The sequence below is a fragment of the Lactiplantibacillus sp. ME-2 genome, from assembly GCF_022549155.1.
In the GTDB taxonomy this organism is placed as follows: Bacteria; Bacillota; Bacilli; order Lactobacillales; family Lactobacillaceae; genus Lactiplantibacillus; species Lactiplantibacillus plantarum.
In genome coordinates, this window is sequence record NZ_JAKZEQ010000003.1 from 1 (window position 1) to 57,671 (window position 57,671).

Consider the following 57,671-nt stretch of genomic DNA (forward strand, 5'->3'; position numbering starts at 1 on the left):
GAGATGTGTATAAGAGACAGCCAATATAAAACGTACTATTGGCTAGCCCATGATCAGCTTTCGGCACGAGCATCAATGCTTTAGCTTGGCAAATTGAAAACATCAAACCGTATCCGGCGGCCAGTCCTGCTGCACCCAGCAGTAGCATCGCCCAATTGTTCATGTCAGTTAAGCCAATCAATCCTAATAGATTAAAAATTAAGCATAACCAGATGAACCGTTTAAATGGCACCCGGTCGAACCAATCGCGGAGAATAATTCGCAATACTAATAAAATACCCGCGTACACCGGGAAAAATACCCCCGCTGCCACATGAAAATGCCGTGCAGCGACGTAGCTGACAATATAGGTTTGGGTGGCAAAATATGGTAATGAAAATAAAAGCAAAATCAAGGCCACGGGGATTACTCGTGGTTGTACGATGCGAATATGGTGCTTAGTCGTAGCCGTTTGAGGCGTCACAATTGGTTCACCATGATCACCGACGAATTGAATCATGATGATGAGCAGTAAACTACAGCCCGCTGCTAACCAAAAAACACTCTGGTAACTGTAATGTTGATACAAGAAGACACTGATTGCCGGCCCGCACGCCATTCCAAGCGCATTCGCTAGCCCATAAATGCCCATTCCAGAGCCAATTCGATCGGGTGGCAATAAACTAGCCATCCAGGTTGCCATGCAAACTGAACACAAGGTATATCCCAACCCATTCAAAATTCGCAATAACATGATTAACGTCACGTTGGTTGTCAAACTATAACCTAAACTAGCTAGTAGCAACAAACAGCCCCCCACGAAGGTCAAACGGTACTTAGAGACCCGGTCGGTTAAATTCCCAGCAAGTGGCCGGAGCACTAGCGATGTCAAATTCGTTAACCCGGCAATCGTACCGGCAAGCACACTACTAGCGCCAATACCGTGCGCAAATCCTGCAATCACGGGATTGATTAACATTGGACTCATTAAAAAGAAGAAACTAGCCATTAACACTAACTTTACATCCGGCGTATATAAACGCGTCTTCATCAATTCTCATCACTTTCTAAATTCTGATTAACTTGCCGTAACAAATCTAAAAATACCTGTTGTTGTTCGGCATCCAAATGGGCAAACATTTGCGCACTCGTCTGCCAGCCATGTTGACGGAGCTGCTCGCGTTTAGCACGCCCACTCGGGGTCACTACCACTTGCTTGGCACGCGCATCCGTTGGACTGACCACTAATTGTACATATCCGCGCGTCTGCAAGCGTTGCACGATCATCCTGGCCGTCTGATGGGTAATTTCCTGATACGTCTTAAACGCGGTTACCGTGCGACCTGGCTGATCCGTAAAAAAGGTCAGTGCATCCGCTTGCTGAGTCGTTAACCCCACCGTCCGCAAATGTTGGTTGCGACGCCGCTTGATTTGACGAGCTAAAATCAGAACTTGCCGCGCCACCATTTCATCATGATTCATCTTAATCACCTGCCCTTTCATTTATACAGCCAGCTGTATAAATTGTCAACCAGCGACCGTTATTTTTTCTAGCAGCCTGACGATCATTTTAAACAACGACAAAAAAGTGGCTAGGCTTGGTTAGCCTAACCACTCATACCGTTGACTATAACACATTTTTCCGGCGTTGCGCGGCACGCCATAACGAAAAGGCCGTCCAACAGCTCACTAAGACGATCAACCAACTCAGGGCTGTTAAGGACAGTGACTTAACTAAGGTCGCTGCCACCACCACGCCAATAATACCGCCTAAAATAATGCCGAATAAGCCGCGATAATCGACGCGGTCATGGCGAATAAAATTCACTGCCGAAATCGGCATCAACAATGCGCACGACAGCATCATAATTGGGAAGGCGGCAATCGGGGTCAATCCCAGAAAATACACCATTACCATACACGGTGCGTACAGTCCGACTCCGGCTGACATCAGTAACCCTAGGATAAAGTTGCCACCAATGCCGACCAATAATTTCCAACCGGATAGCCCCGTCGCCTGATTAGCAACTCCCAGCAAACTGATCCAACCTAATAACTTCGCTGCCATCAGTAAAGCAGTGATGACTAACGCACCGGCCATGATTAACTGAATCCACCGCTGATTAAGCTTCGTCATGACTTCACTACCCAGTAATGCGCCGAGTGTTGCTGCTAAAACTAAACTAATCAGTGTCACTGGCTCGACCGCAACTGCTGTAACAAAGAAAAACGCCTCAAACGCGGTCGGAATCGCATGCATCGTGTTCAAAGTTCCAGGTAGCTTACGTTCATCCTTTAAATAATGGCTCGCTTGAAAAATTGCCGTGGACACGACGAAACTTCCGATACCAAGTGTGTCAAGAAAATCCGTCACGGCCCCGATAACCATGCCGAAACCAAAACTGTGGTCAAAAAATGGCGCTGCTTGCCGTCTGGCACCGGCTAACAGCAACCCAAATAAGCCGATGCTGAGCAGCATCAACAACACCACAATTGCAATTACCATCAATCTAACCCCACTCTCTTACCTACTCGTAGCATTATACTGTATTTTTAGGAAGGAACCAAAAATTATTACCATGACGTCACTGCAAGTGGTACCCACAATCATCAGTTTGCATACTGAACGTGACCACCAGACCATAAGATCCCACCGGCACTAGGGCAACTAGGCCCACAGATTGTCAGAATGTGCTATAATCCAATCAATCGATTGTGCACAATCATTATTAGAACGTCTCCGCACTTAATACTCATCGCATGAAAGGCGGTAATTATCATGAAGACAACCACAATTCGCCCCCTTGAAGACCACGTCTGTTTTTCAACCTACACAACAGTCCATGCCATTCAACGCCTCTACCAACCAACTTTGACAGCACACCGACTCACTTATCCACAATACTTGGTTCTAGTCGCACTCTATGCGACACCGCCGCACGCTGTCACGGTCAAAACGTTGAGCACCCAGCTAAATTTAAGTACGGGAACGCTGACGCCCGTGCTACAGCGGATGACCCAAGCTGGTTTAATTACACGTCATCGGAATCCCCAAGATGAACGGAGCATCTTGCTCACTCTGACACCTCAGGGAACCGCAACACGAATTGCTTTAAATGATTTGCCGGATTTATTGACTGCTAAGGGTGGTCTCAATCAATCCGATTGGGCACAACTAACTCAATTAATGACTAAGTTAATGACTAACCTGACCCGTTAAATAACCCTGCTAATATTAGGAAGATAAATAAATTAATTTAAAGCCACCACGCCGCCCAATCCTATTTTGTCGAAACTCGAATCACCAACCGAATAACACTGATTATTTTGAGTCTTATCGAACTTTATTATTAAAATATCGTTATTAGTTCGGATTTTAGGCGAAAAACCGGCCACAACCAACGATATTTGATTGTCATCACCATTAATCTCTGGTATGCTAAGTGCAATCATTTAGAATTTGGTTGTTTCAAGGGAGGATTTCAGGTTAATGCAGGAAACAAAGCAAGCAACGACCCTGAACCGTTCACTCGGTTTTTGGTCAGCACTTTCACTCGTCGTTGGTACGGTTATTGGGTCAGGAATCTTCTTCAAGCAATCATCAGTCCTTGATAGTGCGGGCTCACCGAGCGCTGCGTTACTCGCCTGGTTACTAGGTGGACTGATTACGTTGACCGCGGGCTTAACAATCGCCGAGGTCGGTGCCCAAATGCCGCATACGGGCGGGCTCTATGTCTACATGGAACAAATCTATGGTAAATTGTGGGGCTTTCTCTCTGGTTGGATGCAAATCGCCGTCTACGGTCCCGCTATCATCGCTTCAATTAGCGCTTACCTTGGTATATTACTAGTTGGTTTCTTCAACCTGCAGGCGGGTTGGCAGGCGCCACTCTCGATTGGCGTCATCGTCCTGATTGGAATCCTCAACATGTTCGAAAACCGTTGGGGCGCCGCATTTCAAATTGCGACCACGTTGGGCAAATTATTACCGATTGCGGCTATTATTATTTTTGGACTCTTCTATGGTAATCAGAATGCGCTGGGACAGTCTTTACATACAATTACCCAATCAACGGGTAGTTTCGGGGTTGCCGTCCTCGCAACACTTTTTGCCTATGATGGCTGGATCTTAGTCGCTAACTTGGGTGGCGAAATCAAGAACCCGCAGAAGTTATTACCACAAGCCATTATTTTAGGGATTTCAATGGTCTTGATTGCGTATACCTTAGTCAGCTATGGGATTCTCCACTTCGTACCCGCGGCAACGATCCACAAACTCGGGCAACAAACGACGCTGTACTTTGCCCAAGCGGCGTTTGGCACAATTGGCGGGCGCCTACTGAACATTGGGATTATCATCTCGATGGTGGGCTGTTTAAACGGCAAGATTATGACCTTCCCCCGCATCGTGTACGCCATGGCTGCTCAGAATCAGCTGCCATTCGCTAAACAACTCAGTTACTTGCACAAAAAATCACACGAGCCGATCGCCGCAACCATTGCCATTCTCGTTTATGCTAGTATTATGATCCTGTTCTTTAATCCAGATCGCTTATCGGACCTCTGTATCTTCACGGTCTACTGCTTCTACGTGGCAACCTTCGTTGGTGTCTTTATTTTAAGAAAACGACGCCCAGCTTCTGAGCGACCATTCTCGACACCCGGATTTCCGATCACACCGCTGATTGCGATTCTGGGCGCACTGTTCGTGATTATCAGTGAAATTGGCTCAGACTTATCTGGTGTACTGATTTCCTTGGTTATCGTGGCCGTTGGGTTCCCAATCTATTATTGGAAGCAGCAGCAAAATCAAAATGCTTAATTTAAATTCTTGATAACTTGTAAAAGAGCGTTGTTACTGAAGATATTTTCAGTAGCAACGCTCTTTTTATGCTTTGCAACGCGCATTGAATAAGTAATTTAATCTGCTTACCGATTACCTTAACGCTTAGTAATTAAACCTCACTATATTTGATTAATTTGATCTGCTGTCGTTCTAACCATTCCTGCATTTGAGGATCTGTTAACATTGCGACTTCTTGCGTCCGGGGAACTGTCAGGCTTGAATGTTGTAATAAGTAGTCATCCAAATAGCCAGGATGACAAACCATCATAGCATAGCCGTCATTATATTGGGCTAGTGCCGCACGTTTCAACGTTTCATAAGGGTTATAGTTTTTGCCCATACTTTCCATAAAAACATGTAATACCTTTCCCTTAAATAGCACACTCGGACTATCTGGGCCTGCTGCAAAGCGTAAAATATTTAAGTGATGACGTTCACCCACAATTTCCAATCCCTTAACAAAGTTATCACTAACTACCGCATGACCCTCAAAATAATCAGGCTGGCGACCAACTAACGCTACAAATTTTTGATATTGCGCTTCGATTTCCAAAACAACTTCATTAAGATCGACAAAATCATGAATAGCCGCCCGATAATCCGAGGAATGACGAAAGGTACCATCTGGATTAGTGATGCTCGGAATCAATTTTGGATTTGTTAATGGCCGGCCAGCAGATATAACAGTATGCAAACCTAAGCAAACCCCTGCATCTTTAATCATGGCTAATCCTGACATCGTCGTTGGCATATTGACCATAACACCCACATTATTAATTAACCCGTTGTGAACTGTTCGTGCAATCCCAACATTAACTGCATCGGAATAACCTAAATCATCAGCTCGAACGATTACTTTTCTTTCCATTAGCTTTTAAGCCTCCACTAGTTTAAATTCTTTAGTCCCCTGTTTGTTTGTATTGGCTTCAACACCAATCGCATAAGTTGCAATAGCAGCTGCTACAAACGCAATCACGCCACTAACCACACCGTTAATCACATTAGATGTTTGCCCGCCAACATACGCAGTTAAAGATAAAAAGTTTGCAACAGGTACCATGACATAAGCTGTAACTGTTGTCAGGCCAGCATATAAGCCACCGCAAAATCCGCCAATCATCATGCCAATAAATGGTCGCTTATAACGAATTGCTAGTCCATATAATCCCGGTTCAGTCACACCCCCGATAATACTAGCGATTAAATAACCCCAAGCAAGGGTCTTTTGATCTTGGTCCTTAATTCGTAAGGCCGCACCTAAACACATGCCCGCGACCGACATACTAGCAGCAACTGCGCCAAGTGTGACAAAGTTTTCATGGCCCGATTGCGCAAAAATCATCATCATCGTCGTAAGCATTAAGAGATGCATCCCGGTCATAACCAAGATTTCCCATAAGGCACCAACCACTCCAACCGCGATCATCGTTGGCAAGCCACCTAATTTCCCAAAAGCTAATATTCCTGTACAAATGTAATTGCCGATAAAGTTTCCCGCTGGGCCTAAAATACATAACGAAATCGGCAACATGATTGCAATCGTCAACGTTGGGATAACAATCGTACTAATTGACTCTGGTACATAACGCTTAAAGAACCGTTCAATATACGACATTACCCAAACCGACAAAATAATTGGAATGACCGTACTTGAATAATTAACTAATGGCATTGCGATACCGAAGATATTAAATGCCTTTCCAGCAGTCACAATTTTAATTAAATTAGGATCAATCAAAATTGCACCTAAAAACATTGAAATAATCCGTGACGTATTAAATTGCTTAGCAGCTGTATATCCTAAGATGATTGGAAAAAAGTAGAATCCAGCATCACCAACCAACGTAAATAACTGATACAACGATGTTTTAGTACCAAGAATATTGAACATACTTGGTCCTAAAATGGCCGCAAACATTTTAAACATTGATGCAGCAATCAACATCGGAATCAATGGTGTTAAACATCCAGCCAATTTATTTAGAATCATATTTCCCGCAGACTTAAACGTTAACTTTTCTTTAGGTCGATTATCTAAATCTTCATTAATTGGAATTGGCGCGTTTCTAGTTAAATTCCCCACCGTAAGTAACGCATCATAAACTTTGCTAACTGCTTGTCCAATAATGATTTGATACTGGCCACCAGCGCGATTGACACCAATCACACCTGGAATATTCTGTACCTCACCATCATTAGGAATACTTTCATCCTTCAAATTAAAACGTAATCGGGTCATACAATGTGTCACCGAAGAAATATTCGCACTACCACCAACTGCTTCCAGTACACCATTCGCCACTTTTTCATACTGTTTATCCTTATTTTTCATGTCGCATACACCTCCATTAATTAACGGTTACGCTTGAGTATTTATTTTATTAACGATTCTTTTAACATATATCATTAGGTAGAAAAGTTCATCATCATTACTATTAGTATCAAGTTGACTATCAACGCAGTCTGCAATTCGCTTTGCTACCAAGTAAATTTCAGGCTCATCATGCCTCATCGTATTGAATAATTTAGAATTATCATTTTCAGAAATTTGCTCATGTTTCTTCATCCGTTTAATGTAATAACGTAAATGCATGACAAACCGGTTGTATGTGAATTCGGTTTGATTGATTCTAAGCTCATATTCTTGTTCAATAATTTTTGTGATGATTTTTATCATTTCATCGTCGCTATTTACACTTGAATTGGTCGCTAAATCATTAGTCTGAGAATTGACAAAATGCATGGCAATTGCTGTGACCTCTGAAACTGGTAATTGAATATTTAGCCGTCGATTAATTAACCTGACGGCGTAATACCCAACATCCGTTTCTTGTGGGTATAATTGCTCCACATCATATGAAAATGGTAACTGGGCGCTTTTATAATGGGTTAGTCGCGTTATTGCAAAGTTAATATGATCAGCTAAGCTAAAAATCATATTTGGATTCAAAATTCTTGGAATTAGTGCCTGCGCTCGCTCAACAATTGCCGCACTCAAATCAAAGATTTCAGTGGGTATTTCTTTTAGTAATTGATAATATTGATAGTTTAATTTATAAAATGTCATCGTCACTTTAGTCATATCAGTAAGCTCATACGGGACTTTTTGAAATCCTAGTCCCTTACCAAAGGCGACCAATTCTTCACCATGTTGATCAAGACAAACGACCACGTTGTTATTAATTTTCTTCACCACCCGCATTTTAATTCGCACTCCTTTACATAGTTTATGCTTGCTTTAAAACTGGTGTGCCGGCTGCTAATTGTTGATGAAGCTTACTGCCAAGTGGCACTTCGCCCGTATAACCTTCTGTAAAGACAACTATGGTGGTCATATCTAATCCCGCGGTCGCCATCGTTTGGCGATCGAGCGTCACTAATAGGGTCCCTGCTTTAACTTCTTGATTTAATTTGACGTGTGCCGTAAAGCCTCTACCATTTAAGCCAACTGTATCTAGGCCAATGTGAACCAATACAGACACGCCCCTAGTCTCATCCATGATGCCAATAGCGTGTTTACTTTCAGGTAATGCAACGATTTTCCCACTAATCGGTGCCACAACTTGATTAGTGTCCTCACTCGGCCTAATAGCAAATCCATCACCCATCATTTTCTTTGCAAACACTTCATCCATAACGGCCGTGATCGGTATACAAATACCTTCAATTGGTGTAACCACCTCGAAGACATCAACTTTCTTTCTTTTAATTCCAAACATCACTGAACCTCCTTCAATACAAAAAAACTCCTTGAGGCACCCACTTCACCCGTATATTTCAACAAGTAAAAGGTAATGCCTCAAAGAGTATGAGTTACAATCCTTAATTTCAGTTTTATAGAAAACGTTTTCATTAACTATATTATCACGCCTTCTATTTTTTGCAAGACATTTAAATATTTTTTATAAAAAAGGCCAAACAAAGCATTATTGCTTGTTTGGTCTTTTCATTAAGGAATTTCAGCCATCATCCCACCAGTTTAATTACGCTAACTTCTTATCCAACACACGTGACAGAATTGACAAGGCGTAACAAATAATGAAGTACATGACTGCGATCATTAAGAACATCGGTAAAATATACGCTGAGTTCTGACCATAAATAATTTGCGCATGGTTTAATAATTCAGGTAAGACAATAATGGTTGCCAGCGACGTATCCTTAATCAGTGAGATAAATTGACTCACAATCGTTGGGATCGTCTTCTTGATTGCTTGTGGAAAGACAATGTGCCATAACGCTTGTACATAGCTCATCCCGTTAGCCCGGGCGCCTTCCATCTGACCGTAATCAACCGCCAAAATCCCTGAACGAATGATTTCGGCTAACATGGCCGATTCAAAAATCGTCATAGCGAGGATGGCTGCGAAAATGATACCAGGCTTGAATCCCAAGTGTGGCAAGCCAAAGTAAGTAAAGAAGATAATTAAGATCAATGGCAAGTTTCGAATAATGTCAACAACAAACCCAACCACTGCCGATAAATATTTAATCTTGACGTACCGAAGCACCCCTAGGACTGAACCGATAATAAAACTGGCAATGATGGAAACGACGGACACTTCCACCGTTACCCAGAGTCCTTCGAGCAAGAACCGGATATTTATCCACGAATACGCTTGAATAAAGTTTTGCATGAATCGTCGCCCCCTTCTAGTTTGCTAATTTTTTCTCTAAGTGCCGCATGTAATAACTCAGTGGCAACGTAATGATTAAGTAAAAGACCCCTACGACCACGTAGCTATTGATCGTATCAAGCGATAGTGACGCAATTGAATTTGCTTGGTACATCAAGTCGAACCCAGCCACGAAAGCTAGGACAGAAGAGTTCTTCACCAGATTAATAAACTGGTTGCCCAACGGTGGAATGATGATTTTAAATGCCTGTGGTAAGACAATTTTACTCATTGCCTGCCAGTACGTCATCCCATTAGCACGGGCGCCTTCCATTTGTCCAGGATCAACAGATTGAATTCCGGCCCGAACCGTTTCCGCAATGAATGACGAGGTATAGATTGTTAGCCCAATTGTCCCCGCGGTAAAACCATCAATCTTGGCAACATACATTGGAATGATCACGTAGAAGAACATCGCAATAACTAACAATGGAATGTTCCGGAAAATTTCAATATAAACTCGACCAATGATGCGCATCGTACGACTTGGCAAAACTTCAAAGATAGCAAACATTGTTCCGATGATCGTACTGAATACCAAAGCAATCACACTGGATAACAACGTATATCCGAGTCCTTGAATCAGCTCTGACCAATAGTGCGTTAGAATGTATCCCATTAGCGTGACGCCTCCTTATAGTCGAAGCCGGCCACGTTACCAAACCACTTCTTCAAGATGCGGTTGTACGTCCCGTCCGCTTCAATTTCTTTGAGCGCTTTATTCAGAGCCTTTTTTAACGGTTCCTGACCCTTATTAACAGCGATCCCGTATGGTTCTTTCGTGAAGGTGCCCCCAACCACTTCGTACCCTGGGTTTTGCGACGCCATACCGTAAAGAATCCCGTTATCAGTAGTCAATGCGACCCCCTGACCAGATTTCAACGCCGTCATTGCCTGAGCATAGTCGGATAATTCCAACACCTTAGCCTTAGGCGCTGCTTTCTTAATGTTCTCAACGGAGTTTGCACCGGTCACACCAAGGACCTTGGTGCCCGACTTATTCAAATCCTTAACTGATTTTATGGCACTGCCCTTTTTAACCAACAGTGATTGCCCCGCATCAAAGTATGAATTCGTAAAATCAACCTGTTTTTCACGTTCCGGCGTGATAGTCATCGTGGCGATAATGGCATCAATGTTCCCATTCTTCAACAATGGAATCCGCGTTTGACTCGTTACTTGGACAAACTTGGCGGTAGCATTCTTACCGAGCACCCGCTTTGTTAATGCCGTCGCAATGTCGGCGTCAAACCCCTTGATTTGATTATCTTTAACGTCCATCAACCCAAATAATTTCGTATCAGCTTTAACACCCCACGTAATCGTCTTAATAGCTTTATCATTGGTCAAAACATCCTGTTTTGCTAATGATTGCCGTGAACCGCAAGCGGTTAAGACCACCACTAGCATGGCAAGCATGCCGAGTGCGCCAATTAGTCGTTTCAGCTTCTTCATTCGTGGTCCTCCCCTACAAATTAGTGTGTAATAATTTTACTCAAGAATTGACGGGCCCGTTCATTAGACGGCTGACCATCAAAGAACTTTTCTTTAGCATCATCTTCTAAGATTTCCCCATCAGCCATGAAAATAACCCGATCGGCCACTTCACGAGCAAAGCCCATTTCGTGGGTCACAACTAACATGGTCATACTGGAGTCTTCGGCAACACTCTTCATCACGTTCAACACATCATCGATCATTTCGGGATCTAGTGCTGAGGTGGGTTCATCAAACAAGAGACACTTCGGCTTCATAGCTAAAGAACGTGCAATCGCGATTCGTTGTGATTGCCCACCAGATAATTGGCTCGGTAAGCTATTGGCCTTGTCAGCCAGACCGACACTATCTAATAAGTCCATCGCTAATTTTTTATTCTCATCTTCCGGCCGTTTCAAGACTAACCGGGGAGCAATCATGATATTTTCAAGCACCGTCTTGTTAGCGTACAAATTAAAGTGTTGGAACACCATCCCAACGTTTTTGCGAATTTTATTCATATCCGTTTTGCGGTCGGCTAAATCAAACCCATTGACTAGCAATTGACCTGACTGGACACGTTCCAAACCGTTAACGGTTCGAATCAAGGTACTCTTACCTGAGCCAGATGGTCCGATCAAAACAACTTTTTCACCTTCATTAATCGTTAAATTAATATTTTTGAGGGCGTGAAAATCACCATAATACTTTTCGACGTCGTGAAATTCGATCATTGACATTGCAGTCACCTTCGCTTTCTCTATCAGCCTGTTGACTGACGGTCTAGAATTATTGCATTAATAATTAGAGTTAAGAAATCCTTATTCTTCGTTAATGCTATTTAAATAGTTTAATACATAATTAGTAATTTTGTCAAAAAGTAGCTAAATATTGTTCGATATCCATAAAATAGTGAGAAACAGCTACACTGTTTTCAGTTAAAATAGCTGAATAGCAGCTCCAATATTGAACATTATTCGTGAAAAACCAATAATAATTCGCTTTTCTTTTTGGAACTGCCACGGCCGAATAATTTTTAGACAAAGATTTCAATAAAATTTATATTATTCTAACAACTAAACTTAACCCGCTTTTAATCATACCACTACTGAAAGCCACCGAAGCGTCCGGCGCATAATTTTCACAATTAGTGGTTTTAACTAACTGAACTTTAAAAATTGTTAACGCTTCCGCAATCATTTCTTTAATAATCACTGCTAACCTAGAACTATTAAGAAATTAATCATCTGCATTGTAACGGGAGACGATAATATGTTACTTGACCAAGCAGCTAACATGACTAACATTATAGCGGCCCAGATTATCAAAGTCTTTTATCCCTTTGTGATTGCCAAGACTGAGACGGGGGCCTACTTAAAATTGAATTTATCCACCAATGAACAACGCGATCCATTCTTCTGGGATGAGCTCCGTAGCATTCTGCAAGCTAAACTGTGGGTGCCAATCGGTAAGCACTATCACCAGTTATTAGATAATGGCTGGTTAGCCGAATCTACTAGCTAGTTAGTCACGACCAGTCAGCCGACTCAAGAGACAAATAAGCCCTCCAAGCAATATGCTTGGAAGGCTTATTTCATTGCCAGTACACCTGAAGCCCAGTCGCGGACGCACCACCAAATTAGTCCCGCTATAAGCTAGTTATCGAACAGCGAGTCGCCGAACAAGTTAACCGGTGGGGCACTTTGACCAGCCACCGTCTCCTACAGCCATACTGGTAGTAGCGGCTGACGCCATCATTAAAAGGCGTGGGCCGTCGTTTCACCATTCAGAATTGCTAAGACGTCATCCAGGCTAATATCGACCATGTTTTTGACCGCTAAATTCGTATAGAAACCCACGTGTGGCGTGATAATGACGTTGGGCATCTGCATTAATTGTGCCACGTTGGTATCTTGAAGCACCTCCCCCTGATGATTTTGGTTAAATAACGCATTTTCACCCTCAACCGTATCGAGTGCACAACCGGCGATTTCACCGGCCTTTAGCGCTGCCACAAGATCATCGGTGACAATCACTGGTCCGCGTGAGGCGTTGATAAGGTAGGCATCCGTCTTCATTAACTTCAAGGCTGCCGCATCGATCAACCCCGCAGAGGTCTCATTCAAATCCACGTGTAAATCAACGACATCCGCCTGCCGCAACAGGTCTTCCTTAGTGTCAACGTAGGTTAAAACGTCTTCGAGTTCAGGATGGCGTACCACGTCATAGGCAATCACCTTGGCACCTAACCCGTGGAAAAGTCGAGCGGCCGTGCCACCAATACGACCCGCACCAATAATACCAACGGTTAATGATCGAATTTCTCGTGCTTGCAGTCCCGCCCACTGAAAATTCTGTTGGCTGATTCGTTGATCAAACATTTCCAAGTTGCGAATCAAGCGCATGGTTTGTGCCACCGACATCTCAGCAACTGAATTAGGCGAATAGGCTGGGACGTTCGTGACCACAAGACCAGCCGCCTTGGCTGCCGGAATATCGATTGTATCCACACCAGCCGTACGACTCGTTAGTTGTTTTAACCCGGCCGCAGCTAATGATTGGTATAAGCTAGCATCACCACCAATTGGACTGCGTTGCTGAATGACCAAGCCGTCATAACCCTTGACCAGGTCGGCAGTTTCTGGATGGAATTCCAGATCATTCGTATCTACTTGAATTTGATGAGCCGCAGCCCACGCTTGAATCGCATCCTGTTCATCATCGCGAACACTATACATTAAAATTTTCATCTTTAAGCCCCCTGCTTCTTGCTGGCAACGTACGTCCTGATCCGCGTGACCGCCGTCTTAAGATCGGCCATCGAAGCGGCATAACTAATTCGAACATAGCCTTCACCACCCGGGCCGAATGAGCTACCTGGAATCAGAGCGACACGTGCTTCATGGGCTAGTTCACGGCAAAAAGCCATACTATTTTGTGGCAACCCGGCTGGAATCTTACTGAAGAGATAGAAGGCCCCTTCTGGCTTAGCTGATTGGAACCCAAGGTCATTAAGTGCATCATACAAATAATCGCGCCGTTCTTGGTACTCCCGTTTCATTACTTGGGCATCATCTAACCTATTTTTCAATGCTTCCGTCGCAGCTGCTTGAGCATTGGTCGTCGTTGAAGTCACTGTGAATTGGTGAATCTTACCCAGTTGTGCTGTGATAGCTTTCGGCGCACACATGATGCCGATTCGCCAGCCCGTCATCGCGTGCGACTTTGAGACGCCGTTAAGCAAAATAGTTTGTGTTGGTAAGTAATTTGCAATCGATTCATGAGGCTCACCATACGTCAATTCGCTATAAATTTCATCAGACAAAACAAAAATTGGTTGATCAGCTAACACTGCGGCCAGGGCTTTCAGATCATCATGCCGGTAAGTCACACCGGTTGGATTTGAAGGAAAGTTAAGGACCACCGCTTTCGTCTTGGGGTGGGCTGCTAACGTCGTTTGTAACTGGTCAGGCGATAACACGAAGCCATTGTCCGAGGTATCCATGAAGACTGGTGTTGCCCCAGCTAATTTAACGATTGCGATGTACAATGGAAAAATTGGGGTTGGAATCAGGACCTCATCCCCAGGATTAAGGATTGAAGTCAACGCTGTATAAATGCCCCCGGTCGCACCAGCTGTGATAATCACTTCGCTAGCAGGATCATAATGGACATCATACTTAGCGGCCAAGAATTCAGCGGCAGCCGTCCGCAAGGCCAACGTTCCGTTCGAGGGTGCATAGTGGCTTTCATCCGCTTCAATGCTTTCGATTGCAGCTTGTTTCACGTGCTCAGGTGTATTAAAATCCGGTTCACCGAGGGTCAAACGCACGATACCCGGAATATTTGCGATTTCAGCGTTGAACGCCAAAATATCAGACGGCTGAATCGCCGCAATTTCATGATTCATATGGTTAACAAGTGTTTCTGAATTAATTGACATAAAGATTCCTCCCAAGTTTGGCTGATCTTGTTGGTGGAAGCGGACTGGACTAGGGTCAAAAAAGCGCACCCCTTGAAATTCCAAAGGGTGCGCCACCACGCAGAAACAAACTTATTAGCCACCCTTGGAATTTTCAAACATCCATGGGCGCCGTCAAATCACAAAATACTCTTGGCAACCGCATCGATGCAAACATCGGATTCGTGTTTGCACCTCTGCAGCCGGCACAAACACTAGCGAAAATACCAAAAGTAAAAGCTAGTTCTAGATTTTAATGAATTTAACGGTAATGACATATCATTAGCTCCTCATCAATTGTTAATCTAACTATAATGGTTGTCCTAACCACTGTCAAGGACGAATTTGCTATACTGGAGTTAAATCTACTTTGGAAGGAACGATTATATGACTTACCAAGCATTAATGTTTGATATTGACGGCACGCTGACTAATAGCCAACCAGCTTACACGACGGTTATGCGTGAGGTACTTGCTACTTATGGCAAACCATTTAGTCCTGCCCAAGCGCAGAAGACTTTTCCCATGGCCGCTGAACAAGCAATGACTGAATTGGGGATTGCAGCCAGTGAGTTTGACCACTTTCAGGCCCAATACGAAGATGTCATGGCCAGCCATTATGATCAGATTGAACTTTATCCAGGCATTACCAGCCTCTTTGAACAGTTGCCGTCTGAACTAAGACTTGGAATCGTGACTTCCCAACGACGAAACGAATTAGAAAGTGGGATGCGCTCGTATCCATTCATGATGCGGATGGCTGTCACAATCAGTGCGGACGATACGCCTAAGCGCAAACCAGATCCCCTCCCCCTACTCACAGCCCTCGAAAAAGTCAACGTTGCGCCACAAAACGCACTCTTCATCGGGGATTCCGTCAGTGACGAACAAACTGCCCAGGCCGCTAACGTTGATTTTGGACTGGCAGTCTGGGGAATGGACCCTAACGCCGACCATCAAAAAGTGGCCCACCGCTTCCAAAAGCCATTAGACATTTTAGCGCTTTTTAAATAGCCATACCGACAAAACAACCGTTTCGAGCCACTGCTCAAAACGGTTGTTTTGTGTTTAGATTCAATTTGGCTACCGAAACGTGCTTCCAAAGGCAGTTTGCTCCGCTTAACAATAAAACGGTGATGCTCACAAACTAACCGCCCTTGGAAGCACTCTTAATCTTCTCTTCCCTCATACGCAACCTGCGCGGTTACCTGGTAATCGCCCGGTTGCTCGATAGCTGACGTTCGGCCCGCAATCTTGCTCATACCCCCTGTGATTACCGTGGAGGCCAAATACAACTTATAATCCTCATGCGCATCATGAACATCGGTCAAGCCGACCTTAGTAATATGCCCAACCGGGGATTGGTCCATCTGATTAATTCCGGCGTAAATAACTAGCCGGTGATTCTCCAACTTTAACTGTGAGAAAGGAATTTGAATGCCTTGCCCAATCGCATAAACGGGTTCACCCGTTGCCTGCGCCTGCTGAATGATGGCATCATCAGTTAAGCCACCGTAATCTAATCGGACAATGTTCGCCGCTTGTAGTTGATCAACAATTTGATGCACATTCTCCTGTTCAGCACGTGAAGTCTTCACCGTGGCGGGCAACAATTCCTGCCCATCAAAAATACCGTTCGCAGGAATGTATGGTTGTTGCTGACTTTGTTGTGCTTGTTTTTCAGCTGCTAACGCTTCTTTAGGCTTACCACCCAACAATTTTTCAATACGTGGTGATAAGTCATACTTCGCAGTTTTATTAGTAAAATAATAAATGACGTTTAACGTAATGAAATAAATCAGCGCCAAGAAAACGAGCATATATAAGATGCCCCGTAACCACGCGCCATTCTGCATCAAGCGAATTGCCACATAACCGAGGTATAAATTACCCGCAATTCCAATGCCGATATAGATTTGGTTCTTAATCTTCACATTGACATTAACGTAACCCAAGGCGTGGTTGATCATATCTAAAATACTAAACATTCGTTATTCGCCCCCGTCGCTAGTAGTGGTATCCGTTGTCGACTGTGACGTTGTCGTTGTCGAGCTTGACGCGGTCGTACTTGATGACTCAGCAGCAGAGCTTTCATCATCGTCACTCGTATCAGTCGTTGAACTATTGTTATCAGTCGTACTACTATTAGTGGCACTAGAACTCGTATCATCAGCTGAACTTGATGAACTACTAGTCTTATTAGCACTGCTGCTGTCCGTATCATTCTCGTCAGTACTACTACTGGAACTACTATTCTGTTCATCATTAGATGTATCTGAACTGGATTTGTCTTTGGATTTATTCTCATCGCTACTATCATCAGCCGCTTTCTTTTTCAGACTTGCGGAACTAGCTGATGAACTTTTGACCACACTGCTAGTGGCCTTGGCGCCATTGACAGTATGGGTTGTCTTATTAACGACCACGTTAGTTGCCCCCAGTGCAAGGACAATTGAAACAATTGCAAATGGTGAAATAAATGGTGGTGTTCGATAAGCCATCGATGTCATTCCCTTCTGAGGCTTTGCCGTTATTCTTTCTAATCTATAATTAAACCATGCTCGTGTTCGGAATGCACTAATTCTATCACAAATTAAGAAACTCTTTACTCAAACAAGGCCAACAAAAAAGCCGACTCCCCGTCAGCTATTAATTGCCTGCTTTTTCGTGCAATTGGCACATAGACCGTAAATCTCGATGCGGTGACCCGTAATCGTACAACCCGGTAATTGTGCTTCATACTCGTCTAACGGACACGCTTGCAGTTCCGTCACCTTACCACAGTTTGAACAAACAAAATGGTGATGGTGTTGATGCTTGAAATCACATTGATATTTAACCAGGGTTTGATTAGCCTGGGCCTTCAATTCCAATAATCCTAACGTTTCAAACTCTTTAATATTGCGATAAATGGTATTGTGACTCATTCCTGCAAATAAGGTCCGCATGTGCTCATCAACGGCCGAAATTGCCACATAGTGGTCCTGATAGGTCACCAGATAATCTAATAATGCCTGCCGTTGCTTCGTAATTTTAAACTGATTGCGACGTAAAATTGCGACGGCTTGTTCAATTGGTGTTTCCATAATGTTGCTGCCTCCTACTGACCAGGACTTCACTAAATCATAATCATTACTATTTAGTTTAGCATACTCAAGTGTAAAAGTGAATTACGTTGACCGTCCATACGTCAGCGCTAATCTTTCGTCACAACATCATGCTGACAATATTCAGTGACCAGCTCATCTAGTTGGCGCCGCGTCGCCTGCCAATCATCATTCACGATAACATGTGCATGCCCCACTAATCCTACTGGCAAAGCCTGGTCCCGCAAATACTCATCACTAGCAACTCGCTTTTTTATCCGGCTAGGAAGATCTCCTCGCTTGGTCAAACGCTGAATTAGCGCCTCTTGATCAGCAACCTCGAGATAAATCACCACCGCTTGTTCGCCCAACTCCCGCGCATAGGTAATAGCCCCCGCCGTATCTAAGACGATACTAATCAGTGGTGACCGTTCCCAGGCTGCCGCTAGTCCTTCTCGTGAAGAACCGTATTGATTACCACTATAGGTCACGTGTTCTAAATAATGTTTCGTGGCAAAACTCGTCGGAGTTTCAAAATAATAGTCGCGCCCACTGACCTCACCTTCCCGGGGAGCCCGGGTCGTATGAGTAATCACCTGAGGAATTTGGTATTGTGACCGCAAGTAATGACTGACAGTGGTCTTACCACTCCCCGTTGGTCCCGTGATTACAAAGATCCGTTTCGTTGTCAAAGTTGATAAACCTCCATTTTTTAATTCATGTAAAGCTTTTCATTTGCGTTAGCTCGGTAAACCGAGTATAGTAACGTACCTATAAGGTTCAAATAGATGATTCACGCATCTCGTAGCAAACCAACAATTTTCAGAAGGGAGTTTTGTCATATGCAATTTCAAAAAACAAATAGCTGGTTCAGCATTGTCTTAGATACGCAACGCCAAATGTTTGTCGCAACTGACAAACTTCATCCAGAATTGTTCGCTGAAGGCGTAACAATCGAAGATGCAGTTGCAAACTTACAAACCCAGGCCTAAGCCAATCTAAAAATATTGTTTAAAAATTACTGGTACCGTTTATGCGACGGCACCAGTAATTTTTTTACAGTCAGTATTATTGTAGATGCTGCTCAATGTAGGTGTTAGCCTGATCTAACATTTGCTTTAAATTATCGTAAGTCAATCGTTCACGGGCAGCAGCATAATCAAACCAGCCAATTGCACTGATTTCAGCTTGCTGCCGCGTCACTACGACACCACTTGGGACTTCACTGACAAACAGTGTGACTTGCTTCAAATTACCATTCGGTAAGTCATATTCGGTATACGCCTTAAAATTGGTATCGAGTGTCGCTTCAATTTGAGTTTCCTCACGGATTTCACGTCGCGCCGCCTCAGCTAACGTTTCATTGCCTTCAACGTGCCCCTTCGGAAAGCCCCAAAAATCACTGGTCGCACTCTGTAATAATAAATAAGCGGGATGACCATCTTTTTGTTGATAGACGACCGCACCACTAGCTACTTCTGTACTCATGAAGTCGCACCTTCCTAATTATGAATTATGCTCTAGTATAACATGTTCCATCATCAATTGAGGGCTAAAATTGCCTGGAGCAAGTCCCCCAGTGCGACCCCTTGCCGGTCATCCGTTCGATTTTGTGCAATCGTTTCTGCTACCGCCATATTCAACCACTGATTAGCGCGCGCCAGCGTTGGTGCTAACGCGTAACCCCGGCCCAACAGTCCCGCGATTACAGCAGCTAAAGTATCACCGGTACCATTATAATGCCCCGGCAAACGTCGCGCACCACAGTATTGCACGTGCCCAGCTTCATCCAACCAGGCACAGCCAATCTGATCAGCACGTTGGACATCCGTAATGACTGCGTGGGCACCAGTTTTCAACTGTGCTTGCAGTGCTGGCAAAATAACTTCTAAATCTGGCGTCACTTGATAGGGCGCTCCCGTTAGCAATGCGGCCTCCGTCGTGTTTGGCAAAATCACATCCGCCTGTTGAATAAGCTGACACATTGCCGCGACATAGTCCTGATCAAAGCCCTGATAGAGTTGACCGAGATCGCCGAGTACTGGGTCAACAACTAATAGCGACAGCGTTTGTTGTTCTAAGTAAGTAGTTATTTGTTGGCACAGTGCGACCGAACCAACGTAGCCGATCAGGGCTTGATCAAAATGCAGTTGTGCACGGGTCCAATGCGCAAAGACCTGCGGCAGCCACGTCGATAAGTCGACAACGGCTGGTGTCCCGTACCCGCTAGTATGTGTCGATAATAAGCTTGTCGGCAGTGCTGCCACGTCATACTGCATCGCCGTTAATACGGGCAACGCTGAACTAAGTGAGATTCCACCGACTGCGGATAAATCTTCCGCCACTAACATTGTTGACAATCTTGCTACCCCCCTCTTATCTCGTATAATGCTTATTCTATCAGAACTCCGACTGACTGTAACCTCTTCGCTTCAAAAGAAAGGTTAAATCAACCACTCAAATAAGCATTGATTACTCATCACTGCAAGCCGCAACGGCATTGTCATCATTAAGCTTGATTAGTGACGACTCAAAAAGTTGAGCAGCGGATTGCCAGTCCCGTTGTTCAACTCATTAAAATTTATCATCCATCCTCATCAGACTAAGCACACATTACGTCGAAGTCCTTCGACACTTAACCGACTTCAGTTCCTTCAAATATTATCCACAATATTAGCTAGCCTACAATGTGCTAGTGAATCCTAACGTGGGCATCCAACAGTTTCAGTTATCAGATGACGTTAAATATTGCTGTTCCATGGCGTGCCGGGCCCGAACCGCATCTTCAAAATGCGCAAAATGTTTGTTTAATATGTACGTTCCTTTGTAGTAGAAGTGCGCAACCCAGGAACCTGACTGTTTGTCATAGCTCACGCCCACGACCCCACTCGTGTTACGCTTCGACTTCTTGATTGAACTCACATCTGTATGGTGATCACGAATCTTCAAATTACGCGGGTCTCCCATATGCGAAACTGCTTGCGGATTATTAAAAATATTTTGCCGACTCTGTTCCACGGCTAGACAGCCACAACTACGCGTCTTGCCGTGCCGCAAAACGTAGGAATCCACCACGCACGTCCGGCCACACTGACACTGACAAAACCAGAGCGCATTACCATTCTTGGCCCGGCCCGCTCGGTGAACAGCTATTAAGCGTCCGAAGTGCTGACCGGTAATATCAATCGCCGCTCCCATCCTAATCCCACCATTCTAAAATTAAATTTCTATTGATAACAATATTATAAGCTTTGGCGAATCTAATTAACAGTTTAATGTATTATCCGTGTGTATTCTTTGACTACCGTTCGTTATAACAAAGTATCAACTTATAAATAACAATAGTAACAGCTACCCAACCGCATATTCAGACCCGTTTCTCTTCAGCTTAGCACCGTTACCGCCGGCTTAAGTGATGACTAGTAATTCGGCCATCACAACGCTTTTTAAATCCCCACCATGACTGGTTACGCGTTATCGTCATCAAATCTATTGTCAGCACGAACATTGCCTCGACAGTCGCAATGTCACCAGCTTCTATGATGATTAACCAGCTATCTTGCTCCGTATCCCATTGAGTTATTAATAATAAAAGGCTGATTCTAATTGACTTTTAATAATCAACCACGGTATCATATTGACATGACGATTTGTCGATAATGACAACTAACTGTTACAAATAACCAAAAAGGTGGTCCATGTTATGGGGATTTTCCAGCGCATTTTCCAAAAAGAAGATTTGGAGCGCTATTTACAAAAAGATAGTCATTTTGAACGAACCCTCTCCGCAGTCGATCTGATTGCACTTGGGATTGGTGCCGTCATTGGGACCGGGATTTTCATCCTACCCGGAACGGTTGCCGCAACAAAAGCGGGACCCGGGATTATTTTATCTTTCGTTTTGGCTGCCATTGTGTGTGCCGTCGCCGCAATGTGTTACGCCGAGTTTGCTTCGGTGCTCCCAATCGCCGGTTCCGCGTATTCATACGGAAACATTGTCTATGGCGAAATGATTGGTTGGATCATTGGTTGGGCTCTGGTACTCGAATACGTCCTAGCCGTTGCGACCGTTGCCGTTGGGTGGGCCGCATACTTTAATTCATTCATTGCTGGTTTTGGCCTCAAGTTACCGAAAGCCATCACCGGTTCGTTTGACCCCGCCCACGGGACCTATATCAACGTGGTCGCAATTCTGATTGTCTGTCTGATTGCTTGGATTATCGATACCGGCCTAAAAACGTCAATTCGATTAAACAATATTATTGTGGTCGTAAAATTAGCAATCATTGTGTTGTTCTTATTAGTCGGCTCATTTTATGTTAAACCAAGTAACTGGACACCCTTTGCCCCATTTGGTGGGACGGGAATCCTCAAGGGCGCCGCGGTCGTCTTCTTCGCTTACTTAGGATTTGATGCTGTGTCTTCGTCGGCAGCCGAGGTTAAAAATGCCAAGCGCAACATGCCGATTGGGATCATTGGGACCCTAGTCATCTGTACCATCTTCTACATTCTCGTTTCAGGAGTGCTGACCGGGATGGTTTCGTACAAACAGTTGAACGTTGACGATGCAGTGGCGTTCGCTTTACAACTCGTCCATCAAAACTTCGTTGCCGGTATTATCTCGATTGGTGCCCTCGCCGGCATGTTCACAATGATGGTTACGATGATCTACAGTAGCTCACGGCTATTATATTCAATCGGCCGTGACGGCTTACTCCCACGTTTCTTAGGTAAAATCGATAAGCACCACGCCCCTAAAAACGCCATGTTGACGGTTACAATCGTGATTTCAATTCTTGCTGGTCTCATTCCGTTAGACCAATTGGCAAACTTGGTTAATATCGGGACATTAATTGCCTTCGCCTTCGTTTCTTTTGGAATTTTGCTACTACGGCGTAATCCCAAGCTCAACGCGATCAAGGGCTTCCGCGTGCCACTTTACCCGGTTCTCCCAATTATTTCTGGCTTGCTGTGCCTGTTCATGATGACCCAGCTATCCATGGAAACTTGGCTGGCATCCCTAGTCTGGTTCCTCCTTGGTCTCATCATTTACTTTGGCTATGGCATTCGGCATAGTCGCATGAATAAAGCTGATGAGTAACAATCTAGATTTGTACTAACTAAAAGCGCCCATCTCAAGTGATCGATCAACTTGAGATGGGCGCTTTAACTATTGTCAGCCAGCTAACGATGACAACGATTACATTTTAAGGTATGATAATGATACTTAATTAAGGAGCGTGGTTTAATCATGTTAACACCTAAAACGATCCATGACGACCTTCATGAGCATCATACCCAGGTCGTTCAACTATTCAGTAAGCATCCCTGGCTCATTCCCGCCACAACCTTATTACACATTATTCCAGTTGTCGTCGGCATCAACGGCTTTTGGAAATCGCGAGCACTAAGCAAGCAGCTCAAAATCGAACGCGAAAAAACGAAGCAACTTGCCCTACAACAGGTCGATAAAGTTCAGTCAGCGGTTACTAATCATCACTGTCAGCACCCAAGCTTACGCCAACTTTTCAAGCAAATTCGCAGTCATCATTAACACCAACGTGGTTCGAATTGGCAGTTTTAATCGCTGCCAACTCGAACCACGTTTTAATCAATCCCCTGACATTTTTACAAACTACGATTAATGATTACTGCGGCCATATCACAACGGTTAGGCCAATTGAATCGTCACGTTGGCTGATGGCCCAACGAGCTTGGCAACGGGACAACGCGTTTCCGCAATCGCGAGCCACCGTGCTGCCGTTTCAGCATCCACTTCCGGAATCGTGACCCGAGCATCTAGGAAAAATTGGTACCCAAAACGGTCACGCGACATCTTCACCGTAGTCACGACTTTGCTCTGATGTGTCTGGCCGTGCTCCTTTTCGATTGCCTCCAGCGTCGCGTTAAGGCATGTACTGAGCGCCAATCCGATTAATTGTTCCGGATTCGAGCCCGGCACCGCCTTAAGTGGACTAGATACGGCCACCTCAAGACCATTGGGAATATAGGCGTGTCCTTCGATGCCGTCTTCATTAACTGCTTGGGTCGTATATAAAATTGGAAAATCACTCAATCTTAGTTCCTCCATTCGATAGTTCACTTTGCAATTAACCTACCACAACATTATAAACTTGTCAGTAAGAAGCATTGGTTCTCGACTAATTAGCGGTATAATATTTCTAATAATACTTAATGGGGAATTTACTTATGAAAAATAATCAATTTGCAATCGTCCCGACTGATTCGGAAACCGCGATTGCCGAACTTACAAAAATTCATTTTATTACGCCTGATATGGACGCCCTGACGACTGTTCCAGCCGTCTACCAGGCATTGCTGGCTAAAAGCTTACCAGAAGTTCACACGGCAAGCGGCTTGACCCACAAGTTTAATAACATCATGGCAACCAGCCAGCACACTTTATCAGAATGGCTCGCCAATGCAACTATCGTGAACAATCAAGTCTTTTATAACGTGGGACTTCAGCTACTGGGCTTTCTACCTGGTCAAGATTTTGAATTGGCCGATCCATTGCTGGCGATGCGCGATATTCACTTGCCAATGGTCGGTGATAGCGCCTTTGATCGTGAAGCCCTCTATTATGCTTGGTACCTATTATTAAATACACGTGGGAATAATGGACAAACCTTGATTGAATCACTCACGACCCGGGGTTACTTTGTACCATTTTACCAATTACCTAACGATCAAAAGCCACTCTTCTTCAATGGTAAGGCCCAAGCCGTCTTTGATACCAACGCGCTCATTCGTGACGTCATCTACGTTGAAGCGCCTTTAGATACTGACCACGACGGCCAACGGGACCTGCTCAAAATTGAAATCCTTCGGCCAGCTGAGACCGAAACCGGCTTAAAAGTTCCCGTTCTCTATACCGCTAGTCCTTATAATCAGGGCATCAACGACCAAGCTGGTGATGCTCAAATGCACAACGTAGACGTTCCCCTGACTGCAAAGGAACCGGACGAAAATACCTATGCGGATGTTGAGTTCCAGCCAACAACGGCGCAACTACCAGCCGCTCGAACCGCGACCACGACGACCGATACAGCAGAGGAGACTTTCAGCCGAGAAAAGTCCTACACGCTCAATGATTACTTTCTAGCGCGCGGTTTTGCTGTCGTCTATGCAGCTGGAATCGGTTCGATCGACTCGGATGGGCTAGCCCCTACCGGTGACGTTGATGAAACGACCTCAACAGTTGCAATTATTGAATGGTTGACTGGCAAACGCCAAGCCTTCACCAATCGTGATGGCAATATCGCTATCAAAGCTTGGTGGTGCAACGGCGCCGTTGCTATGACTGGCCGGTCTTACCTCGGTACCCTCGCAACTGCCGCTGCTACGACGGGCGTGGCTGGCCTTAAGACGATTATTTCCGAGGCCGCCATCTCAAGCTGGTACGACTATTATCGAGATAATGGCCTGGTTGTCGCTCCCGATACGTTCCAGGGCGAAGACACCGATGTTCTCGCCGCTGAGGTCTTCTCACGAAGCTTAAAAGCCGGTGACGCTCACCAGATCCAACCCGCGTTTGATCAGAAACTGGCAGAACTGACTGCCGACCAAGACCGAGCAAGCGGTAACTATAACCGTTTCTGGGATGAACGCAATTATCTCAAGAACGTTGACAAAATTAAGGCGGACATCATCATGGTTCACGGGCTCAACGACTGGAACGTTAAGCCCCGCAACGTAGCTAATTTATGGGATAAATTACAGGCAGTTCCCGTTACTAAAAAGCTCATTTTGCACCAGGGACAACATATTTATATCAATAACTTACAATCGCTCGATTTCACCGACATGATGAACTTGTGGCTAAGCCATAAATTATATGGTTTAGATAATCATGCGGAGACACTCTTGCCTAACGTCTTGGTACAAGACAACACGCAAGCCCAAACTTGGCACGGCTATGACAATTGGTGGCAAGACACAACCGACGCTTTAGATTTTAAGGTTCAGTACAAAGAATTAGTTCCTGCTGACCATACAGTTGACCAACGCGCCGCTCATTTTACTGATAAATTGCCTGACAAATTATTCGACCACTATAAGCATCATTTGGATAGTTGGCAGCGCGACCTCTTGCAAGAGGATAAGTTAAATCCGCTCTATGATCACCGCCTCTTGTTCAAGTCTTGGCAGGCACCTGAGGATCAATTATTAGTGGGTATTCCGCACGTTGCGGGCTCTGTCGCCGTTAATAAGAATTTCGGCATGTTGAGCTTTATGCTGATTGACTTCGGGGCCGCGCGCCGTTTGACTGTCAGCCCACAAATGCTGGCTGCAAAAGCGCTTGATCTAGGTTACCACTGGCGCGAAGATGATTTGAAGGACTTCAAGTTAGCGGGTGAGACGCCGTTCAAGATGATTACTAAGGGGCATCTTAACTTACAGAACCGCCACCACCCATGGCACGCAGAAGCGATTCAGCCAAATGTCTTTTATGACTTTTCTGTGGATCTCCAACCGCTGTTCCACCACTTGCTGAAGGGGCATCAACTCGGACTAGTCATTTACGCAACTGATATGAAGATGACGATTCGTGGCAATCAAGACCTACAGTACTCACTTAACTTGAACGATATTCGCTTACACGTCCCAATGAAAAAAATAACAGACTAACTAATTATGGCCTACCAACTAACCACACAACCGTTAACTGGTGGGCCTTTTGTGTACCTTCAACTTAAACAGCCACTTATCATGACCAGGTCGGACACCACCACCTGTCCGGAACTAGCCAAAAAAAGTTCCAGCTTACCATCAACGTAAGCTGGAACTCATCTTTAATTGTTATTAACTTCGGCAATGCGGTTCGCAATCAAATTCGTTAACTGGCGATTACCAGTCGTATTTGGATGAACATTGTCATCTGCAAACCAACCACTTTGATTCTGCGCACGACCATGCCAATCGATAACATGCACGTTCGCATGCTTCTTAGCAGTCTTGGCAATTTGAGCATTGACCTGATTTTGCCAACTCTGTGTTGGGACGTGGGCCGTTACCCAGAAAATCTGACGATCCTTACCAATCAGTTTAACGACTTGTTCAGCTTGATCATCCGTAATTGTCCCGTTAGTCCCAATGTTCAATAGGACGTTATGGGCTAATTGCCCTTGCGACTTCAGCGAATTAATGATTCCAGGAACTTCCGTCACTTGACGACCAACGCGACCTTGAACCACCGTACCCGGGATAACATCTTGAAGATCGGAAGAAACATCCAGTAACACCGAATCCCCAATGGCTGTCAGATCCGTATTGGCCATCGCTAGAACAACTTGTGGCTTCAAATCGTATTCCTTTTCCACCTGCTTCTGCTTCGAGTTCAACTTCGCTTCAGCCTGCTTGGTCTGCATCTTTTCAGTCGCAACCTTCTTGCTTGAAGCAGCCGCTGCCTGGGCAGCTTTTTGCCGTTTGAGCGCCGCCGCATTCTTCTTATCAGCCGCTTTAGAGTTAGCTGCAATCGTCTTTTGTAATTCAGTCTTCTTGTTAGCTTCCGCTTTACTTGGCTGTTGAACGAAACCAACCGCCGTAATAACGAATAAGACCGTGGTCAAAGCGACAATCGCAGTGGTCACGCGGTTAAACTTCGGTTTGCGGAGGAAATCTTTGAAGTCGACCAATAACCGACTGTAATCATAGTGCCGCATTGGATTTTCAATAAACCGATAACTCAATTCCGTCACGATCAAAATTAAGGCAACTTCAATCAAACTATTGAGGAGTAAATGATCACCAATGTTTTTAACTTTAGTTTCGTAGAAAATCATCACTGGGAACTGGTAGAGATAGATCCCATAACTACGTTGCCCAACGTACTTAAACAACGGATTCGTCAAGACGCGATTGAGATGACTAGCCGGGTGAGCCACCGTTGCAACTAACACTGTTGATAGGACTGTGAATAGTAACATACCGCCACGATAAGTGAAATCAGATTGACCGGACATCTGGAAAAACATCCAAATAATTGCAATTAGCGAAGCACCGCCTAAGATATCCAGTGTCACTCGATTAACATTAGCAATGTCCGCCGATAATTCCCGTGATGGCCAGATAAACGCAAGGCCAGAACCTAACAAGATTGCAAACATCCGCGTATCAGTTCCGTAGTACACCCGATTCGTATTCGCTGGATCATACAACATTGCCATGGTTATCGCTGAAATACCCGCAGCAATCATCATAAACCAGAAGACCCGTGAACGCTTCTTGAAGATGACCATCAAGATACCAATCACTAATGGCCAGAATAAGTAATATTGTCCTTCAATTGAGAGCGACCATAAATGAGTGAACGGTGATTCACCATTGAAACGGTCAAAATAACTTTGACCGTGATTGATTTCAAACCAATTATAGACGTAGACTAAATTCGTTAATACAGTAGCCCGAATGTTCGTCAATAATGACCGTTGAAACAGCGTAATGTAGGCTGTTGTCCCTAACAACATCGTCACGAATGCTGGATATAGCCGCCGCATCCGGTGTCCGAGAAACCGCCATATCCGGACATGCCCCCGACTCAAAATATCTTGTAATAAAATATCCGTAATCAAATAACCTGAAACGACGAAGAAGATCGGAACTCCCAAGTAACCTCCTTGTAGTGAGGCCGGCATCAAGTGATAGATGATGACACCCAGCACCGCCAATGTCCGGATACCATCAAATCCGGTGATATAACGTCTTGGATTCATCCGGTGTCGATTCATCCGACTCATTGTTCGGCTCATATTTACGCTCCGCAAATTTTCATTCATATTCCTATTACCCCTTGAATTGTCTCTACAAATATTAACTAACCCACCAGTGCTTCGGTACCTTTACTATAATATGTAAATGACCGCATTGACCAGCATTATTTAAACTTCATTAATTATTTTTATTAACCACTTTATTCATTATGCTGATTAAACACATATAACCCCGAACTTAATTACAATATAAATAAATCAAACGTGAGTCTATTAATCCATCCGTTATCATTCCTATGTTATCAACAATTTAAGGTTGATTCGACGTACCAAACAGCTCAATTAATCAAATTGAAATTGATTAGCACTACTTGTGACTAACTTCTACTATACAACAGTATGAACCAGTAAAACATTGAATCAGAAATCATTTTAAAAGATTGACGCGATTCGTTCGGTAACTTGATAAATTGATTTTACAAACTTGCTAGCCATGATAACCACCGGACAAGAGGTTCACCTTAGTAATCTCACCAGAACTAAAATGACGACTCTGACCAGTCTCTAATTTGACGACTAACGCCCCGTGTGCATCAATATCCGTGACGACTCCACGATACTTTTGCGTTCCGCTCTTCAACTCGACCTGTTGATCGATCACCATGGAGAGTTTCCGATAAGCGTCCATGAAAGTCCCACTACGATAAGTCCCATAGCTATTGAAAAAGCGCCGCAGTAGCTCACAAATCACTTGATTGCGCGTCACACCATTTGGATTGGCAACGACTGCGCCCGCTTTGTGCGCTAGTAGCGCTGGAAAAGCTGTCGTTGTTAAGTTAATGCCAATTCCAATAATGACTGCTGAAATTTGCCCCGTTTCAAGACTAGTGATGCCTTCTGATAAGATACCAACCACCTTGTGATGATTGACTAACACATCATTGACCCACTTTAATGAAACGTCAACCGCAAACAGCTGTTGCAGCGTCTGAGCAACGACTACCGCAGTACTCGTTGTCAACAAACCAGCGTCTAACGCCTTCTGGTCACTGAGTGGTAACCCAATGCTCATGTAAATTCCAGTCTGTGCTGGCGAATAAAATGCCCGCCCCGACCGACCGTAACCAGCAGTTTGCGTATCCGCAACCACGATTTTCGGAAGTGCTAAAGGTGTCTGCGTGACTAACCGCCGTAAATAGGCATTCGTTGAATCAACCGTTGGTAGCACGGTCAAATCAAACGGTGGTAACGCTGTAAGCGCGTATTCAATCACCGGCGCACTCAATTGATTATTGGCCACATACCGATAACCTCGCCCATGCCGGCTCTCAATAGTATGGCCCGCCGCTTGCAATCCTTGCACTAATTTCCAAATAGCCGTTCGACTGATTGCAAGTCGTTGTGCCAACCAGTCACCCGAACAGTACGCGGGCGCCGCTTGGATTAACAAGCGTAAAACTGCGACTTGATTTGCCATATCAATCTCACCCATCTCTAATTAGTTAACCCATTATTTCATATTGGTTAACTAACCGCAATTGAATTTAAAGAATGTAATATTACATCTTTCTGTGCTGAGCAGTTTACTTATTATCGCTGAAAATGTAACCGCTTGTCAAATCAATTGTGTACAATCGGTCACAATACGACTGAAACTTGGTCTATCAGTCGTACCGACCAGCATAATAACTAGTATAAACCAAATTCAGACTAAACGGCCCGTTCTAATTATTATTTTTATATCGTTTCGACCGAAGTCCCCTCCCATACTCAGCTACTATGACGTTAACGTACTGATTCAGTTAATTAGCGAACACGACCTTACCAATTATCTACTTAATGCAATTCTTTATGATTGCCTAGTCTCTTTGACCCTGCTTAGTTAACAGTGGTAAGATAACAATTAAAATATGAAGAAATTAGGTGATCATTTGAAACAAGGAACGACAATCATTACGCTGGATAATGGCTACCATTTATGGACGAATACTCAGGGCAAAGGCGACATTCAATTATTATGTCTACACGGTGGCCCTGGTGGCAATCACGAATACTGGGAAAACTTTGGTGAGGAACTGGCAGATTTAGGCGTCCAAGTTTCAATGTACGACCAATTAGGATCCTGGTATTCGGATCAACCCGACTACTCAGATCCTGAAATTGCTAAGAAATATCTCACCTACGACTACTTCTTAGATGAAGTTGAAGAAGTCCGACAAAAACTAGGACTCGATAACTTCTACTTGATTGGTCAGTCTTGGGGCGGTGCCCTCACAATGATGTACGCGCTCAAGTATGGTCAACACTTAAAAGGCGCCATTATTTCAAGTATGGTCGATAACATCGAGGAATACGTTGTCAACGTTAACAAGTGTCGTGAAGAAGCCCTACCGGCTGACGCTGTTGCTTACATGAAGCAAAAGGAAGCGGAAGGCAACTGGAATGATCCCCAATATCAGAAGTACGTGGACGTTCTGAACGCTGGCTATGTTGACCGCAAACAACCCACTTCAATTCGCCATTTGATCAACACCACTGCCACTCCTGTATACAACGCCTTTCAAGGTGATAATGAATTCGTTATCACTGGGAAGTTAAAGGAATGGGATATTCGCGATCAGATTCACAACATTAAAGTGCCGACCCTGTTAACTTTCGGTGAACACGAAACAATGCCATTAGCTTCGGCCCGCCGCATGGCTCGTGATATTCCTAACTCACGCTTAGTAACGACGCCAAATGGTGGTCATCACCACATGATCGACAACGCCCCCGTCTACTTTGACCATTTGAAACAATTCATTCGTGACGTGGAAGATGGCAGCTTTAATCAAAAATAAATCCTAACTGAACAACTAAGAAGCCGCCAGTATCAGGTCATACCCGATACTGGCGGCTTTTTAATAATATTAGGTTAACTGAAGCTTTGCCCAGTGGTCTAACTAGCCCTTCAGGCTTTAACTATAGCTGATCACCCTGTGCTCGTAGTAAGGCGCCTAATGATGGCTGTTCCTTAATATCAATGTGGTTGGCTTTGGCATAAGCGTCAACTTCTGCTTGACCATATAATTCAGGATCTAGTGGCATGTAAGCTGTGCCAATTGGATCATCATTCTTGATGACCGCGTTCACAACGATTGGCCGCTTGTTGCCCTTCGCTTGGAGCGCCTTGATTTGGTCAAAGACGGTTTCGACCTCTTGATTATTTTGAACAGTAAAACCAATCCCACCAAGGCCATCTGCAACTTTGGCCCAGTCGGCATCCGTTAGATCAACACCATACAAGTGTTGCTTCGTATCAACTTGCTCACGATAGATGAAACCAAACCGTTGATTACTGAAAATCACGTTAATAACGGGCAAGCCGTAACGTGCTTCCGTGATAATATCTGGCGCTACCATCGCAAAGCCACCATCGCCTGAGAAACTCCACGCTTGGCTGTCTGGAACACTTAAGGCACCAGCCATCCCAGCAGGTAGTCCAAATCCCATGGTTGCGAAGAGGCCAGATAAGGCAAAGCGTTGCTCCTGATCCATTGGGAGCCCCCGGACAGCCCACTCGGAGACGTTACCGGTGTCGACCCCGTAGGTATCACGAGGGCCGACCATACTAGCAACTTTGTGCATGACCGCTTCCGGCGCTAGTCCATCATGGTCGTCAGCAGCCAATTGTTGGAGCCACTTATCCCAATTACGTTTATTTTGCCGGTTAGTCGTTAACCACGCTGTTTCAGGTAACGTTTCGCCAGTTGCAATCATCGCTTGCAAATAAGCTTGGGCGTCACTGATGACGGCGTAATCGATTGGGACCATCTTGCCGATATCAAAACTGTTATTGTTGACCTGAATAATCTTAATCCCCTTAGGCCAAAAACTAGCAAATGGAAATTCAGATCCCAGGAACAAAATCAAATCAGCGTGTTGGAGTGCTTCGAACCCCGATTTGGAACCCAACCGGCCAAACGTGCCAATTGCATTCGGGTGGTTCGTTGGAATAACCCCCGTCGCTGGGACGGTGTTCATGACTGGGATATTAAATTGTTCACTAAACTTGACCAGGTCTGCCTTAGCACCAAGAAGACCCCGACCAGCGTAAACTAATGGGTGCTTAGCTGCTTTTAGCATCTTTAACGTTGCCGTAATAGCCTGAGGATCGACCCGTTGTTCAAACGTATCTGAAACGGTGTTAGGCGTCGATACCGGCTGATAATCGATTTCTTCCGCTGAGAGATTTTCAGGAATGATAACGACTGCCGGTCCCTTTTGCCGGTATGCTTCACGAATCGCTTGGTTAATGACATATGGTAATTGTCCGGCCGTCGTGACAGTGCGGTTATACACCGCCACGTCACTAAACATTGGAGTCTCATCCATTTCTTGGAAGTAATTCGTGTTCATCGTCGCTTGTGGCACCTGTCCGACAAGTGCTAATACAGGAACGTGATCCATCTTGGCATCATACAAACCGTTGAATAAGTGCGTTGCACCAGGACCCGCAGAACCAAATGAAACGCCGATTTTGCCTGTAAACTTGGCATCTGCCGAGGCTGCTAAGGCCCCCACTTCTTCATGCCGTACTTGAATATAATCAATATCGGCCTTTTCAAGGTACAAACCTTCAACGGTATGATTGATTGAACCGCCGGGAATCCCGTAGATGTGGTCCACACCCCACGCCTCTAAAACCTTAACTAAAGCTTGTCCTGCAATCATCTTTGTCATCACTATTCATCCCTTCGACTTAGAACCAATTTGTCTGCTTGGTTCAATTCATTTAACAAACGTATTATAAATCGCTTTCAATTATAAATGCAATTAATATGCTTACTTTTCGTAAGTGAAATTACAAGTACACAAAATGAGGCACCATTCAGCGCCAATTTTGTGTTTATCCGATTATTTCATGTGAAACTATCTATGGACTAGAAAAATAGGATCAAGCACACACCCGATACTCAGTTTTATCAAATATCGCTAACGATCTAGCACGAACAACTTACCGACGTGACGACAATCAAAAACCACCCCATCAAACAGATCAGGGTGGTCTACATTAAGCTTTACTATATTGTGATTGTTGATGCTGGGCTGAGACAGAACTGACCACTTGCAAAGCACGCTGCTGCCACTGAACGTCCACATCTAATACCGTGATTTCCGGTGGCAACTGGTATGGCGAAATAATTTTTAATGTCGTGGTGACTCGCAGAATGACTGCCTGTCGATAATTAGCGCTAACTAACCAACAATGATAATCACCGGCCGCTGGTAACTGCTGTTGCCGATTTGCAAGTTGGATCGTTCTAGTCAACGGATCGAATGTCGCCTGTGTCGCGTAAGTGTACCCCAATAAATCATTAGCTTGTTCAATCTGCCCCCGAGCAATCAGCCCCCGGATCCGAGTAGAACTGACTTTAAGCTGCTGATTAGCCAAGCGATCCACCGTGACCGTTTCAAAGTACGGGGCGCCCAATTCCGCGAGTTCGCGCATCCCATTTGCGCCACCCTGCCCGAACGTATAGTCAAACCCCGCCACAACGACTTGCGCATTCAACCCGACAAGGTAATCCTTAATAAACGCAGTCGGTGTCAAGCCAGCAAATTGGTGGTTAAAATCCGTAATATATAGTCGGTCCACCTGTAGCGCCGCCATATGTTGGCTTTTTTGCGCGACGGTATTCAGATACCGAAAAGTGGTCTGGGACTTAAACAGTTGTGACGCGTGTCGATTGAACGTCATCACAGCGAGTGGTAAATCACGCTGCTTCGCAATTCGTTTCGCTGTTTGAATCACGCGTTGGTGGCCCTGATGCACACCATCAAAGAAACCTAAAGCTAATACCAGTGGCGGTTGTGGTGCCAGCATCTTTAATCGATGGGCATCTAAATTGATTACTTGCATCTGTGCGACCTCCCGAACGTTCACATAGTGTTCTCTACAGCTTGGTATGTTGTCACCGCCACAATGGCAAGCGACACTTAATACTATGTACCAAAAGAGCCTCGATAATCGCGTCCTCTTTCGTTAATTATCTATCCAAATTAGTTTGTTTGAGCTTGTTTTAAGAAGTAGCTGAACGGCTTCAACGCTTGAGCATCATACTTCTTGACAAATTCAGCAATCTTGTCTTTATCTTGCCATGCGTCATCGAGATACATATGTTCCGTTGTAAATGGCATTGCATGCGTTAACTTCACATCAATGACAACTGGCTTATCCGTCTTCTTAGCGTCTTCAAGGGCTTGCTTGAATTCAGCCTTGGTCCGAACGGTATAACCAACGGCACCATAGCCTTCGCCAACCTTGGCCCAATCAGTATCTGGCAAATCGACACCAGAGAGTGGTTGATGGCTATCATCAGTCTGTTCAGCTTCAATAAAGCCTAAGGTCTCATTACTGAAGACAATGTTGATAATGTGCAAGTTATACTTAACTTGTGCCAAGATTTCTTCTGACAGCATTGCGAAAGCGCCGTCACCGCTCAAACTGTAGACGTCCCGATCTGGGTAGTTGACTTTAGCAGCCAGTGCAGCAGGAACCCCAAAGCCCATTGTTGCATAAATCCCAGAAGTTGCCCATTTCTGGTCATCGTGCATTCGGATCAAGCGTTCAAAGTTAATATTAACATTGCCGACATCGATAGCCCAAACAGCTTTGTCACTAGCTTCTTGGTTCAAGACATCAAAGATTGGTTCGGGGCGAACTGGTGATTCAGTGCTATCGTTGAAGCTGGCTTGCCATTTGTCCCAGTTCTTTTTATCAGCAACCGCAGCGTCATAAAAGGCTGAATCATCGCGCGCTTCACCAGCTGCATTGATCGCCGCTAAAGCTTTTTTCGCATCCGCCTGAATAGCAACGTTCGTATGGTGGCGCTTACCAAATTTTTCACTATCAATATCGATTTGAATGACCTTAGCCTTCTTATTAAATAAGAAGATACTGAATGGAACATTGTTACCAACCCAGAGAATTAGATCCGTACTAAAGCCAATCTCGGCACCCGGCTTAGGTGCGACCCGTCCCGTGGAACCTAAGTAAGCGGGATAGTCGTCTTCAATGATCCCCTTCGCTAATACTGAAGAGACAAGTGGCATCTTAAACTTTTCAGAAGCAGCTTTTAATTCTTCAGCCGCGTCCTTAGCGCCAACGCCAAAGTAAATCATTGGTGACTTAGCAGCTTTGATTAATTTAACCGCATCAGCAACTGATTCAGCGGTTGGTGCAGGATAGTTAACAGTGTGCACGCTAGCGTTCGTTTCAAAGTTGTCTTCAATTTCAGCCCAACCAAAGTCCTTAGGGATCGTTAAGACAGCTACACCATTGTGAGCATACGCTTGACGAATGGCTTCATCAGTCATCATCGGTAAACTCTCAGCAGTCATCGCAGTCCGATTCCAAACAGCGACATCGTCAAAAATCGGTTCTTCATTCATTGCTTGGAAGAAGTCCATGTTCATCCGCTTAGTAGGAACTTGTGCAACGATTGCTAACATTGGAATACCATCTTCCTTAGCATCGTACAATCCGTTCAGTAAGTGGACAGCACCAGGGCCAGCGGAACCAAAGCAGACGCCGATCTTTCCAGTTAGCTTATAATCAGCGGAAGCGGCAATCGCACCAGCTTCTTCGTGACGTACTTGGATGTACTTCAACGTTTCCCGTTGATTATAGATGGCGTTCATCGTTGAATCGAACGACCCACCGGGCAAACCATAAATATGTTTTACGCCCCACTTCTGAATTACTTTTAATACGGCATCTGAACCACTAATTTTAGCCATTAGTAATGTCCTCCTCTGATATATTTTAATTATCAACTTTACGACTTTATTGTAATCACGAATTTTTAAAATGTAAACGCTTTTATCGATAGATTTTATCTATCATTGAAAATTTCGCGAAACTTTCTATGGTTTACAAGCGTTAACGACGGGCTTTGGAGCGTTTTTAATTTTTACAAAAAAACGTATTTTTTTGTATTTTTATATTTTGTATTATTTTCGACACCGGTATACCACCTTAACCACCGTACTAATTGTGTATTTGTCTTATTAAATCGAATTGGTACGGGTACATCCCCACTCGTTACGCTTGCCCCGCTTAGCAAATCTCGGCCGATTGACTGCTCATGAGCTAGTTTCAAGATAGTTTTTGATGACGACGCTTACATTTCAATGTTTATCCTAACTTTCTGATTATTTCACCTTCCCCTTCTATCACTTGAATAACTCTAGTATAGTCACCTCCAGAGCAAACCAACTTGATGCTCATCAAGTTTTAGCCCATTTCACGTCAAAAAAGACTACCAACGTCATGTGCGTCAGTAGTCCGTTTAGAATTAAGTCATTTAAATTATCTGTAACTGGCCAATAACGTCGAGCTGACCATCTTTAACTGTCAGACATTTAATATCCACAAGAAGATAATGAAGATGAAGAACAGCACGTACATTAATGGATGAACTTCCTTGGCATGCTTAGTTGCGACCATCGTAATGACGTATGCAATGAAGCCTAAGGCAATCCCATCAGAAATACTATAAGTCAACGGCATCCCGATAACAGTTAGAAATGCGGGTACGGCAATTTCAAACCGTTCCCAACTGATCTGTTTTAAAGATTCTGCCATCAACACACCCACAATAATCAATGCAGGTGCAGTAACTTGATCCGTCACGACGTTTAATAACGGTGAGAAAAATAATCCAAGAATGAATAGCGCACCAGTAACAACTGCACTCATCCCAGAGCGACCACCGACCGCAATTCCGGCCGAAGATTCAACATAAGCTGAGGTTGGTGAGGTTCCCAACACTGACCCAACTAACATCGAAGTTGAATCGGCCATCAGCGCTTTACCAACCCGCGGCATTTTATTATTTTTCATGAATCCAGCCTGTTCTGCCAATCCAACTAGCGTTCCGGCCGTATCGAAGAATGTCACTAATAAGAACGTCAAAACAACAATAATCAATTGTAACGAATTAATATCACCAATATGACCAAGCGCCACACCAAACGTTGGTTTCAACGAAGGTGCTGCCGAAACAATTGTGGATGGCATCTTAATCAAGCCAGTTGCTAGCCCTAAAATGGAGGTTAAAACCATCCCGATAAAAATCCCACCGGGAACTTTGCGACTCATCAAAATCAACGTGACGATCAATCCAAAAATAGTTAACCAGGTCGTTCCAACTGTCAATGATCCCAGACCAACAACCGTTGATTTGTTGGCAACAATTAAGCCACCACCATGAAGACCAATAAAAGCAATGAAGAACCCGATCCCCGCCGAAATTGCTAACTTCATATCCCGCGGAATCGCATCAATAATCATTTCCCGGAGCTTAAAAATCGTAATCAAGATAAAAATCACGGCTGCAACGAACACCCCAGCCAGAGCAGTTTGCCATTTAATGCCCATTCCGATAACTACGGAATAAGTAAAGAACGCGTTAACGCCTAATCCTGGTGCAATTGCTATCGGGTACTTAGCAACTAACCCCATCAATAAACAGCCTAACGCTGACGCTAAGGCCGTCGCGGTGAAGACGGCGCCCTTATCCATCCCCGAAGCCCCGAGGACGCTCGGATTAACAAATAGGATGTATGCCATCGAAACAAACGTGGTCAAGCCAGCCAGCACTTCGGTTCGCATTGACGTTTTCAATTCTGAAAAATTAAAATATGCCGCAATTTTATTCATGATTCCCTCCAAATATTCGTCTAAATTATAATTGCACAATTGTAAACGTTCGTGTTTTAGCGTTCTTTTAACGTATTTAATCGTATCATTTTGTTTATTTAAAAGCAATAACCGAACGCTAAATAATTTTGAATCTGTTTAATTGCGATTTTCAATTTTAATGAGCCTGCGGTAGAATGAAATTGATAAAGCGTGTTCATTGCCTTAAAACCGCTCTTGGTCCTCACGACCCTCAGGCAAACAACGCGTCACGATTCTCCATACAAAGGTGTGATTTAAATGGCTGGTTCCAAAATTACGGCAATCTTCTTTTTAATCCTCTACGCTGTCCTACTCTACTTGGTCTTCACAATGCAGAACATGTTAGCCATGTACTTAATGGCTATTGGGATGTTTCTTGAAGCTTGCGAAGGGGTTTACCATAACTTTTTCAAGCATTGAGCGCTACACGTATCACAGTGAAGCAAGTACGCCCATTTGAGTGCTTACTTTCTATGAAACGACCCTACTTTAGTACAAGTGTTTTTATTCAATGGGTATTCGTAACAAAACAGACTTCTTAAGAATTGTGACAATTCCTAAGAAGTCTGTTTTTGACTAGCGACCAAAATAGTTGCTCATCAATACTAATTTAGTGGTTAGTCCCATGTACATCCTAGTGTAGAACGGGGTGTGACTGTGGCTCACCGAGGTCCGTGACCTGCTGGCTAAAGGTCCCCATCATCTTGAGCACTTGATCAATCTGTGGTGCGCCCAACTGGTTGACCCAGTGATCAAAGTGCTGGGTAATGGCTTGGTCGACAATCCGTTCGACTTGTTGTCCCCGTTCTGTTAAATGTAAGTAGAGCCGCCGCCGATCACGCGGATCTGGCACCTGAAAAACATAGTGTTGCATTAACAATGATTTGACTTGCCGTGAAATCGCGCTTCGCGTTACTTGTCGCTGAATTGCAATATCATTGAGTGTCACTTCATCAGTCGTGGCAATGCGCCGCAATATTAAAAATTGTTCAAATGACAGTTTATTTTGACTTAAAGGCCAAGCCACTAAGTCCATCATAATTTTGGTTGTATTTTGATATGCTTCAAAATAATCATTGAGAAGTTTGCTTAATTCGTCACTGTTCATCGCGATCACCATCACTTCATTAACTTTTGGCCAAATATAACACGCCTTTAACTGTTTTGCATGAAATTACCCGTAAATTCCAACGTTAAGCATCCTCCCTAACAATTTTGTGCAACAAAGTGTATGATGAAAGTAGTTGAAACGCTTACGTAAAAAGGAGACGAGACCATGCCCCTGACACCCTTACACCAAGTTGAATTGCGCTTGATGCGTACCGTCATCGCAATCTGTGAGGCTGAAAATATCGATTACTTTTTGATCGGTGGTTCTTTACTCGGTGCTATTCGTCATCACGGATTTATTCCGTGGGACGATGACATCGACATTGGAATGCGCCGTCATGACTACCAGCGCTTTATCGCCGTCGCCAACCACCATCTTGATCCAAACAAGTTTTTCCTACAAACCGGTGCCTCAGATCCGGACTATGCACTCAGTTATATGAAGCTATTAGACGTAAATACTTACATTGAAGAACGCAACAACGTCAATAATGCGTTTAAAGGCGTGTTCGTTGACATCTTTCCGTTTGATAAGATTCCAGATGACGAAGCCCTACGTCGTTCACAGATGTTACATTACAAATTAGCAGACGCTGCGATCCTGCTCAAATTGAATTACCGCTTTGTCAAAACACCACTGCGCAACTTGATTACGAAACACACACCTCAGCAATTAGCTGAAGTCAATCGCTATAAGCTGGAACGTGAGGAATACATGCGCCTGTACGAGCAGTCAGACTCCCGAACTTACAAAAATCTGGCGTCTCAATACGATTACGAAAAGGAAATTATGACCTATCAGGAATTGACCGAGCTAACGACCGTTCCATTCGAAGATATCCAAGTGAAGATTCCCAGTGCGTATGACACCATTTTGACCCGGATGTATGGTGATTACATGCAGCTGCCACCAGCTGATAAACGAGTTGAAAAACATCTGAACAAACTAATTATCGATAATCACGAAATCTTATAATATCAACTAGCGTGGTTCAGGCATACTCGTTACGGCTGAACCACGCCTTTTTGGTATCTTGGATCAAACGTGCCAAGTTAGGTTAGCGTTCGCTACCGCTGAAACCGGGGTAATCACCACATCAACCACCTAACTAGTAAGATTCATACAAAGTTAATGATGGCCTTAATTACGCTTAACTTTCGTATAAAAACTAAAAGTAATCGCTAACTGTTTCACTACTAAAATACTAATTTAACTAACCCCAACCTGTGTTAAACTTAAATTAAATACATGACTTTAACCTTATTGGGGGTCAGGAAATCATAAAAATGGGGGATCGCCATGGCAGCAAAATTATTTGGAATTATGATGATTAACGTTCAGAGTATTGAATTGTCGATTGTCAATTTACGCACATTACGCCAAGTAGAACGAGTTCGTTCCGACGTTTCACTTGGTGAGGATATTTATGATCAGCATACGATCGATTATGATTCAGTGGAACAAGCCGCGCAGGCACTGAGTGGTTTTGTTCAGATTATGAATGATTACGGCGTTAAGGACTACCATTTATGGGGGTCGTGGTCCTTGTCATCCGCTAACAATGCCGACTATATTCAAGACCAATTACTTGTCCGGACTGGGCTCAAGATCGACTGGTTATCTAGTAGTCAGGAAACCTACCTGCGTTCAGTCGCAGTTGCGGTACACTTTCCACGATTCAAGCAAATGATCACGAAGCCGACCTACTTATTAGGAATCAACTCTGGTAGTGTCGGTATTTCGCACTACGATCAGAGTAACTTTGTCTTCTCCCGTAGCCTCCGTTTAGGACCAGTTCGAATCGCGGAAGTTCTTGAAGATTTGCAATCGAGCGTGCCTAACTATGTCGAAGTTTTGGATGATTATATTTCGAGTCAAATCGTTGACTTTGGTCGCTTCTTGCCTGGGCGAAGAGATCAGCCTAGTAACGTCGTCATGCTCGGCGTCGCGCCGTTTGCCACCCTCTTTCGCCAACAACAATCAAAAGCTGGCGTGGAGGAACTCAGCAAAGCAGATTTTCAAGCTTTATATGAGGACGTGTTGAACGCTTCTGACCAGTATTTAATGGATAAATACGAAGTTGATGAAGAAGACGTGCGCCTAATCGTGCCCGAATTACTACTTATTAACGAGTTACTACAACTCACTAATGCTGAGAAAATCTGGCTTGGCAACGTGACCGTGCTGGATGGGTTAATTATTCAAGAAGCCATTAAGTTGGGCTATAAGAAATATAACTTTAATGATCAAATCGTAACAGCAGCTAAGAACATTGCGGACAGGTACAACGTTGAACCTAAGCATCGCGACTTGGTCACCAAATTCTCACTGCACCTATTCGACCAGCTTAAACCGCTACACCACTTAGGCAAACGCGAGCGCTTACTCTTACAAGTCGCCGCCATCGTGCACGACGTTGGGAGCTACATTGACCCGCACCAACATTACTTACATTCGGACTATATCTTGCAGGCCACTGAACTCATGGGATTAGCCGATACCGAAAAACGAATGGTCGCCCTGATTTCACGCTACCATAGCGCGCAAACACCATCAAAAGACATTCGCCATTTTGGACACTTACAAGTCGAACAACGCTTATTAGTCTCCAAACTATCCGCCATCTTGAGAATTGCGGACGCTTTGGATGACGGTCGCAAACAAAAAATTGATAAAATTTCCGTTTCAATTCGCAATCCACGGGTCATCATTACTTGCTTTGCTCATGATGACCTCTTCTTAGAAAATTGGGTATTCGCACAAAAAGCGGAATTCTTTAAAGAAGTCTTTGGTTTAACACCAGTGATTAAACTACGGGGGGTACGTTAAATGAATTATTATAAAGAAAGTTATTATACAAACCGTGAACTCAGCTGGCTTGATTTTAACTATCGTGTCCTTGATGAAGCACGTGATAAGGATAACCCCTTGCTAGAACGTGTCCGTTTTCTCGGGATCACACAGAGTAATCTTGACGAATTCTTCACGGTCCGGGTCGCATCATTACGTAAATTGATGTCAGTCAATTACACTAAACCGGATCCCGCGGGACTGACCGCTGCTGATCAAGTCAGTGCAATCAGTGATAAAGCCCACGAGATGGTCAAGCGTCAATACAATACATTAAACCGCTCGCTTTTGCCATTGCTGGAACAGCACGCGATTCATCTCTTGTCGATGGCTGATCTAAACGAGGAACAACACGCCTTTGTTAAGAACTACTTTGATGATGAGCTGTACCCGGCTTTAACACCGATGGCAGACGACTCTTCACGCCCATTCCCGTTCATTGGGAATAATACACTCAACATCGCCTTACGGATTTATAAAAATGGGGATAAGAAGGACCGCAAGTTTGCCACCGTTCAAGTGCCGGACGTCTTTCCTCGCGTGGTCGTTTTGCCAGGCGCACCGAACCAGTTTATTCTGATTGAGGAAATTATCAAAGCCTTTGTCGGCTCACTATTTATCAACTACACGGTCAAGGAAACGAGCTGTTACCGCGTCATGCGGGATTTGGACTTAGATGTCGCCGAAGAGGATACCTCGGACTTATTAAAGGAAGTTCAAAAACAATTAAAGATGCGTGAACGCGGTAAGGTCATGCGCTTAGAAGTCGAAAAGAGTATGAGCAAGCATCAACGCACGCGACTCGCTAAAGCCCTTGGGATTAACGAAAGTGCGTTATACGTCATCAACGGTCCCCTCAACTTGACCTTCTTATCCAAGCTGGTGAAAGCTGTGCAGGGCCACGAAGACTTGAATTATCCAAAATACCACGCCTACTATCCCGCGAAGTACCGCGAACGATCCATCTTTGATCTTATCAAGGATCACGACATTTTAATGCAATATCCGTACGATGATTTCAAACCCGTTGTGGACTTTATCCATGAAGCTGCAGAAGATGAGGACGTGTTAGCCATTAAGATGACGCTGTATCGCGTATCAGCTGATTCACCGATTATCAAGTATCTCGGGCAGGCTGCCCAAAACGGCAAACAAGTAACCGTTCTCGTTGAAGTTAAGGCCCGTTTTGATGAAGAAAATAACGTTCACTGGGCGAAAAAGCTTGAAGAAATGGGTTGTCACGTGATCTACGGTCTGATCGGGCTTAAGACACACTGTAAGCTTGCCCTCGTTGTTCGGCGAGAAAACGAAGGTATCAAGCGCTACATGCACATGGGAACTGGGAATTATAACGATGTCACCGCCCATTTCTACACGGACATGGGGCTCTTCACCGCTGATACAGACATGGGAATCGATGCTTCCAACATCTTTAACATGTTATCTGGCTATTCTGAACCACCGTATTTCCACAAATTGCACATCTCACCAGATGGCATCCGCGACTTTATCAACGAAAAGCTAGACGATGAGATTGCCATTGCCAAAGCTGGTCAGCCCGCAGTTGTCAAAATGAAGATGAACTCGTTATCCGATCCGCAGATTATTAGCAAACTCTACGAAGCTTCTCACGCCGGTGTTAAGATCCAACTGATCATTCGGGGAATTTGTTGTTTACGAACAGGCATCAAGGGCATCTCGGATAACATCGAGGTCCACTCGATCATTGGTCGCCTTCTGGAGCACAGTCGTATATACTACTTTAGCAACGACGGTGAACCACAAATTTACTTATCCAGTGCGGATATGATGACCCGTAACCTAAATCGCCGGGTCGAATTATTGTTCCCACTGCTCCAACCTGAAATCAGTCACCGTGCGATGACAATTTTTGAAACGATGTGGGCTGACACGGTCAAAACGCGCATTTTGCAACCAGATAATACGTACGCCCGTGTGGATGGGCGCGGCTTAGAGGTTTTGGACTCCCAGGCCGAATTCATTCGCGAAGCCGAGCAAGCAGTCAAGGCTGATCACGGCGATACTACGCCCACTAGCAACGCGCACCAGTTCATTCCGATGATGAGTCCCAAGAATGAGCCGGATGCTTCAGATCTTGATAGAGAGGATGATTAGCGATGGAAAACTTTGCGGTCATTGACTTAGGTTCCAATTCATGTCGAATGACAATTACACAGATTCAAGAAGACGGTAGTTATGCGGTCACTCACCGACTCAAGGAAATGGTGCGTTTATCCGAGAATGAAAACGCCACGGATACGCCGACCCTTCAAGCCGAGGCCATTGACCGCACGATTGCAGCGCTAAAGTCGTTTGCTGCCGTCTACAAAGACTTACCTAACTTAACTATCAAGGCCGTGGCGACCGCCGCAACGCGAAAGGCCAGCAACCAAAAGAAATTTCTCAAACGCGTTAAAAATGATGTTGGCCTAGATATCGAAGTGATTCCTGGAACAACCGAGGCCTATTACGATTACTTAGGGGTAGTCAATACGCTTCCAACGACTAACTGCGTCATGGTCGATACTGGTGGCGGTAGCTGCGAACTCGTCCTTATCGTAAACGGCCAGGCCAAGGACCTAATCAGTCTGCCAATCGGCGCGGTCAGTTTATCCGAAAAGTTCGGCCTCAACGACCAAGTTACCGCTAGTCAATTATTTAAAACGATGACTTTCGTTGATAAAATTTTTAATAGCGTCTGGTGGTTGCGAAACGGTCTCAACTTACCACTCGTCTGTTTGGGTGGTAGCAACCGAACGTTAGCCAAAATTAACCGGCGCAAATGCAATATCCTCAACTTTGAAGATATTCACGGTTATCGGCTACGTGACAACGCCATCTATGACACATTCAATACTGTCATTAGCCAGGATGCAGCTGGTCGCGCGGCTATTCCTGGATTAGCAAAGGACCGGGCTGATATTATTGTTGGTGGGATGATTCCTGCCATTAGTCTGATGCGCTTTTTAGATTCTGACCGGATGATTTTCTCTCAAAATGGACTGCGTGAAGGCATCCTATTCGAGCACCTGACTGCTTTAGCTGAACAAAGCGCTAAAGTCAGCGAATAAAAAAATCGGACTGACATTTTTATCAGTAGTATGCTAGGATTAAATCATTAATAAATTCATCAAGGTCGTCTTTGATGCTTGTATATCTTTACAACGGAATCTCCGTTGGTCAAGAAAAGCGTCGTTTCACATACGAAACGAGCTGGCCTTGATCAATGGAGGTTTTATTTTGTCTACAACAACACCTGTCATCCCAACCCAAACGAAGGTTGCAATTTTTGGCACCGCCAGTCTGGCTTTTTGCGGTATTTTAGTTGAAACATCAATGAACGTTACCTTTCCGACCTTGATGCACCAATTCCACACCACTCTAGCAACGGTTCAATGGGTCACCACTGCCTATTTACTCGCCGTAGCCGCTACCATGGTTATTACGGCGTTTATTCAACAACGCTTCCGTTGGCGGACAATTATTAACGTTGGCGGGGCTGGTTTCGTTCTTGGCGGTTTATTATGTACAGTCGCGCCACAGCTCTGGTTACTACTATTCGGTCGAATCATTCAAGCCATCGGAACTGGATTGGCATTACCATTAGTATTTGCGCAAATCATGACCCAGGTCCCTTTCACTGCTCAGGGTCGTTTTACGGGGACCGCTGGAATGTTGATCGCATTGGCCCCTTCACTCGGACCAACATATGGCGGCTTAGTGACACAACTATTATCCTGGCGCTTAATTTTCGGCATTACCCTACCGTTTGGTCTGATTGCTTGGCTGATAACGGCCAAAACTATTCGCCAAACGCAGGCACCACGGTCACGTCCGTTCCCCTTATGCCAATTCGGGCTAGTCGTCACGGCACTCATCCTGCTGATTTTTAGCGTCAATAACCTTAGTACACATGGCTTAAGCTTAGTATTCGTCTGGTTACCACTGTTATTAGCGGTACTCGCCGTACTGACTTTTACCCGTTCGGCAACCCGAACCACGCACCCACTAATCAACCTGGCCGTCTTCCAACAGGGTAACTTTACCCGGGCGCTTCTCATTTACTTCTTCATTCAATTCATTCAGATTGGACTGACCTTTCTGCTCCCTAATTTTGCACAACTCGCTTTGGGTAAAAATGCGTTAGTGTCGGGCTTAATGCTATTAGCAGGAAGCTTATGTTCAGCAATACTATCACCTTTGGCTGGTAAATTGATGGACCGTCGCGGCATTCGGCGACCATTCCAAATTGGTAGTGGCTTTTTACTGTTGGCAACACTAAGTCTCGCAGGGTTAGCCCAGCATCTCTCGGTCGGCTTGATCATTGGCTTATTTGTTGGCTTTCAAATTGGGTTCAGTTGCTTATTTAACAATGCCCTGACGTATGGTTTACAACAATTGCCGCCCCAACTAATGGACGATGGCAACGCGCTTTTCAACACCCTACAACAGTATTCTGGTTCGCTCGGTACCGCCATTATGGCCGTCTTGATTACATTGGGCACCCGCATGGCACCGAGTGCTTCGAGTACGATGCAAACCACCCTCGGCACCCAGATCGCACTCTGGTTCAGTCTAATTATCATTATGATTGTAGCTGCTTTAGCGCTGACTACGAAACCAATTGCGAATATGGCTGACGACCAACATCAATCACGGTCATCTAACCACTGATTTACTTGGGATTTGGTTAAGCCGTTAAAGGCTTCATTAAGCTTCACGTCTTCTTTACTTCTGACCACTGAGTTTACGGTAAGATACAGTTAATCCAAACCGAGGAGTGGTGTGCATGCGTTGGGAACCGTTCAGAATTATTTTAATAGTTGCAACACTAAGTTGTTTGGTGATTCTTGTCCACGTTCGCCAGCCACAAGCCCGGACGCGGCAGCTACTCGGCTTAGGTTACTTATTTGGCCTTAGTGTGATTTTGTTTACCCCGCTGTCATTCGACGGAACTGCCATCTACGTGATGCCAGCTGGTGTCGGCCAAGTGAACCTATCACGGTTGTATCTTCACGGGCTGGGCTTTATCGAAAATATCATTCTGACGATTCCCTTAGGCTGGGGAATTAAACGCCACTTTCATCACTACCCACTATTGGGCCTCGGATTAACGGGCTTGTTAGTGGGTGCCAGCATTGAAAGTCTGCAATATTTCATGTCACAACATTGGCTGATCAATCGCAGTAGCGATATCAACGACGTCATTGCCAACGCAACGGGTATCCTGATTGGCGGACTCGTGGCAGCTACCTTCCAATTTGTGGCCCAGCACCGCAAGACAAGCGTCACGGATTACTGATCACAACTGTATCCTGAAGCTTGCACCCCCTTGCTGGCTGCTTAATGCTCGACTGCGCCGTAAATCACGGCATGGCGCTCAACTTAAATTCACAAACGCAGTGACAAAAAGACGGTTGTTAGACCAATAATAGTCTAACAACCGTCTTTTGTGGCGTCTTCTCAATTTTAATGGTTAGTTGTGGACTTGTCCTCATGCGCGGCACGTTGCGCTTGCTGATCTTGATGCCAGCTAGTTGGACTCCATAATTGGCCTTCCATTGAACCCCGTAGACTCTCAATCTCAGCCTGTTGGTCATCGATGACCTTAATGATACTCTCCACAACAACTTGATTATCAGCCGTCTTCAAAGCGGCGAGTGCCTGGATCGCCCAGGCAGCCTGGTCTTGTTCACTCATTATGTTAAAATCTCCGTTTCCTTTAAGCCTTTTTACATTGTACACAAACCAACTGATTATACCAAGGAATCTGCTTACTCAGCAAAGGTAACGGGCGGTAATCGGCAAGTAAAATAACGCCCTACAACGCGATACGCTGTTAAGAAGACACGCAACCTAACGCGCCCTGGTGGCTGGCTGATATTGTTCTTTCGACAAAAAAACGCCCCATCAAGAATATCAACACAATTCTTGATGGGCCGCTTTCGTCTCAAACGCTAAATCCGATTAACCAACTGCTTGTTGATCATCGTCATAAAGTTTTTGTTGAATTTCACGTAATTCAGACTTACGTACCGAACGTGGCAAAAATGCCCGAATGTCCTCTTCGTTATAACCGATTTGTAACCGCCGACCATCATAAATGATTGGCCGCTTGAGTAATTGTGGTTTTTCAACTAATAGGTCCAATAACTGATTGAAGCCTAAGTCCGACAAATCAATGTGTAATGCTTTGAAAGCCTTAGAACGCGTTGAAACGATGTCCTCGAAGCCATTTTCAGTGAGCCGGAGGATTTGTTTCAATTCATCGCGATCCAGAGGATTAGCAATAATGTCGCGTTCATTAAATGGAATGTTATTCTCAACTAACCATGCTCGTGCACTACGACTAGACTTGCTGGACGTTGAATAATATAAGTTTACTGTCACGATGAATTCCTCCTAAGTTTCAGCAAGTGACTTTACACCACTTACTTTAATATAGTAAGTATACGGTTTTAGTCAAGAATAGTCAAGGTTTGTCAGAACTTTTTTAGTTAATTATTTCTAAAGTTCTGCCAGCCAATTACCCATCAAATGCCAGCGCTATTCTGTACTTGTGCCGACAAAAGCGGTACCTCACGAGATACCGCTACTTAACTAAACATGACCAACTGCCCGGGCTGGGATCGAACCAGCGACCTCTTGATTAACAGTCAATTATTCTACCGCTGAACTACCGGGCAATGATTATGTCTGTATTTATACACGCTTTTATGATAAAAAACAAGTCCTTTTTAAAAAAAGTCACACTAAATTCACATAATTAATATGATATCCGCCTCAAACAACGTACAAACCTAACCACGATACCACGGAAAAGTCCTGTTTTGAAAAGCGTTGTGCCAGTGTATTAGTGATTTCTAATTCACTCAATGTTGTTTTTAACTCATAGTAGTAATCCCCACGCTGATTATGCAGTGCCAGTTGCCAGTTGCCTAAATCATCCCAGCAAGTCGTATCGGGAGCGGCCTGTTGATGCTTAAACAACACGTGAAAAGTCGGCTTCCACGTCTCGTGATCGTCTCCTGTGATACGGATCAAGCGACACACTTCCCGGTGACAACGAATCGCTGTCCGAACACCAACGATAATACCTGCCACCATCACCCCAGCACCAAGTGCCAACCCAAGTAATAACAACCGGGTTAATAGTGGCGTTGCTTGCAATTGCGAGCTAATCACAATCGTCGCACTCATCATGAGCCAGACTACCAACACCCAGCCATTGAGCCAGTTCAAGGCGACATCGCGAGCATGTCGATACACTGCTAAGCGGTATTGTTGATCATTGTTGACCACTCGTTGTTTAGGGGCCACAGTTGAATAAACCACCGTCATATCATCATGAAACGTATAACTAGTAAGTGGTTGGAAGACCGTCGTCATAGCTTGTAACGTCGTCTGTGGCATGTATTCGGCAATCAACTGACGTGCTTGTGAGACTTCTTTAAACTGATAACTCAGACCGTGAATCGCCGTCAATTGATAGCCCCGCGCCGCCTGCCGATTGAGCCAAGCAACCTCGGCAGCAGAGCCTTTAAGAAAAAAGCGTCGTTTTTGCATACTAGGAATCCTCCATTTCACACCGATTTGAGTCCCCATTATATGCCGATTGGTCTACATTTCAAATATTCATTAATCTTAGTTCAACACCGTTACTAACCGTTGTACAAAAGTAATATTATCAAAACAAGCATGGTAACCCTTTCTTCATTCCAGCGGATTGGTATGGGTGTGATGATTAATTCTAGATACTTCGTGGGACGCCAGTTTATATATTAAGTTTTTGATATTTATTCACAAATCCACTCATCCATGCTAGCATCAAAGATGATGTTATTGATTACAATCTTCGGAGGAACAAGTTATGTCAGCCAAATATATCATGGCCATTGACGAGGGGACCACGAGTACCCGCACCATTATTTTTAATCACGCCGGTCAAAAAGTTGCCGACGCCCAAAAGGAGTTTCCACAATACTTTCCGCAACCGGGGTGGGTCGAACACGACGCTACTGAAATCTGGAACGCGGTTTCCTCAACGATCGCTAACGTCTTAATTGACGCTAATATTAAACCTAATCAAATCGAAGCCATCGGGATCACCAATCAACGTGAGACTACCGTTGTCTGGGACAAGCAAACCGGTCTACCCATTTATAACGCCATTGTTTGGCAGTCCCGGCAAACTGCACCGTTAGCTGAGCAACTCATCGCTGATGGTATGGGCGATCTGATTCACCGGCACACCGGCCTAGTGACCGACGCCTACTTCTCAGCAACGAAAATTCGCTGGATCTTAGACCACGTTGATGGTGCCCAAAAGCGCGCGGAACGCGGCGAACTTCTTTTCGGGACTATTGATACTTGGCTCGTCTGGAAATTGACTGGTGGCGAGACCCACGTCACCGACTACACCAACGCCAGTCGCACCATGTTATTCAACATTCACGACTTACAATGGGACCAAACGATTCTGAACCTACTGAACATTCCTGCTGCGATGCTCCCAGAAGTACGGTCCAACTCTGAGATCTATGGCACGACTAAGGACTACTTGCTTTATGGTAGCCAAATTCCAATCAGCGGGATGGCCGGCGACCAACAAGCCGCACTATTTGGTCAGATGGCCTTTGAACCTGGCATGGTCAAAAATACTTATGGAACCGGTGCCTTTACCGTCATGAATCTGGGCGAGCAACCGCAATTATCCGACCACAACCTTTTAACGACCATCGCTTACGGGCTTGATGGCAACATCAATTACGCGCTTGAAGGCTCCATCTTCGTAGCGGGTTCGGCCCTGCAATGGTTACGCGATGGCATGCAACTGATCGAATCAGCACCAGAATCCGAAAGTCTTGCCCAACAGTCCCATAATCACAACGAAGTTTACGTAGTTCCCGCCTTCACCGGATTGGGCGCACCTTACTGGGATTCCGAGACCCGTGGAGCCGTCTTTGGCTTAACCCGCGGGACCACCCGGGCTGATTTTGTTAAAGCCACGCTACAGTCACTGGCCTACCAGTCCCGCGACGTCATTGATACGATGAAAAACGATGCCAACATCACCATGCCCACACTCATGGTCGACGGCGGGGCAGCCCGCAACAACTGGCTGATGCAATTTCAAGCCGACATCTCAAATGTCAAGATCATCCGGGCCGCTGACCTCGAAACGACCGCACTCGGTGCTGCATTCTTAGCCGGCCTAGCCGTGGGATACTGGCAAGATTTGGACGAACTCAAATCAATCCACCAAACCGGCAATGTCTTCCAACCCCGAATGGCCGCGCCCCAACGTGCGAACCTTTACCAAGGCTGGCAAGCCGCCGTCAAAGCAGCCCAACTATTCAAGCACACCCCAATCGACGCCCAATCAAGTACCAACTAAACTAAATTTCTAGTCAAAAACGCCGCGACTGAAGTCAGTCACGACGTTTTTAGTTCAGCACTATTTTCCTTGAATCCATCACTGCCATTCGAGCGGCTTCCCGAAACGTGTTCGGTGCCACTAAAGCCTGTGCTTGCCACGCCAACGGACTAATGCCAAAACCGCATTAATCCGTTGGCTAGGCAATGCTCGGCTTCAACTCGTGGCCCCGCACACTCTTGAGACTGGAGGGGCTGGGTGACAATGCTCAGTAGCCAAATTATTCTTAGTCGGAAGTGATTTCCTTCCGGCTTAGAATAAGATTCGTATTTGAGATGACGCGGGTTGGGCGTTAGCTCAAATCGATGTCGGCTTACGTTCCAGCAATTGTCACCCAGCCCCGGAGGTCGGAATAGGACGATCATTGCTGACGAACAGAAATCCACCTAATCGGCACGTTTTAATCATGATTGATGACAGATTAATGAATATCGCGTGGGGTTTATGATAATTGTAGTTCGTCTACTTTTTTGAAGGCGTGACTGGCTAGAAATAGCAGGAATATGCCGGCATAAAAGAGGGCAAATAGTAATAAAAATAGCCGTAAATCAAAGCGGTCAGCTAGGAAAGAAAACGCTAGCGAACCCAGCGGTAAGGTCACGGAAACCAGCGTATAAAAGCAGGTCATTACCTTCCCGAGTTGGTCTGAACCGACCGTCGCTTGAATCATCGGTGTCTCAAATACTTGCGTCAGTCCTTGAAAGACAAAGCTCAGTAAGTAAATGATGGCAAACAGCCAGAACTGGTTGTACGACACTACTGTCAAGATCATGAATAACGCGCGCCCAAAGTTGCCGATGAGGTAAGACTGCCGAACGGTCAACTTTTTTAACTGTCGGTAGACTACCGTCATCCCTAATAATATTCCAACGGCTGACATCGACTCCAAAATACCGTAGTAGATCGAGCCACCGAAATGCCGCCCAAATAAAACGACGTACGTATTCAAACCGCCAAAGAAGAAATTCATGACGACGCTCGCAAACGTCAATAAACGCAGCAGCGGATCAGTGCTGATAATTTTGAAACCAACCAAAATCTGGTTGAGATACAAGGACTTTTCCCGCGTGTGTTGCTGACGGGGTTCAGCGAGTTTGATCCGCCTAAAAGTGGCAACGGTAACGACAAACGTGGCTGCATCCATGATTAAAACACCGAGCACTGAGCAGAGGCTGATCAAAAATCCAGACAGCGCGTTGAACACGTAATCCGTTCCCTTGTAGGCAATTGACATGTCCGCTTGTGCTTGAACTAGCTGGTCTGGCTCAACGAGCAGCGGTACTAATGTATCTTGAATCGGATAAGCTAGTGATCCAAAAAGGGCCGCGACGAATACCAGCCCGACATAGATACCTGGCAACTTAATATGTAACGCAACTAATCCAATTAGCATGACCACGATCACTAACTGTGAAAATTCAACCGCGACTAATAATCGGCGTTTAGAATGTCGGTCGATACTGTCACCAAACAGAAACAACAACACGCCCGGTAAAACAATAGCCACATTCATGATGCCGATCCACAACGCACTGTTGGTCAATTGGAGAATGAACCAGTTCATGGCAATCATGTAGATGCTGTCACCAGCGTTACCCACTGCTCGCCCTAAGACAAGTTTTCTGAAGTTGGCATTGATCACATTATCCGCCCCTTTCAAGCCTTGCAACAATGTTACTATCACACATCAGAATAAGGATCGACTCAGCTTTCACTCGAATCTGCAACGCAGCCCGGGCCTGCTTAGTAAACATCGTCTCAGAATTAATTATATTATAATTAGTAAAAATAACAATATTTAATCTTATTTTAATGTTAAGATTCGTCCTCCCAGGTACCAAAAAATCTCCCCTGTCAGCTAATAGCGACATGGGAGCGTTACATTAACGGTTATTTTTCGTTCAGCCATTCTAATTATTAGTGTTATGGTAACGATTATTGGTCTAATTCCGGCAAAAAGCCCTGCTGCCTAGCGATTGTCAAAAACTCTCGCCGTTTGGCCGCTGAGTGGGTCGCTTCCTGCGTCATGTGCGCTAAGTGTTCCGTACGGGCGTGACTACTCCGATGTTGATAATACTGATTCAAAACGCCATCAAACCGGTCTAACTCCGCCTGATAACTCGCAGGCTCAGCATAGGTATCTTGAAACAACACAGCGGGCAACCCTAATCGAGGTTTCTTTTCAGGAACATCCGCTGGGTGCCCTAACTGCAACCCAAAGACGGGTAACGTCAAGTCCGGCAAGTGCAGTGCGTCAATCACCGCCTGCGTGTCGTTGTTAATTGATCCAAGTACAACGCTACCAAGACCCATGCTTTCAGCGACCATCACCATCGCCGCTGTAATCAGCGTGGCATCTTCAATACTACCAGCAAAGCGGTCAAATTCACTCAGTGCCCGGCGCGTCGTTGCACCCGGTGCTAGCTTGACGTTGCGATGTTGGTCCGCAACCACAACTAATAAACGGCCGTTTTCACCAACCGTTGGCATCGTCGTAATCGTGGCCAATTGTTGCCGTAGTGCAGGCTGAGTGATCTCAATCAAACTGTATGCCTGTAAATATTGGCTAGTCGGCATTTGTTGTGCCGTTGTGATGATTTGCGCGAATTGCGCATCACTAATTGGTTCAGTGGTAAATTGTCGCCGCGTTCGATGGTCCTGTAAGGTTTCAATCACACTCTTTGTCACTTAAAATCGCTCCTGTTCTTGTTGTAATTCCCGTGACCAGTCCGTTAATTGTGGCAACACGTCCAGGTTCAAGTTAAACACAATTCGTTGACACACTTGATCAAGCTGTACGCTCCGAAATAAGGGATAACGGGTCCTGCCCTGATCCTGGTGTATGATAACACTTAACGTAACCAGCTCATCTAACGCCGTTTCTAACAGTGTCATCGCACGCTGCGGAAAATATTCTCGCTGTAGTGCCGGCGCGTCCAATGAGCAGCCTGCCAACGCTTCAACATCTCGCCGAGTCAATAACAAACTTTCCGGATGTTCGCCAATTAATCGACTTAAAATCTGAACAGTCAATTGGGTCTCAAACGCGTTACGAAAACGAAAACGGGTCTGGAAATGACTTTGAATAAATTGTAGCAATGCCCCATTCTTCATTTAATAACGAGCCTCCTTAAACATGCTTATTGATAATAACACTGATACTAGCGTTTGTAAGTTATTTTCCCCCACCACGCACCCGCAATTAAATCACCACAATCAGTCAATTACATGATCCAAACAAAAAAGCTGAGCTTAGAGAATTGACATTCTGAAAGTTCAACTTTTGAGCCAACGCCTACTAAAAAACAACCGCCGTTTGATAAACTCACACTCCTGCGCTAGACTTTGGCTAACAGCTTTTAGCCAATATGATTTTCTTTCAAAATCAGATCGACCTCAGCTTGCATGTCAGGTGTTTTTGTCCATTCTTCCCAATGATCCATCGTTTCATCGGGAATCGTAAATGTTTCATTAATATATTGCTCATACTTGGCAACATGCGTGGAATGCGGAATGTTTAGTTGTAATATCCGCACTTGCTTAATAAAACCACGTTCAGCTGCTAACTCAGCGCGGCCATTCATCAACATGTTTCCGATCTCCATGTATGAGGTCCCATCATTACGTGTTATTTCTTGAATTAAGTCTAATACTTCATGGTTTTTCAACTGCAATCCCTCACTTCACATTTTAGTATAAGCGGGGTTGGCAGTCGTGTCAAAACTGACCAGTAATTGCCAGGTGATCAGGCTTGGTATGCCTAATCACCTGTACTTGATGAACACTAAACTAACTCAGTCAGCCCCAAAATGCTACCATCAGCCGAGCACTCCTTTTTCTGAGTAAACATCAATCTTCAAAAATTACAAGAGAGCCTTATCTTCATCTAGTCCGCCATAAATTCGCTAATTTCACTCAAAAAACCACTATCCAAGCAGATAGTGGTCGGCATAAGAGAGAAAGAGAATTGATTAGAAGGTAATTAAATACCTTACAAACTAAGAATAAGCGATATTGTAAGCGTTGTCAACAGTTAGCCAAAATAAATAGATAAATTATTTCTATTTACTCATTAATCTTTTTCTAACACCCTCAGCCAGCCATGTTCGCCACTAAATTGCCGTCTTTACTTGCACAAAGTTAATTAATTCACCTTATTTAATAGATTGGTACCATTCACAATTACCAAGATTTAAAATAAACTTCTCAACCTAGATAATTTTAATTATTATCAACAATCAATTATAATTATTTACACCGGTTATTTAAATCGACCTCACTACCAACTAAACCTACCATTCTCGCATTGACACTTGCTGGGTTATTATTCGCATTCCCTTTAAGAATGAAATATACTAAAAGTAGGCGGTAACATGTCAGGCAGCTATGGGAGTGAGGGCATTATGAAAATAATCGAGCATCAGGGGAACGGGATTAATTATTATACATTAGTGAACAATCATCATATGAGCGTCACTATTATGGACTGGGGTGCCACAGTCACCGCGATCAAAACCCATGATAAAGATGGTAATTTTGTAAATATTGTCTTGGGATTTGACGACGGCGCCGACTACATCACCTATCAATCTTTTTTCGGTGCAACCATCGCTCGGGTTGCGGGGATCATCAAAAATGCCCGGTGGCGGCAGTATGACTTAACTCAAAATGCGGGCGAAAATCATCTAAACGGTGGTAATATGCCTCAAATTTCATTTGAACCATGGTTTTTAGAACGTAAACTGCACACTAGTGATCAAGTTGGACTCGTCATGCAATATATTACCTTGGACGGTGAGAACGGCTATCCCGGGACAATGACGATCACGGCTAATTTCGTATTAGATAACGACGGTAAATTTACTATTAGCTACACTGGTAAAAGTGATAAAACAACCTTATTCAACCCCAGCAACCATCCCCACTTCAATCTAAGTGGGGATGCGGAACGCCTCATTGACCACCATGTTCTTAAAATCAATGCAGACGAGTACGCCGCGTTAAACAAACACGGTATTCCAACTGGTAAGTTGCCATGGGTCACCGACACCCCATTTGATTTTCGTGACCCAGTCGAGGTTGGGCCCCAGGTTGCTAACATCAAGGGCGGGCTCCATCACGGCTTCGTCTTAAACGACACCCCATATCCACAAGTAGAATTACTAGATCGCATCAGTGGACGCAAAGTCACGATGCGAACGAACGCTCCGGCAGTCGTGGTTTCCAGTGCAACTAATTACCGTGATGATCGTTATCGACTCAATGGCGGTAAACCGATGCGTTCTCAACTTGGTCTTTCCCTGCAAGCACAAAAATTACCGGATGCTATTCACCACAAGGAATTTGGCAGTATCATTATCGAACCTAATATTCCTGTAACCTACCAAACGGCCTATCGTTTTTCTAATATTTACGATGTCTAACTACTCAAGAATGATTCAAATCGACCTCCCAGAATGCAAACTACTGGGAGCTTTTTTGACTCACTAATAATGCGTTACACCATACCATTGACTGAACGAAAATCTCCTAACCCATTTTAGTCGACGGACATGGCCTCATTACCATTTACCTACTAGGCGCATATGCTATTATGCACGTTGCGCGAGTTAATCTGTCATGACTCAGGACGAGTTAACTATCAAAATAAGTGCTATTATGATAATAATACCCACATGTGGCTTAACGACTAGTACATTTAGCGGCGGTTTAATAATGACCACCCCATCAAATGTAATTAATAAGGAGGATCAGATTATGCCAGCTACT

Annotated in this window: 54 protein-coding genes and 1 tRNA gene (1 of these 55 running past the window's edge); 19 read left to right on the forward strand and 36 right to left on the reverse strand. The window is 44.6% G+C overall.

Translation table 11 applies throughout. The annotated features are described in order from the left end of the window. From MMY95_RS01430 to MMY95_RS01440, 3 genes are all read right to left on the reverse strand, one after another. Nucleotides 1-1,030: MFS transporter (locus MMY95_RS01430; protein WP_241277463.1), on the reverse strand; the 1,030-nt coding region annotated here is incomplete at its 3' end. Then, nucleotides 1,030-1,482 (reverse strand): MarR family winged helix-turn-helix transcriptional regulator, encoded by a 453-nt coding sequence (locus tag MMY95_RS01435; RefSeq protein WP_003645779.1) that lies wholly within the window; start codon nucleotides 1,480-1,482, stop codon nucleotides 1,030-1,032. The genes MMY95_RS01435 and MMY95_RS01430, both read right to left, overlap by 1 nt. A 124-nt stretch (nucleotides 1,483-1,606) precedes the next feature. Further along, nucleotides 1,607-2,485 (reverse strand): TSUP family transporter, encoded by an 879-nt coding sequence (locus MMY95_RS01440; RefSeq protein WP_003641136.1) that lies wholly within the window; start codon nucleotides 2,483-2,485, stop codon nucleotides 1,607-1,609. Nucleotides 2,486-2,758: 273 nt separating this feature from the next. Here MMY95_RS01440 and MMY95_RS01445 point away from each other — a divergent pair, with 273 nt between their 5' ends. Together MMY95_RS01445 and MMY95_RS01450 are read left to right on the forward strand one after the other, a co-directional pair. Beyond that, nucleotides 2,759-3,199 carry a MarR family transcriptional regulator gene (locus MMY95_RS01445; protein WP_053267354.1) on the forward strand — a complete coding sequence of 147 codons (441 nt, stop codon included), beginning with the start codon at nucleotides 2,759-2,761 and terminating at the stop codon, nucleotides 3,197-3,199. Nucleotides 3,200-3,469: 270 nt separating this feature from the next. After that, a complete protein-coding gene (locus tag MMY95_RS01450; protein ID WP_003644022.1) occupies nucleotides 3,470-4,801 on the forward strand; it encodes an amino acid permease in 1,332 nt (443 codons plus the stop codon). 133 nt (nucleotides 4,802-4,934) lie between these two features. On the opposite strand, the gene MMY95_RS01455 is transcribed toward MMY95_RS01450, so the two are convergent. The 8 genes from MMY95_RS01455 to MMY95_RS01490 form a co-directional block, all read right to left on the reverse strand. Continuing rightward, complete coding sequence (locus MMY95_RS01455; protein WP_021357128.1) at nucleotides 4,935-5,693, reverse strand: ChbG/HpnK family deacetylase; 759 nt, start codon at nucleotides 5,691-5,693, stop codon at nucleotides 4,935-4,937. 6 nt (nucleotides 5,694-5,699) lie between these two features. Beyond that, nucleotides 5,700-7,157, reverse strand: a complete 1,458-nt coding sequence (locus MMY95_RS01460) for a PTS transporter subunit EIIC (protein WP_003645782.1) — start codon at nucleotides 7,155-7,157, stop codon at nucleotides 5,700-5,702. A gap of 27 nt (nucleotides 7,158-7,184) precedes the next feature. Continuing rightward, complete coding sequence (locus MMY95_RS01465; RefSeq protein WP_003645783.1) at nucleotides 7,185-8,027, reverse strand: PRD domain-containing protein; 843 nt, start codon at nucleotides 8,025-8,027, stop codon at nucleotides 7,185-7,187. Between the two features lie 25 nt (nucleotides 8,028-8,052). After that, entirely contained in the window at nucleotides 8,053-8,544 is a 492-nt protein-coding gene (locus MMY95_RS01470) for a PTS glucose transporter subunit IIA (RefSeq protein WP_011101189.1), read from the reverse strand. Between the two features lie 264 nt (nucleotides 8,545-8,808). After that, complete coding sequence (locus tag MMY95_RS01475) at nucleotides 8,809-9,462, reverse strand: amino acid ABC transporter permease (RefSeq protein ID WP_003641128.1); 654 nt, start codon at nucleotides 9,460-9,462, stop codon at nucleotides 8,809-8,811. Between the two features lie 16 nt (nucleotides 9,463-9,478). Then, nucleotides 9,479-10,120, reverse strand: coding sequence for an amino acid ABC transporter permease (locus MMY95_RS01480; protein WP_003644017.1), 642 nt, complete (start codon nucleotides 10,118-10,120; stop codon nucleotides 9,479-9,481). Further along, the gene (locus tag MMY95_RS01485) at nucleotides 10,120-10,956 is read right to left on the reverse strand and encodes a transporter substrate-binding domain-containing protein (protein WP_241277464.1); all 837 of its coding nucleotides are present in this window, start codon (nucleotides 10,954-10,956) and stop codon (nucleotides 10,120-10,122) included. The genes MMY95_RS01480 and MMY95_RS01485 overlap by 1 nt, the downstream gene beginning before the upstream one ends. Before the next feature lie 20 nt (nucleotides 10,957-10,976). Further along, complete coding sequence (locus MMY95_RS01490; protein WP_003641125.1) at nucleotides 10,977-11,717, reverse strand: amino acid ABC transporter ATP-binding protein; 741 nt, start codon at nucleotides 11,715-11,717, stop codon at nucleotides 10,977-10,979. 532 nt (nucleotides 11,718-12,249) lie between these two features. On the opposite strand from MMY95_RS01490, the gene MMY95_RS01495 reads away from it, so the two are divergent. Then, nucleotides 12,250-12,501, forward strand: a complete 252-nt coding sequence (locus MMY95_RS01495; protein ID WP_054518993.1) for a hypothetical protein — start codon at nucleotides 12,250-12,252, stop codon at nucleotides 12,499-12,501. A gap of 233 nt (nucleotides 12,502-12,734) precedes the next feature. On the opposite strand, the gene MMY95_RS01500 is transcribed toward MMY95_RS01495, so the two are convergent. Beyond that, a complete protein-coding gene (locus MMY95_RS01500; protein WP_013355278.1) occupies nucleotides 12,735-13,727 on the reverse strand; it encodes a D-2-hydroxyacid dehydrogenase in 993 nt (330 codons plus the stop codon). A gap of 2 nt (nucleotides 13,728-13,729) precedes the next feature. Next, nucleotides 13,730-14,920 (reverse strand): aminotransferase class I/II-fold pyridoxal phosphate-dependent enzyme, encoded by a 1,191-nt coding sequence (locus MMY95_RS01505; protein WP_241277465.1) that lies wholly within the window; start codon nucleotides 14,918-14,920, stop codon nucleotides 13,730-13,732. Nucleotides 14,921-15,325: 405 nt separating this feature from the next. Between MMY95_RS01505 and MMY95_RS01510 the strand changes: the two genes are divergently transcribed. Then, complete coding sequence (locus MMY95_RS01510; protein WP_003641119.1) at nucleotides 15,326-15,952, forward strand: HAD family hydrolase; 627 nt, start codon at nucleotides 15,326-15,328, stop codon at nucleotides 15,950-15,952. A gap of 155 nt (nucleotides 15,953-16,107) precedes the next feature. Here the strand turns inward: MMY95_RS01510 and MMY95_RS01515 are convergent, their stop codons facing one another. The 4 genes from MMY95_RS01515 to MMY95_RS01530 form a co-directional block, all read right to left on the reverse strand. Then, nucleotides 16,108-16,926, reverse strand: a complete 819-nt coding sequence (locus MMY95_RS01515) for a DUF6681 family protein (protein WP_003641118.1) — start codon at nucleotides 16,924-16,926, stop codon at nucleotides 16,108-16,110. Nucleotides 16,927-16,929: 3 nt separating this feature from the next. Beyond that, complete coding sequence (locus MMY95_RS01520) at nucleotides 16,930-17,439, reverse strand: hypothetical protein (RefSeq protein ID WP_003641117.1); 510 nt, start codon at nucleotides 17,437-17,439, stop codon at nucleotides 16,930-16,932. 141 nt (nucleotides 17,440-17,580) lie between these two features. Then, nucleotides 17,581-18,024 (reverse strand): transcriptional repressor, encoded by a 444-nt coding sequence (locus tag MMY95_RS01525; protein WP_003641116.1) that lies wholly within the window; start codon nucleotides 18,022-18,024, stop codon nucleotides 17,581-17,583. Between the two features lie 110 nt (nucleotides 18,025-18,134). After that, the gene (locus tag MMY95_RS01530) at nucleotides 18,135-18,716 is read right to left on the reverse strand and encodes an AAA family ATPase (protein ID WP_003645788.1); all 582 of its coding nucleotides are present in this window, start codon (nucleotides 18,714-18,716) and stop codon (nucleotides 18,135-18,137) included. Nucleotides 18,717-18,866: 150 nt separating this feature from the next. Here MMY95_RS01530 and MMY95_RS01535 point away from each other — a divergent pair, with 150 nt between their 5' ends. Continuing rightward, the gene (locus MMY95_RS01535; protein WP_003641114.1) at nucleotides 18,867-19,016 is read left to right on the forward strand and encodes a hypothetical protein; all 150 of its coding nucleotides are present in this window, start codon (nucleotides 18,867-18,869) and stop codon (nucleotides 19,014-19,016) included. 76 nt (nucleotides 19,017-19,092) lie between these two features. On the opposite strand, the gene MMY95_RS01540 is transcribed toward MMY95_RS01535, so the two are convergent. From MMY95_RS01540 to MMY95_RS01550, 3 genes are all read right to left on the reverse strand, one after another. Next, nucleotides 19,093-19,512 carry a bis(5'-nucleosyl)-tetraphosphatase gene (locus tag MMY95_RS01540; RefSeq protein WP_003644009.1) on the reverse strand — a complete coding sequence of 140 codons (420 nt, stop codon included), beginning with the start codon at nucleotides 19,510-19,512 and terminating at the stop codon, nucleotides 19,093-19,095. Between the two features lie 53 nt (nucleotides 19,513-19,565). Beyond that, nucleotides 19,566-20,375, reverse strand: coding sequence for a PfkB family carbohydrate kinase (locus MMY95_RS01545; RefSeq protein ID WP_015379914.1), 810 nt, complete (start codon nucleotides 20,373-20,375; stop codon nucleotides 19,566-19,568). 373 nt (nucleotides 20,376-20,748) lie between these two features. Next, nucleotides 20,749-21,222 (reverse strand): AP2 domain-containing protein, encoded by a 474-nt coding sequence (locus tag MMY95_RS01550; protein ID WP_003641111.1) that lies wholly within the window; start codon nucleotides 21,220-21,222, stop codon nucleotides 20,749-20,751. A gap of 505 nt (nucleotides 21,223-21,727) precedes the next feature. Between MMY95_RS01550 and MMY95_RS01555 the strand changes: the two genes are divergently transcribed. Both MMY95_RS01555 and MMY95_RS01560 read left to right on the forward strand, forming a co-directional pair. Continuing rightward, nucleotides 21,728-23,125: an amino acid permease gene (locus tag MMY95_RS01555; RefSeq protein WP_003644008.1), complete on the forward strand. Its 1,398-nt coding sequence runs from the start codon at nucleotides 21,728-21,730 to the stop codon at nucleotides 23,123-23,125. Nucleotides 23,126-23,275: 150 nt separating this feature from the next. Further along, nucleotides 23,276-23,578, forward strand: coding sequence for a hypothetical protein (locus MMY95_RS01560; RefSeq protein ID WP_003641109.1), 303 nt, complete (start codon nucleotides 23,276-23,278; stop codon nucleotides 23,576-23,578). Nucleotides 23,579-23,695: 117 nt separating this feature from the next. Here the strand turns inward: MMY95_RS01560 and MMY95_RS01565 are convergent, their stop codons facing one another. After that, nucleotides 23,696-24,115, reverse strand: coding sequence for an OsmC family protein (locus tag MMY95_RS01565; RefSeq protein ID WP_003641108.1), 420 nt, complete (start codon nucleotides 24,113-24,115; stop codon nucleotides 23,696-23,698). 119 nt (nucleotides 24,116-24,234) lie between these two features. Here MMY95_RS01565 and MMY95_RS01570 point away from each other — a divergent pair, with 119 nt between their 5' ends. Beyond that, the gene (locus MMY95_RS01570; protein WP_241277466.1) at nucleotides 24,235-26,676 is read left to right on the forward strand and encodes a Xaa-Pro dipeptidyl-peptidase; all 2,442 of its coding nucleotides are present in this window, start codon (nucleotides 24,235-24,237) and stop codon (nucleotides 26,674-26,676) included. Nucleotides 26,677-26,840: 164 nt separating this feature from the next. On the opposite strand, the gene MMY95_RS01575 is transcribed toward MMY95_RS01570, so the two are convergent. Both MMY95_RS01575 and MMY95_RS01580 read right to left on the reverse strand, forming a co-directional pair. Next, a complete protein-coding gene (locus MMY95_RS01575; protein WP_003644006.1) occupies nucleotides 26,841-28,823 on the reverse strand; it encodes an acyltransferase family protein in 1,983 nt (660 codons plus the stop codon). A gap of 421 nt (nucleotides 28,824-29,244) precedes the next feature. Next, a complete protein-coding gene (locus MMY95_RS01580; protein ID WP_003644005.1) occupies nucleotides 29,245-30,234 on the reverse strand; it encodes a biotin--[acetyl-CoA-carboxylase] ligase in 990 nt (329 codons plus the stop codon). Nucleotides 30,235-30,688: 454 nt separating this feature from the next. Between MMY95_RS01580 and MMY95_RS01585 the strand changes: the two genes are divergently transcribed. Beyond that, complete coding sequence (locus tag MMY95_RS01585; protein ID WP_003644004.1) at nucleotides 30,689-31,597, forward strand: proline-specific peptidase family protein; 909 nt, start codon at nucleotides 30,689-30,691, stop codon at nucleotides 31,595-31,597. A gap of 121 nt (nucleotides 31,598-31,718) precedes the next feature. Here MMY95_RS01585 and MMY95_RS01590 read toward each other — a convergent pair whose 3' ends face one another. The 4 genes from MMY95_RS01590 to MMY95_RS01605 all read right to left on the reverse strand — a co-directional run bounded on the left by MMY95_RS01590 (nucleotide 31,719) and on the right by MMY95_RS01605 (nucleotide 38,463). After that, nucleotides 31,719-33,479, reverse strand: a complete 1,761-nt coding sequence (locus tag MMY95_RS01590) for a thiamine pyrophosphate-binding protein (protein WP_003645796.1) — start codon at nucleotides 33,477-33,479, stop codon at nucleotides 31,719-31,721. A 331-nt stretch (nucleotides 33,480-33,810) separates the two neighbouring features. After that, nucleotides 33,811-34,659, reverse strand: coding sequence for an FAD synthetase family protein (locus tag MMY95_RS01595; protein ID WP_021357244.1), 849 nt, complete (start codon nucleotides 34,657-34,659; stop codon nucleotides 33,811-33,813). Between the two features lie 140 nt (nucleotides 34,660-34,799). After that, nucleotides 34,800-36,539, reverse strand: a complete 1,740-nt coding sequence (gene spxB, locus MMY95_RS01600; protein WP_003641101.1) for a pyruvate oxidase — start codon at nucleotides 36,537-36,539, stop codon at nucleotides 34,800-34,802. Between the two features lie 616 nt (nucleotides 36,540-37,155). Continuing rightward, a complete protein-coding gene (locus MMY95_RS01605) occupies nucleotides 37,156-38,463 on the reverse strand; it encodes an NCS2 family permease (protein WP_003644001.1) in 1,308 nt (435 codons plus the stop codon). A 279-nt stretch (nucleotides 38,464-38,742) separates the two neighbouring features. On the opposite strand from MMY95_RS01605, the gene MMY95_RS01610 reads away from it, so the two are divergent. Then, a complete protein-coding gene (locus MMY95_RS01610) occupies nucleotides 38,743-38,904 on the forward strand; it encodes a hypothetical protein (protein WP_003641099.1) in 162 nt (53 codons plus the stop codon). Between the two features lie 214 nt (nucleotides 38,905-39,118). On the opposite strand, the gene MMY95_RS01615 is transcribed toward MMY95_RS01610, so the two are convergent. Beyond that, complete coding sequence (locus MMY95_RS01615; RefSeq protein WP_003644000.1) at nucleotides 39,119-39,592, reverse strand: MarR family transcriptional regulator; 474 nt, start codon at nucleotides 39,590-39,592, stop codon at nucleotides 39,119-39,121. A gap of 168 nt (nucleotides 39,593-39,760) precedes the next feature. Here MMY95_RS01615 and MMY95_RS01620 point away from each other — a divergent pair, with 168 nt between their 5' ends. The 6 genes from MMY95_RS01620 (at nucleotide 39,761) to MMY95_RS01645 (ending at nucleotide 47,768) form a co-directional block, all read left to right on the forward strand. Further along, nucleotides 39,761-40,570, forward strand: coding sequence for a LicD family protein (locus MMY95_RS01620; protein ID WP_003641097.1), 810 nt, complete (start codon nucleotides 39,761-39,763; stop codon nucleotides 40,568-40,570). 324 nt (nucleotides 40,571-40,894) lie between these two features. Further along, nucleotides 40,895-42,424 carry an HD domain-containing protein gene (locus MMY95_RS01625; RefSeq protein WP_241277467.1) on the forward strand — a complete coding sequence of 510 codons (1,530 nt, stop codon included), beginning with the start codon at nucleotides 40,895-40,897 and terminating at the stop codon, nucleotides 42,422-42,424. Then, nucleotides 42,425-44,581, forward strand: coding sequence for an RNA degradosome polyphosphate kinase (locus tag MMY95_RS01630; RefSeq protein ID WP_003641095.1), 2,157 nt, complete (start codon nucleotides 42,425-42,427; stop codon nucleotides 44,579-44,581). It abuts the gene before it with no gap. Nucleotides 44,582-44,583: 2 nt separating this feature from the next. Further along, on the forward strand, nucleotides 44,584-45,537 hold the full coding sequence (gene ppx / locus MMY95_RS01635) for an exopolyphosphatase (protein ID WP_003641094.1): 954 nt from the start codon (nucleotides 44,584-44,586) through the stop codon (nucleotides 45,535-45,537). Between the two features lie 169 nt (nucleotides 45,538-45,706). Continuing rightward, complete coding sequence (locus MMY95_RS01640) at nucleotides 45,707-47,140, forward strand: DHA2 family efflux MFS transporter permease subunit (protein ID WP_241277468.1); 1,434 nt, start codon at nucleotides 45,707-45,709, stop codon at nucleotides 47,138-47,140. 115 nt (nucleotides 47,141-47,255) lie between these two features. After that, a complete protein-coding gene (locus MMY95_RS01645; protein ID WP_003641092.1) occupies nucleotides 47,256-47,768 on the forward strand; it encodes a VanZ family protein in 513 nt (170 codons plus the stop codon). Nucleotides 47,769-47,935: 167 nt separating this feature from the next. On the opposite strand, the gene MMY95_RS01650 is transcribed toward MMY95_RS01645, so the two are convergent. The 4 genes from MMY95_RS01650 to MMY95_RS01665 form a co-directional block, all read right to left on the reverse strand. After that, nucleotides 47,936-48,166, reverse strand: coding sequence for a hypothetical protein (locus MMY95_RS01650; RefSeq protein WP_003643998.1), 231 nt, complete (start codon nucleotides 48,164-48,166; stop codon nucleotides 47,936-47,938). 267 nt (nucleotides 48,167-48,433) lie between these two features. Further along, the gene (locus MMY95_RS01655) at nucleotides 48,434-48,856 is read right to left on the reverse strand and encodes a Spx/MgsR family RNA polymerase-binding regulatory protein (protein WP_003641090.1); all 423 of its coding nucleotides are present in this window, start codon (nucleotides 48,854-48,856) and stop codon (nucleotides 48,434-48,436) included. A 224-nt stretch (nucleotides 48,857-49,080) separates the two neighbouring features. Continuing rightward, nucleotides 49,081-49,152, reverse strand: a tRNA-Asn gene (locus MMY95_RS01660). A 97-nt stretch (nucleotides 49,153-49,249) separates the two neighbouring features. Further along, nucleotides 49,250-50,032: a hypothetical protein gene (locus MMY95_RS01665; RefSeq protein ID WP_003645801.1), complete on the reverse strand. Its 783-nt coding sequence runs from the start codon at nucleotides 50,030-50,032 to the stop codon at nucleotides 49,250-49,252. A 304-nt stretch (nucleotides 50,033-50,336) separates the two neighbouring features. On the opposite strand from MMY95_RS01665, the gene glpK reads away from it, so the two are divergent. Then, nucleotides 50,337-51,863 carry a glycerol kinase GlpK gene (glpK, locus tag MMY95_RS01670; protein ID WP_011101174.1) on the forward strand — a complete coding sequence of 509 codons (1,527 nt, stop codon included), beginning with the start codon at nucleotides 50,337-50,339 and terminating at the stop codon, nucleotides 51,861-51,863. A gap of 481 nt (nucleotides 51,864-52,344) precedes the next feature. Here glpK and MMY95_RS01675 read toward each other — a convergent pair whose 3' ends face one another. From MMY95_RS01675 to MMY95_RS01690, 4 genes are all read right to left on the reverse strand, one after another. Next, the gene (locus tag MMY95_RS01675) at nucleotides 52,345-53,544 is read right to left on the reverse strand and encodes an MFS transporter (RefSeq protein ID WP_013355270.1); all 1,200 of its coding nucleotides are present in this window, start codon (nucleotides 53,542-53,544) and stop codon (nucleotides 52,345-52,347) included. A 293-nt stretch (nucleotides 53,545-53,837) separates the two neighbouring features. Continuing rightward, nucleotides 53,838-54,590, reverse strand: coding sequence for a nitroreductase family protein (locus MMY95_RS01680; RefSeq protein ID WP_003645805.1), 753 nt, complete (start codon nucleotides 54,588-54,590; stop codon nucleotides 53,838-53,840). Continuing rightward, on the reverse strand, nucleotides 54,591-55,016 hold the full coding sequence (locus MMY95_RS01685; RefSeq protein WP_003641081.1) for a hypothetical protein: 426 nt from the start codon (nucleotides 55,014-55,016) through the stop codon (nucleotides 54,591-54,593). 245 nt (nucleotides 55,017-55,261) lie between these two features. Next, a complete protein-coding gene (locus MMY95_RS01690; RefSeq protein ID WP_011101169.1) occupies nucleotides 55,262-55,570 on the reverse strand; it encodes a hypothetical protein in 309 nt (102 codons plus the stop codon). Nucleotides 55,571-56,275: 705 nt separating this feature from the next. On the opposite strand from MMY95_RS01690, the gene MMY95_RS01695 reads away from it, so the two are divergent. Continuing rightward, nucleotides 56,276-57,325 carry an aldose epimerase family protein gene (locus tag MMY95_RS01695; RefSeq protein ID WP_347192194.1) on the forward strand — a complete coding sequence of 350 codons (1,050 nt, stop codon included), beginning with the start codon at nucleotides 56,276-56,278 and terminating at the stop codon, nucleotides 57,323-57,325. A gap of 334 nt (nucleotides 57,326-57,659) precedes the next feature. After that, nucleotides 57,660-57,671 carry the start of a TetR/AcrR family transcriptional regulator gene (locus MMY95_RS01700; RefSeq protein ID WP_003645807.1) on the forward strand. 576 nt of this gene lie beyond the right edge of the window, so 12 of the gene's 588 nt are visible here — the first part of the coding sequence; its start codon is at nucleotides 57,660-57,662; its stop codon lies beyond the right edge, outside the window.

Coding starts and splice junctions, on each gene's coding strand:
- MMY95_RS01435 (WP_003645779.1), bottom strand. CDS start 1,482: ATGAAAGGGCAGGTGATTAAGATGAATCATGATGAAATGGTGGCGCGG.
- MMY95_RS01440 (WP_003641136.1), bottom strand. CDS start 2,485: ATGGTAATTGCAATTGTGGTGTTGTTGATGCTGCTCAGCATCGGCTTA.
- MMY95_RS01445 (WP_053267354.1), top strand. CDS start 2,759: ATGAAGACAACCACAATTCGCCCCCTTGAAGACCACGTCTGTTTTTCA.
- MMY95_RS01450 (WP_003644022.1), top strand. CDS start 3,470: ATGCAGGAAACAAAGCAAGCAACGACCCTGAACCGTTCACTCGGTTTT.
- MMY95_RS01455 (WP_021357128.1), bottom strand. CDS start 5,693: ATGGAAAGAAAAGTAATCGTTCGAGCTGATGATTTAGGTTATTCCGAT.
- MMY95_RS01460 (WP_003645782.1), bottom strand. CDS start 7,157: ATGAAAAATAAGGATAAACAGTATGAAAAAGTGGCGAATGGTGTACTG.
- MMY95_RS01465 (WP_003645783.1), bottom strand. CDS start 8,027: ATGCGGGTGGTGAAGAAAATTAATAACAACGTGGTCGTTTGTCTTGAT.
- MMY95_RS01470 (WP_011101189.1), bottom strand. CDS start 8,544: ATGTTTGGAATTAAAAGAAAGAAAGTTGATGTCTTCGAGGTGGTTACA.
- MMY95_RS01475 (WP_003641128.1), bottom strand. CDS start 9,462: ATGCAAAACTTTATTCAAGCGTATTCGTGGATAAATATCCGGTTCTTG.
- MMY95_RS01480 (WP_003644017.1), bottom strand. CDS start 10,120: ATGGGATACATTCTAACGCACTATTGGTCAGAGCTGATTCAAGGACTC.
- MMY95_RS01485 (WP_241277464.1), bottom strand. CDS start 10,956: ATGAAGAAGCTGAAACGACTAATTGGCGCACTCGGCATGCTTGCCATG.
- MMY95_RS01490 (WP_003641125.1), bottom strand. CDS start 11,717: ATGTCAATGATCGAATTTCACGACGTCGAAAAGTATTATGGTGATTTT.
- MMY95_RS01495 (WP_054518993.1), top strand. CDS start 12,250: ATGTTACTTGACCAAGCAGCTAACATGACTAACATTATAGCGGCCCAG.
- MMY95_RS01500 (WP_013355278.1), bottom strand. CDS start 13,727: ATGAAAATTTTAATGTATAGTGTTCGCGATGATGAACAGGATGCGATT.
- MMY95_RS01505 (WP_241277465.1), bottom strand. CDS start 14,920: ATGTCAATTAATTCAGAAACACTTGTTAACCATATGAATCATGAAATT.
- MMY95_RS01510 (WP_003641119.1), top strand. CDS start 15,326: ATGACTTACCAAGCATTAATGTTTGATATTGACGGCACGCTGACTAAT.
- MMY95_RS01515 (WP_003641118.1), bottom strand. CDS start 16,926: ATGTTTAGTATTTTAGATATGATCAACCACGCCTTGGGTTACGTTAAT.
- MMY95_RS01520 (WP_003641117.1), bottom strand. CDS start 17,439: ATGGCTTATCGAACACCACCATTTATTTCACCATTTGCAATTGTTTCA.
- MMY95_RS01525 (WP_003641116.1), bottom strand. CDS start 18,024: ATGGAAACACCAATTGAACAAGCCGTCGCAATTTTACGTCGCAATCAG.
- MMY95_RS01535 (WP_003641114.1), top strand. CDS start 18,867: ATGCAATTTCAAAAAACAAATAGCTGGTTCAGCATTGTCTTAGATACG.
- MMY95_RS01540 (WP_003644009.1), bottom strand. CDS start 19,512: ATGAGTACAGAAGTAGCTAGTGGTGCGGTCGTCTATCAACAAAAAGAT.
- MMY95_RS01545 (WP_015379914.1), bottom strand. CDS start 20,375: ATGTTAGTGGCGGAAGATTTATCCGCAGTCGGTGGAATCTCACTTAGT.
- MMY95_RS01550 (WP_003641111.1), bottom strand. CDS start 21,222: ATGGGAGCGGCGATTGATATTACCGGTCAGCACTTCGGACGCTTAATA.
- MMY95_RS01555 (WP_003644008.1), top strand. CDS start 21,728: ATGGGGATTTTCCAGCGCATTTTCCAAAAAGAAGATTTGGAGCGCTAT.
- MMY95_RS01560 (WP_003641109.1), top strand. CDS start 23,276: ATGTTAACACCTAAAACGATCCATGACGACCTTCATGAGCATCATACC.
- MMY95_RS01565 (WP_003641108.1), bottom strand. CDS start 24,115: ATGGAGGAACTAAGATTGAGTGATTTTCCAATTTTATATACGACCCAA.
- MMY95_RS01570 (WP_241277466.1), top strand. CDS start 24,235: ATGAAAAATAATCAATTTGCAATCGTCCCGACTGATTCGGAAACCGCG.
- MMY95_RS01575 (WP_003644006.1), bottom strand. CDS start 28,823: ATGAATGAAAATTTGCGGAGCGTAAATATGAGCCGAACAATGAGTCGG.
- MMY95_RS01580 (WP_003644005.1), bottom strand. CDS start 30,234: ATGGCAAATCAAGTCGCAGTTTTACGCTTGTTAATCCAAGCGGCGCCC.
- MMY95_RS01590 (WP_003645796.1), bottom strand. CDS start 33,479: ATGACAAAGATGATTGCAGGACAAGCTTTAGTTAAGGTTTTAGAGGCG.
- MMY95_RS01595 (WP_021357244.1), bottom strand. CDS start 34,659: ATGCAAGTAATCAATTTAGATGCCCATCGATTAAAGATGCTGGCACCA.
- spxB (WP_003641101.1), bottom strand. CDS start 36,539: ATGGCTAAAATTAGTGGTTCAGATGCCGTATTAAAAGTAATTCAGAAG.
- MMY95_RS01605 (WP_003644001.1), bottom strand. CDS start 38,463: ATGAATAAAATTGCGGCATATTTTAATTTTTCAGAATTGAAAACGTCA.
- MMY95_RS01610 (WP_003641099.1), top strand. CDS start 38,743: ATGGCTGGTTCCAAAATTACGGCAATCTTCTTTTTAATCCTCTACGCT.
- MMY95_RS01615 (WP_003644000.1), bottom strand. CDS start 39,592: ATGAACAGTGACGAATTAAGCAAACTTCTCAATGATTATTTTGAAGCA.
- MMY95_RS01620 (WP_003641097.1), top strand. CDS start 39,761: ATGCCCCTGACACCCTTACACCAAGTTGAATTGCGCTTGATGCGTACC.
- MMY95_RS01625 (WP_241277467.1), top strand. CDS start 40,895: ATGGCAGCAAAATTATTTGGAATTATGATGATTAACGTTCAGAGTATT.
- MMY95_RS01630 (WP_003641095.1), top strand. CDS start 42,425: ATGAATTATTATAAAGAAAGTTATTATACAAACCGTGAACTCAGCTGG.
- ppx (WP_003641094.1), top strand. CDS start 44,584: ATGGAAAACTTTGCGGTCATTGACTTAGGTTCCAATTCATGTCGAATG.
- MMY95_RS01645 (WP_003641092.1), top strand. CDS start 47,256: ATGCGTTGGGAACCGTTCAGAATTATTTTAATAGTTGCAACACTAAGT.
- MMY95_RS01650 (WP_003643998.1), bottom strand. CDS start 48,166: ATGAGTGAACAAGACCAGGCTGCCTGGGCGATCCAGGCACTCGCCGCT.
- MMY95_RS01665 (WP_003645801.1), bottom strand. CDS start 50,032: ATGCAAAAACGACGCTTTTTTCTTAAAGGCTCTGCTGCCGAGGTTGCT.
- glpK (WP_011101174.1), top strand. CDS start 50,337: ATGTCAGCCAAATATATCATGGCCATTGACGAGGGGACCACGAGTACC.
- MMY95_RS01685 (WP_003641081.1), bottom strand. CDS start 55,016: ATGAAGAATGGGGCATTGCTACAATTTATTCAAAGTCATTTCCAGACC.
- MMY95_RS01695 (WP_347192194.1), top strand. CDS start 56,276: ATGTCAGGCAGCTATGGGAGTGAGGGCATTATGAAAATAATCGAGCAT.